A 57,671-nucleotide genomic window follows, 5' to 3' on the forward strand; every position below is an offset into this window, starting at 1 on the left:
GCCCCATTCGGTATCTACGGATCAATTCGTGTGTGCCGATCCCCGTAGCTTTTCGCAGCTTATCACGCCCTTCATCGCCTCTGAGAGCCTAGGCATCCCCATACGCCCTTATTTTGCTTATTGTACCAATCATAAATTAATATGACCGTTTTTTTTTTGTTTCTTGTTGTTTGTATCTCTACTATAACAAAAAACGCTTTCTACTTTTTATTATTTCTTATCTCAATATGTCAATGAACTTTAACAATTAATAATTATCAATTGATAATTGTCAATTATTTCGTGGAGAATAACGGAGTCGAACCGTTGACCTCCTGCGTGCAAGGCAGGCGCTCTAGCCAGCTGAGCTAATCCCCCATTTTTTAGTTGTCAGTTAACAGTTTTCAGTTAACAGTACTTAAAACGGTTACTCAACCTCTAAAATTTCCTTTTAATTAAGCTAATCAGTCTTTTTAATTATCAATTGTCAATTAATAATTGTCAATTTGATTTTAAAAAGTAGTCCCGGGCAGACTCGAACTGCCGACCCCTACATTATCAGTGTAGTACTCTAACCAGCTGAGCTACGAGACTCTGTTTTACTTAATTTTCATTTTTTTTTAAATTAACAGCAAGAGTAATACAATCTTTCAATTCAGAACTTTAAAGATCTTCATCTTTTTTCCTCAGCGTGCACAAATGCTAACACTAAGGCTCTAGAAAGGAGGTGTTCCAGCCGCACCTTCCGGTACGGCTACCTTGTTACGACTTAGCCCTAGTTACCAGTTTTACCCTAGGCAGCTCCTTGCGGTCACCGACTTCAGGCACCCCCAGCTTCCATGGCTTGACGGGCGGTGTGTACAAGGCCCGGGAACGTATTCACCGGATCATGGCTGATATCCGATTACTAGCGATTCCAGCTTCACGGAGTCGAGTTGCAGACTCCGATCCGAACTGTGACCGGTTTTATAGATTCGCTCCTGGTCGCCCAGTGGCTGCTCTCTGTACCGGCCATTGTAGCACGTGTGTAGCCCAAGGCGTAAGGGCCGTGATGATTTGACGTCATCCCCACCTTCCTCACAGTTTGCACTGGCAGTCTTGTTAGAGTTCCCGACATGACTCGCTGGCAACTAACAACAGGGGTTGCGCTCGTTATAGGACTTAACCTGACACCTCACGGCACGAGCTGACGACAACCATGCAGCACCTTGTAATTTGTCTTGCGAAAGATCTGTTTCCAAATCGGTCAAACTACATTTAAGCCTTGGTAAGGTTCCTCGCGTATCATCGAATTAAACCACATGCTCCACCGCTTGTGCGGGCCCCCGTCAATTCCTTTGAGTTTCATTCTTGCGAACGTACTCCCCAGGTGGGATACTTATCACTTTCGCTTAGCCACTGAAGTTGCCCCCAACAGCTAGTATCCATCGTTTACGGCGTGGACTACCAGGGTATCTAATCCTGTTCGCTACCCACGCTTTCGTCCATCAGCGTCAATCAATTAGTAGTAACCTGCCTTCGCAATTGGTATTCCATGTAATCTCTAAGCATTTCACCGCTACACTACATATTCTAGTTACTTCCTAATAATTCAAGTTCAGCAGTATCAATGGCCGTTCCACCGTTGAGCGATGGGCTTTCACCACTGACTTACTAAACCGCCTACGGACCCTTTAAACCCAATGATTCCGGATAACGCTTGGATCCTCCGTATTACCGCGGCTGCTGGCACGGAGTTAGCCGATCCTTATTCTTACGATACCGTCAAGCTCCTATACATAGGAGTGTTTCTTCTCGTACAAAAGCAGTTTACAATCCATAGGACCGTCATCCTGCACGCGGCATGGCTGGATCAGGCTTGCGCCCATTGTCCAATATTCCTCACTGCTGCCTCCCGTAGGAGTCTGGTCCGTGTCTCAGTACCAGTGTGGGGATCTCCCTCTCAGGACCCCTACCCATCGTAGCCTTGGTAAGCCGTTACCTTACCAACTAGCTAATGGGACGCATGCTCATCTTTTACCGTTGTGACTTTAATAATGTGTTGATGCCAACTCATTATACTATGAGGTATTAATCCAAATTTCTCTGGGCTATCCCTCTGTAAAAGGTAGATTGCATACGCGTTACGCACCCGTGCGCCGGTCTCTCTATCCGAAGATAAATACCCCTCGACTTGCATGTGTTAAGCCTGCCGCTAGCGTTCATCCTGAGCCAGGATCAAACTCTTCATCGTATATTGTTGATTTAATTTACATCAAATCGTATTGTTATTCGAATCAGTATCTATCGGTTCTTATCGAATCTTCCGATTCTATTACTCTTATTCTTTTGCCTTAACATCTCTGTTAAAGCGGCTGTCAATTCAATATGTCTACGAACGTAATATTTATTATTCTTTTCGCCTATCGTTTATCTCTCAAAGCGGGTGCAAAAGTAAAACTTCTTTTTGTTTCTCGCAAGAAAAATTTAAAAATTTTTGAAACTTTTTTTTCGTTTCCTTTTTCTAATTTTCCTTCCAATACCTCAATGAACTTTTCGTGTTTTGCGGGGTGCAAATGTAAAAAGCATTTTCAAATCTCACAAGCTTTTTTGAATCTTTTTTTTTAGAAAATTTCTTTTCCTTTAAATTCGTTTGCCTGTCAGTATTTCGATGAACGCTTTCGCTGTTGCGGGTGCAAAAGTACAACCTTTATCCACTTTACCAAGCCTTTTTATTATAAAATTTCAACCTTTTTTAAAACTTTTTCTTAACTGTCTGGTAACAGCTTGTTTATAATTTAACTTTTTTATTTTAATATAAGTTTTTTCTTAACAATAATACAGTTTTAATACTTTCTATTATGCTAAGGTTACCCATTTTGAAGAGTTTTTAGTATTTATTGCCTTTTTTATCTGAATTTATTATTATTTCAAAACCTCCATCCCTAACTTAACCTCTTCTAAAAACCGGATTTTTAACCCTGGAAGCATCCGAAATCCTTTTTATAGAGAGTATTCAAAAAAGATAGAAGGAATATGCTACTTATTATTGTCTATTCTCAATTTTTAAATTCCAATCGGTACCTAAAAAAGACTTCATCTTCCTTCAACCTGACACATTCTATAAATATATATTATATGTATACTCAAAAAAAAAAAACCAGATGTTTTGAAAACCTGTCGGATACAAACTTATATTTATAGTATAGCAAAAAAACTATACTTATATATATTACTCTAAAACTAAAAAAAACCGACAAGACTAATCTTATCGGTTTTTTCTGTTTTCTATTTTTTTTATCTCTTATTTCTTAACCGGGAATTTCCAATCAAACTCATCTTTATTATTAATGATTGCTCCTATTTCGAATTTCACTACTTCATCAAATTCAGTTTGCAGAATGAACCAATTGTCTTCGTTGAAATAATTTTCAAAAGTATCAAAAGTCTCCTGATTGTATTTTGTAATTCCTTTGGTTGCCAAATCTTTTTTTACATCTGCAATTTTTCTTCCTATTAACTTAAATCCGAAAACCTCGAGATCATTACTGGAAGCAACTGCATATCCTAATTTCAGATCTTCTTCCTGATAGAAAGTTAATCTTATTTTTTGTTCATTGTAAACAAAAATTACATTATCATCTTCATCTTTGTAATTCTTATCAGGTTTTCCTAAAACTGCTGTTACATCATTTTGCTTCATTCCGAAAAGCAATTTATCAATTCCTGATTTTAGATTTATTTTCATATTTCGCTATTAATTTTAAAGTGCTAATTTCGTGAAGTTTTTATAAATTCTACAATTTTTGTTTTAGTTTTTCCTTGACTTCGCCAAACCATTCATTTCTAAGAATACTTAAAACGATTGAATCGCGTCGAACTCCATCTTCTGCTGTTGGCATATGACTTCGCAAAACGCCTTCGACTTTACAACCAATATTTTTCATTGCAGCAATACTTCGCTCGTTATTATTATCAGCACGGAATTCTACACGTTCTAGTCCGAGAGTTTCAAATGCAAATTGAAGTAATAAAAATTTACAATGTTTATTAAGTCCGGTTCCCCTGAATGCAGAACCGTACCAGGTATATCCTAACTGAAGAGTTTTAAAATCTAAGTTTATATCGTAAAAGCGGGTTGAGCCTGCGTATTTTTGGGATTTTTTATCAAAAACTATAAAAGGAAATTCTTTTTTGGCTTCTCTTGCTTTTATAGCAGACTGAATATAATTGATGAGATTTTCTTTTCCCTCAGCGCCTACTAAAGAATATTTCCAGGTTTCGGGCTCGTTGATAGATATTTCTAATAAATTTTCAACGTCTGATTCCTGCAGGGAACGCAATAAAACAAAATCATCTTCTAAAAAAATATTATCTGTGAAATTTAAATCTGATGTCATGAAGGAATTTTAAAATTATAGAAGAGAAAAATTACTCGCTCATTTCGTCATAGCGTTCCGGAACTTGTGGATCATATAAAGGACATTTGAACTCTTCCAGTAAATCTACCAGTTTGTTCATAGTTTTGCCTTCGGTCCCGTAACAGTCTATTTTTATGCTTTGTGGTGTAGTAATAATTTGAAAAGCACCTTTTCCAGTATTATTTTTCCAGCTGTTTTCATCCACTTTTTCCCATTGTGAGAAAACTGAGCCAATTCGGTTAAGGATTATCTGTATGGGAAGAATTTCAAGACCTTCAATTTCCTGCTTTTCAAGTAAAGCTTCATAAACTTCCTGATTATTCAGGTAAATTTCGTCTAAATATCTCCAAAAAAGCAGTTCATACATATCTTTAAATTAAAAGATTAAAACATTGAAAGATTAAAAAATTCAGATCTTGAAAATTATGGATAACCACTGTAATTCTTATGCAACTATAATTTTAGCCCCGATAGAAGTGAAAATCCTTTTGCTTTTTCTTTAAAAAGCAAAAGATTGTAACGAATAGCGGGATTAGCTCCTAAAAAAGCTAATAGTTATATATTTTAATATTCGAAAGTTCCGTATTCGCTGGTGATAGTCAGTTTTTTAACATCAGCAGCTTCTACCCTTCCTACGATTTGTGCATCGACATTGAATGATTTTGAAATCGCAATAATATCCTGAGCAATATTTTCAGGCATATAAAGTTCCATACGATGACCGCAGTTGAAAACCTGATACATTTCTTTCCAATCTGTTTTTGATTGCTCCTGAATCAGTTTGAACAATGGCGGAACCGGAAATAAATTGTCTTTTACAATATGTAAATTTTGAACGAAATGTAAAATTTTAGTCTGCGCTCCTCCACTGCAATGCACCATTCCGTGTATTTCATTTGGCGTATAAGTGTCTAAAATTTTCTTGATGATTGGCGCATAAGTTCTGGTTGGCGAAAGCACTAACTGCCCTGCATTTATTGGACTGTTTTCTACAGCATCAGTCAAATTAACCTGACCTGAATAAATCAATTCTTCAGGAACGGCTGCATCAAAACTTTCAGGGTATTTTTTAGCTAAATATTTTCCGAAAACATCGTGACGTGCAGATGTTAATCCGTTGCTCCCCATTCCGCCGTTATAGCTTTTTTCGTAAGTTGCCTGTCCGAAAGAAGCCAAACCAACGATTACGTCTCCGGTTTTAATGTTTGCATTGTCTACAACATCACTTCGTTTCATACGGGCTGTAACGGTTGAATCTACAATAATAGTACGAACCACATCCCCAACATCAGCAGTTTCTCCTCCTGTTGAATGAATCGTTACGCCGAAAGATTTTAATTCGTTTATTAATTCTTCTGTTCCGTTGATGATTGCAGAAATAACTTCGGCAGGAATTAAATTTTTGTTTCTTCCGATAGTGGAAGAAAGCAGAATATTATCGGTTGCTCCAACACATAACAAATCATCAATATTCATGATCAAAGCATCCTGAGCGATTCCTTTCCAGACTGAAATATCTCCGGTTTCTTTCCAATACATATAAGCCAAAGACGATTTTGTACCGGCTCCGTCAGCATGCATAATCAGGCAGTGTTCTTCGTCCTGAGTTAAATAATCAGGGACAATTTTACAGAATGCCTGCGGGAATAAACCTTTATCAATATTTTTTATGGCGTTGTGTACGTCTTCTTTTGATGCCGAAACACCTCTTTGTGCGTACCTTTTGCTAGAATCTGAACTCATGAAACTTAGTTTGTGTTGAATGTGGTGCAAAGATAATCCCTTTTTTTAATTCTTTGATGATTCGTAAGTTTGATTCACAAAAAAAACCAATCAGGCATAAAATATTACCATTCAATTTCTTTTAATCCCTTTGCTTTCAAGAAAGTATTGGTCTGGCTAAAATGTTTGTTTCCAAACCAAAATCCTCTGTTGGCACTTAAAGGTGAAGGGTGTCCTGATTTTAAAATATGATGTTTTGAAGCATCAATCAAAGCCGCTTTTTTTTGTGCAAAACCTCCCCAAAGCAGGAAAACGACATTTTCTTTTTCAGCAGAAATTTGTTTGATAACGGCATCAGTAAATTTTTCCCACCCCTTTCCCTGATGGCTTCCGGCTTCAGATTGTCTGACTGTCAAAGTTGCATTTAAAAGAAAAACACCCTGATCTGCCCAACGTTCTAAATTCCCGGTTTTGGGTAACGGCTTAGCTAAATCGGTTTCTATTTCTCTAAAGATATTATATAAAGAAGGTGGAAATGGAATTCCGTCATTTACAGAAAAACACAAACCATTCGCCTGATTGGCACCATGATAAGGATCTTGTCCGATAATCACCACCTTTACCTGATCGAAATGACAATGATCAAAAGCTGAAAAAATCTGGCTACCTTTTGGATAACAGACTTTTGTCGTGTATTCAGATTTTACAAATTCAATTAACTCATTGAAATACGGTTTTTCGAATTCTTCATTCAAAACCGGCTTCCAGGAATCATGTATTTTAACGTCCATAATTTTTTTATGCGAATTTCAGAATTTTTTTATTGAAATCATATTTACAACGAATAAAATTAGATCTAAACTTTACAGTTCTCGATGCTACTATTTTTTGTATTTTTGCCTTCACTTTCTTAAAGAAATTAAATGATTAGTATTACCGAAAAAACATTACAAGATTTACAATTTCCAACCGTTCTCGAAACCATTTCAGATGGATGCAATACCGATATTGGAAAAGAAAAAGCTTTACAAATAAAACCATTTAGAGACAAAGAAACTTTGATGCAGGCCTTAATGCAGACCTCTGAATATGTTTCGTCTTTTGAAAATAACAACGCCATTCCGAATCACGGATTTGACCCCATCACGCATGAAATTAAGTTTTTGGCAATTGAAGACAGTTTTCTTGAAGTGGGAAGTTTCAGAAAAATCGCCAATCTTTCTGCAACGACAAATGTCCTGTTGAATTTCTTACGAAAATTCGACGATTATTATCCAAACTTAAATGCAAGAGCATCACGTGTAGAACTGACCAAAGATATCATCACTGCAATTGATGCGATTGTAGATAAATACGGAGAAATAAAAGACAATGCTTCTCCTGCTTTATTAAGTATTCGCCAAAATATGAATTTGGTTCGCGGTAAAGTAAACCAAAGTTTTGGTGTTGCACTGACACAATACAATGGTTTAGGATATCTTGATGATATTAAAGAAAGCTTTGTGCAAAATCGCAGAGTTTTAGCTGTTTTAGCCATGTATCGCCGTAAAGTAAAAGGTTCAATTTTAGGTAGTTCCAAAACCGGAAGTATTGCTTATATCGAACCTGAAGCTACACTAAAATATTCTCGTGAATTAGCCAATTTAGAATACGAAGAGAAAGAAGAAATTACGAGAATTTTAAAGAATTTATCGAATGTGATTCGACCATATCTCCCTTTACTAATTGAATATCAGGATTTTTTAAGTGATATTGATGTCGTTGCCGGAAAAGCAAAATACGCTAACAGAATTAACGCAATCCTTCCAACAATTACTGAAGAAAGAAGATTGTTCTTTAGAGAAGCGTATCATCCGATTTTGTATCTGAATAACAAACAAAAACAAGAAGTTACGCATCCTCAGACCATTGAATTAAAACAAGATAACCGAATCATTGTGATTTCCGGACCAAATGCGGGAGGAAAAACCATTTCGCTTAAAACTGTTGGTTTATTGCAATTAATGCTGCAATCCGGGATGTTGATTCCGGTTCATGAGCGAAGTGAAACTTTTTTGTTTGACAGAATCTTAACTGATATTGGAGATAATCAGTCTATTGAAAACCATTTAAGTACTTACAGCTACCGATTAAAAAACATGAATTATTTCTTGAAGAAATGTAATCATAAAACCATGTTTTTGATTGACGAGTTTGGTACAGGTTCAGATCCTGAACTGGGTGGTGCTCTGGCAGAAATTTTCCTTGAAGAATTTTATCATCGTGAAGCGTTCGGAATTATCACTACGCATTACTCCAATTTAAAGATTTTGGCTAACGAATTACCATATGCAACGAATGCCAATATGATGTTTGATGAAAAATCACTCGAACCGATGTACAAACTGGCTTTAGGTCAGGCCGGAAGTTCGTTTACTTTTGAAGTTGCGCTGAAAAATGGAATTCCGTTTGGACTGATTAATCGTGCGAAAAAGAAAATTGAAGTTGGAAAAGTTCGTTTTGACAAAACTATTGCAACACTACAAAAAGAGCGTTCAAAATTGGAAAAAACTTCTCTGAATTTAAAAGAGGAAGAAACCAGAGCACGTGAAGAAAGCAAAAAGATGGAAAACATCAATGTAAAAATCAAACAGAAACTGGAAAGCTATCAGGAATTGTATGACAGCAACCAGAAGACCATTTACATTGGTCAGAAAATTGAAGATATCTCTGAGAAATATTTCAACAATAAAAACAAGAAAGAGCTTATTGGAGAATTTTTGAAAATCATAGAAATTGAAAATTCAAAACGTAAAAAAGCAACTCCTAAAGAAGCCAAAGCCATAATCGAAAAGAAAAAAGAAGTTGTTGCTGAAGTTGCTGTACAAGTTGAAGAAATCCGAAAAGAGAAAAAAGAGAAGAAACTTAAACCTGTAATTGAAAAACCAAAACCTATTTTAAAGGTTGGTGACCGTGTTCGAATGCTCGACGGAAGATCTGTTGGAAGTATTGATGCTATCGAAAAAAATAAAGCAACAGTAAATTACGGTATTTTTACGTCGAAAGTAAGTCTGGATGAACTGGAATTGGTAGAAGCTGTGAAGAAATAGTATTTTATTTTTCACAATCAGAAGTCTTTGCGAGGAACTAAGCAATCACACTAAAATAAACAAGTCCTTCAAATAGGCGATTGCTTAGTTCCTCGCAATTACAAAAAACTTAAAAATTTTAAACATGAAACCAGGATTTGTTTACATCATCACCAATAAATATCAAACTGTTGTTTACACTGGTGTGACTTCAAATCTTTCTGAAAGAATTTTAGAACACAAAAGCAAAAAATATCCAAAGTCATTTTCGGCTCGTTATAATGTAAACATTTTAGTTTATTATGAGCAATTTCAGTGGATTGAAGATGCCATTACAAGAGAAAAACAAATCAAAGTAGGTTCAAGAGAAGCAAAAAATGATTTAATTCGTTCAATGAATCCAACCTGGAAAGATTTGTATGAAGAAATAAAAAGTATAATGACTGAATAATAAAAGTTAAAAATGGAAGTAAATAGTGAGATTGCTTCGTTCCTCGCAATGACTGCCGGGAACAAAAAAATAATCCTCTTCGACGGTGTTTGTAATTTATGCAACGGAGCAGTTCAATTCATTATCAGGCACGATAAAAAAGATATTTTTCGTTTTACAGCATTGCAATCTGATTTGGGAAAAGAAATTTGCAGTTATATTGGTGTAGATCAGACTAAAATTGACAGTATCATTTTCTATAATCCCGGAGTCGCTTATTACTACAAATCATCTGCAGCTATTGAAATTGCAGAAGAATTAGGCGGGATTTACAGTTTAATTTCAATTTTTAAAATTTTCCCTGAAAAAGTACGGAATTACATTTACGATTATATTGCTAAAAACCGCTACAAATGGTACGGCAAAAAAGAAAGCTGTATGATTCCGACACCGGAATTGAAAGCTAAATTTCTGTAAATTTCAATTTGATACAATATTGTCATTTCGACGGAGGAGAAATCTTCACAAGAAGCTCGACAAAGATTGATCTATTTGGAACGGAGTTACTCGCGAAGATTTCTCCTCCGTCGAAATGACAAACTACATTAAAAATTATTAAAACAAAAAATCCCAAATTTCAAATCTTTTACAATTTGGAATTTGGGATTTTAAAATTAAAATTTTCAGAAAACTATCTAATCAATTTTCTGTATTTCAAACGTTTTGGAGTTAAATCACCGCCAAGACGTTTCTTTTTGTTTTCTTCATAATCAGAGAAACTTCCTTCGAAGAAATATACTTCAGAGTCACCTTCAAAAGCTAAGATATGTGTACAAATTCTATCTAAGAACCATCTGTCGTGCGAAATAATAACGGCACAACCTGCAAAATTCTCTAAACCTTCTTCAAGAGCTCGAAGAGTGTTTACATCAAGGTCATTCGTAGGCTCATCCAGTAAAAGTACATTTCCTTCTTCTTTTAATGTCATTGCTAAGTGAAGACGGTTACGTTCTCCTCCAGAAAGCATTGAAACTTTTTTATTCTGTTCTCCACCACCAAAGTTGAAACGTGATAAATAAGCTCTTGAGTTTACTTGTTTTCCACCCATCATAATTAATTCCTGACCGTCTGCGAAGTTCTCCCAAATCGATTTATTTGGATCGATGTTAGAGTGTGATTGATCTACATAAGCGATTTTCACAGTTTCACCAACTGAAAATTCTCCACTGTCAGTTGCCTGTTCTCCCATAATCATTTTGAAAATGGTAGATTTACCAGCACCGTTTGGCCCGATAATTCCAACAATTCCGGCTTGTGGTAAAGTGAAGTTCAGGTTATCGTACAATAATTTGTCTCCAAAAGCTTTGGCAACATTTTTTGCTTCAATAACATTTGTCCCTAAACGTGGACCATTTGGAATGTAGATTTCCAGGTTTTCGTCCAATTGCTTTTGATCTTCGTTTAATAATTTATCGTAGTTCTGTAAACGCGCTTTTTGTTTTGTCTGACGACCTTTTGCACCCTGACGAACCCATTCTAACTCACGCTCTAAAGTTTTTCTGCGTTTAGAAGCTACTTTTTCTTCCTGAGCCATACGGTTTGATTTTTGGTCTAACCATGAAGAATAGTTCCCTTTCCATGGAATACCTTCTCCTCTATCCAACTCAAGAATCCAACCTGCAACATTATCAAGGAAATATCGGTCGTGCGTTACAGCAATAACAGTTCCTGCATATTGTGCTAAATGCTGCTCTAACCAAAGAACCGACTCAGCATCAAGGTGGTTGGTAGGCTCATCCAAAAGTAATACATCCGGCTGCTGCAATAATAAGCGACATAAAGCTACACGACGACGCTCACCTCCTGAAAGGTTTTTGATAGGTGTATCGCCTTCCGGCGTACGCAATGCATCCATTGCGATTTCTAATTTGGTATCGATTTCCCAGGCACCAAGAGCATCAATTTTGTCTTGTAAAGCTGCCTGACGATCCATCAGTTTGTCCATCTTATCTGGATCTGAATAATTTTCTTCAAGACCAAATAAATCATTGATTTGATTATATTCTTCTAAAACAGCCATTGTTTCAGCAGCTCCTTCACGGACAATTTCGATAACGGTTTTAGAATCATCAAGGATTGGCTCCTGCTCCAAATACCCAACTGTATATCCTGGCTGAAAAACCACATCTCCCTGATAGTTTTTATCTACACCTGCAATAATTTTTAAAAGCGAAGATTTTCCGGAACCGTTAAGACCTAAAATACCAATTTTAGCTCCGTAAAAGAAACTTAAATAAATATTTTTAAGTACCGGTTTGTCTGCTCCCTGATAGGTTTTGCTCAATTTCTGCATTGAGAAAATTACTTTCTTATCGTCTGACATATTATGTTTATTGTTTTTAGTTTATTATTTATTGTTAAATTACTTAAATTTAAGTCCCTTGATTTCACAATTTCTTAAATGATTCATCATTGCTCCTATTTTATTTTTTTCAATTTCAGTCATTTCATTTAATTTAAAATGTTGTTCTTTTGAAATCAATTTTTTATCAAAAGGTCTGTAAGATTGTGACTTTGCTTCTCCAGCTGAACCTTTTGCTATACTTAAAAATTGTATAAATTCTCTATTTCCATTTCTTTCAAAACCTTCTGCAATATTATCCATTACAGATCCTGAACTCCTAATCTATTTGATCTTTTAGTGAATAATTTGTTTTTAAAGTTGTTGTTTGAATTAATAACTCAACATATTGACATAATTCTCTTGCTTTCTGCGAAATTTCTAAATCTTCAAATTTATCTATCCTCGCCATAACAACAAACTATAAACAACAAACCTAAACCCTACCTTTTAAGGCATTAAAAACCCATGCATTTGCTAAAAATCCAACTCCAGTTGCTGCAAATCCCCAACCTGATACTTCACTATACCTAAAAGCACCAAGACCTATAAGTAACAATCCCATGATTACCATTATAAAAGTAGCCCATCCTAAAACGGTATTTTTATTCATTCCCATAATTGTGTAATAATTTAAAGTGGTATTTTTTTTAGAAGTGCAAATATCGTGAATTTTAATCGCTTAATTAAATATTTTGTAAAGCATTTCTTTTAGCAAATCTGATTGGGGTAAGGCATTGGCTCCAACGCCTTTACTTTTTACATCAACATCTCTTAATGCCCCAACAATCTGACTGACTTTTCGCATTGGATAATTTTTGATAGCCAGATCATATTCCTTTAAAAAATAAGGATTTACGCCAATCGCTGTTGCTACGTTTTTTGGATTTTTGTCTTTAAGCCCATGATATTTTAAAAGCTGAACAAAAAATCCAAAAACCAATCCGGTTGTCATTACTAAAGGATATTCTTTTGGATTGTGAGCGAAATTTTCGGCAATTTTATACGCTTTTAACTGATTACGTTCACCGATCGCTTTTCGAAGTTCAAAAACATTATAATCTTTACTGAAACCAATATTTTCTTCGATATGTTGTGGTGTAATTACCGTTCCTTGTGGTAAAATAATCTGTAATTTCTCTAATTCATTATTGATTTTACTCAAATCTGTCCCTAAAAACTCTACCAGCATGGCATTTGCTTTCGGGTCAATTGTATATTTCTTTCCTGCCAAAACGCGCTTAATCCAGTCCGCTACCTGATTTTCATACAATTTTTTACTTTCATAAACGATTCCGTTTTGTGCTAATAATTTAGTCACTTTTTTACGTTTATCAAGTGTTTTGTATTTATAACAAAAAACCAAAACCGTTGTTTCCATTGGATTATTTACATAAGATTCAATTTTATCAATAGTTCTTGATAAATCCTGAGCTTCTTTTACGATAACAACCTGACGGTCTGCCATCATCGGATAACGCTTTGCTGTTGAAACAATATCTTCTACAGAAACATCCCTTCCGTATAAAACAGTTTGATTGAATCCTTTTTCTTCTTCCGAAAGGATATTCTGTTCAATATATTCTGATAATTTATCGATATAATAAGGTTCATCACCCATTAAAAAATAAATTGGTTTTATATTTCCTGCTTTGATATCATTAACAATTTTTACAACTTCGTCCATCCAAATTTTGTTTCAAGTTTAAAGTTTCAAGTTTAAACCTGAAACCTCAAACTATTTTATATTTTTGCTTTATGCAGCGATTAAATTTTCCAATCTATAATTTTCGATTCAAAAATAGCGAAAATAAAGTGTCCATTTTTGATGAAATCAGAAAAAAATTTATAATTCTTACCCCTGAAGAATGGGTTCGCCAACATGTTGTTCATTATTTAATGAATGAAAAAAAATACCCAAAATCGCTCATTAACGTCGAGAAAGTTTTAACGGTCAATGGTTTACGAAAACGTTATGATGTTGTAGTTTTTAATTCGGATGGTTCAATACATATATTAGTAGAATGCAAAGCACCAGAAGTAAAAATATCTCAGGCAACTTTTGATCAAATTGCGCGTTACAATATGACAATGCAGGCACGGTTTTTGAAAGTCACAAATGGTCTGCATCATTATTATTGCCAGATGGATTTTGAAAACGAGAAATATGAGTTTTTGAAATCACTGCCAGACTACAAAGAGATTTATTAAATTATTAAAAAGATTACTTTTGGATAAAGTTGCGATTGTCATTTTAAATTGGAATGGAATAAAATTATTAGAACAATTTTTACCATCAGTAATTAAATTTTCTCCAGATGCTACTATATATGTAGCCGATAATGCTTCAACAGATGATTCAGTAAATTTCGTTCAACAGCATTTTCCAACGATAAAAATCATTAAAAATACTGACAACCATGGATTTGCCAAAGGCTACAATGATGCTTTGAAAGAAGTTGATGCCGAAATTTATGCCTTAGTTAATTCGGATATTGAAGTGACCGAAAATTGGTTAAAACCTATTATTGAAACCTTTGATTTAGAAAAAAATACAGTTATTATCCAACCTAAAATTCTTGATTTTAAAAATAAGGAATATTTTGAGTATGCCGGAGCAGCCGGAGGATTCATTGATAAGTATGGTTATCCATTTTGTCGGGGCCGAATTTTTGATACGTTAGAAAAAGACAGTGGTCAATATGATGATAATTGTGAAATATTCTGGGCATCGGGAGCTTGTTTTTTTATCCGAAAAGAAATTTATGATGAATTAGAAGGATTTGATGAATCTTTTTTTGCACATCAGGAAGAAATTGATTTGTGCTGGCGTGCTTTAAACGAAGGACATACTATCAAATATAATTCACAGTCTATTGTTTACCATGTTGGAGGGGCAACACTGCAACAAGGAAATCCGAAAAAGACTTATTTGAATTTCAGAAATTCATTACTGATGATGGTCAAAAATCTTCCAAAAAAAGGATTGTTTTTTATAATTTTCTTCAGAATGGTACTGGATGGAATTGCCGGAGTAAGATTTTTAACACAAGGAAAATTTAAACTAACACTTGCAATTTTACATGCCCATTTTTCATTTTACTGTCTTTCATTAATTTATCTAAAAAAGAGAAAAGATTTTCAAATGCAAAAATACTACACTATAAAAAGTATCGTTTTCATCTATTATATAAAGAAATTGGTTTTTTTTAAAGAAATCTTTAACATTAATCAAAATATTAAAAACTAAATTTGTAATTAACGTCTAATTAAATTTAACATCTATGAGAAAAATAGTAATCGCACTATCGGTATTAATGGCTTTAACATCGTGTGTTTCAAAAAAGAAATATGCTGAATTGGAAGCTAAAAACAAAGAGACTCAGGATTTATTAAATTCTTGTACTGTAAAATTGAATGCATGTCTGGAAGAAAAAGCAGGATTGGCTGCTACGGCTGCGAGTTATAAAGAACACAATCAAGATTTAATAAACAGCTCAAAAGATTTGACAGTTTTAACTACTAAAGGTGCAGAAAATCTTGAAAAATCATTGGAAAGTTTAAAAGAAAAAGATTTAAAAATTTCCAGACTTCAAGATGCTCTTACTAAAAAAGACAGTGTAACATTAGCATTAGTTACAAGTTTAAAAGGTGCTGTTGGAATCAATGACCCGGATATTGAAATCAATGTTGAAAAAGGAGTTGTATTTATCTCTATCGCTGACAAATTATTATTTAAAAGTGGTAGTTATGAAGTAACTGATGCTGCAAAAGGTGTTTTAGCTAAAGTTGCAAAAGTAGTCAATGATAAGCCAGATTTTGAGTGTATGGTTGAAGGTCACACAGATAATGTTCCTTATAGAAGTAACGGAGTTTTACTTGATAACTGGGATTTGAGTGTTAAACGTTCTACTTCAATTGTTAGAGTTTTAACAAACGATTTAGGTGTAAATCCAGCTAAATTAATTGCAGCCGGTAGAAGTTCTTATGTGCCTTTAGTTGCAAACGATACTCCGGAAAACAAAGGAAAAAACAGAAGAACCCGTATTGTTGTTATGCCAAAAATTGATCAGTTTTATGATATGATTGAAAAAGAAATGAAAAAACAAGCAAAATAATTCAATACATATTGAATTACACAGAAAAAGCAGGTCAAATGACCTGCTTTTTTAGTATCCACAAGGATAAACTTTTTTAATTAACTAACTAAATTTAACTAATTATAAAGTTAGTAATATTTTTTCTACGAATAGCTGTTTTAAGTTTTTTTTTACAAAACATCAACATTCCCCTTTCCTTCTCTAATAATAATCGGCTCATGTTCTGAAAGGTCTATAATTGTTGAACCTACGTTATCCCCATAACCACCATCTATGACAAGATCTACGAGATTTTGCCATTTCTCAAAAATCAATTCCGGATCAGTTGTATATTCAATTACATCATCTTCATCACGAATAGAAGTTGATACTACAGGGTTTCCCAATTGCCGAACAATTTCTAAAATAATATTATTATCAGGAACTCTAATTCCTACGGTTGTTTTCTTTTTAAACTCTTTTGGAAGATTATTATTTCCAGGCAGAATAAAAGTATAAGGCCCCGGCAATGCTCTTTTTAATATTTTAAAAGTAGCCGTATCTATCTGACGAACATAATCTGATAAGTTACTTAAATCATGACAGATAAAAGAGAAATTTGCCTTTTCTAATTTTATACCTTTAATTTTTGCAATTTTTTCTAAAGCACGGGAATTAGTTATATCACAACCTAATCCGTAAACAGTATCTGTTGGGTAAATAACCAAACCTCCATTCTGAAGTACTTTGATCACCTTTGCAATAGCAGCTTCACTGGGTTTGTCGGGATATATTTTTATGAATTCAGCCATTTTTTTTTCTTTAAATTTTATTTTGTTTCAGATTTAAAGTTACCTTACGAAAACTTGAAAATCAAAACATTTATTATCCTACAACATCTAACTTAGCAAATCTCAGCAAAAGTTTTTTAATTCCACCTACTTCAAATTTAATTTCGGCCTTTTTATCAGCTCCAACTCCTTCTAAATTGATAACTTCTCCTTTGCCGAAACGTTCATGCATTACAATATTGCCTACGGTTAGTTTATTATCAAATAAATTAGCAGCAGCATTTGGATTTGTTCCTGCAACAGGCTTTAGTTTTCGAATATTTAAATCGGGAGTGGATTCATTAGACGTAATAGGTTTTGGAGGTGTTCCTCCTATTGGTTTTGCTAATCTGAGTTTCGATTTATCGACATCACCAAATATGTCACTATCAATCGTGGGTTTATAACGATAATTGCTTTCTGAAGGCGTTAAATATTCTAAATACTGACCGTCTATCTCTTCAATAAAACGTGATGGTTCACTATCTGTCAGTTTCCCCCAACGATAACGTGATTGCGCATAGGTTAAATATGCCTGATGTTCAGCACGGGTTAAAGCTACATAAAATAAACGACGTTCTTCTTCCAATTCACTTCGTGTACTCATACTCATTGCACTCGGAAACAAATCTTCTTCCATTCCTACCACAAAAACATGTGGAAATTCTAAACCTTTTGCTAAGTGAATAGTCATTAAGGCTACACGGTCTTCATCAGATGTGTCTTTATCTAAGTCTGTAGCCAATGCTACATCTTCCATAAATTCAGACAAAGCTCCTCTTGCTCCGTCTATTTCTTTTTGTCCTTCTGTAAAATCTTTAATACCGTTTAAAAGTTCTTCAATATTCTGGATTTTAGCCATCCCCTCCGGAGTAGCATCTTTTTTAAGTTCTTGTACCAAACCCGTTTTCTTAGCAACATGGTCAGTAATATAGAAAGCGTCCTGATTCTCATTAATAATCTGAAAACTCTGAATCATAGTAACAAAATCCTTCAGTTTGTTCTTTGTTCCGGCATTCAGTTTCAAATCGATTTTATCAATATTCACCATTACTTCCCAAATTGAGCGTTTGTAATGATTGGCTGCAATAGTCAATTTTTCAACAGTTGTATCTCCAATTCCCCGTGCCGGATAATTAATCACACGAATCAGTGCTTCTTCATCTTTTGGATTAATTACCAAACGTAAATAACACAAAACATCTTTAATTTCCTTACGCTGATAAAATGAAAGTCCTCCATAAATTCGATACGGAATATCTCTTTTTCTCAATGCATCCTCCATAGCACGAGATTGGGCATTTGTACGGTATAAAATAGCAAAAGCACCATTGTGCAGTTGATTTTGCATTTTTTGTTCGAAAATAGTGCTGGCTACAAAACGGCCTTCTTCGGCATCAGTCAGACTTCGATGCACTTTAATTTTGTGCCCATAATCATTAGCTGTCCAAACTACCTTATCCAGTTTGGTTTTATTATGTTCCATTACCGTATTTGCCGCTTCAACAATATTTCGGGTAGAACGATAATTTTGTTCTAAACGAAACATCTTCACCCCTTCATAATCTTTTTGGAAATTCAGAATGTTGTTGATGTTGGCTCCTCGAAAGGCATAAATACTCTGGGCATCATCACCAACTACACAAATATTCTGAAATCTGTCTGACAAAGCTCTTACAATCAGATACTGCGAATGATTCGTATCCTGGTACTCATCAACCAGGATATAACGAAAACGATTCTGATATTTAGCTAAAACCTCCGGAAAACGAGTTAATAATTCATTGGTTTTCAACAACAAATCATCAAAATCCATTGCTCCTGCTTTGAAACAGCGTTCAACATATTGCTGATAAATTTCGCCTAAACGTGGCTTTTTTGCCATTGCATCGGCTTCCATCAATTCAGGATTATTAAAATAGGCTTTTACAGTAATCAAACTGTTTTTATAGGTCGATATCCTTCCCAAAACTTGTTTGGGTTTATAAATATCACGATCAAGCTGCATTTCTTTTATAATGGAAGAAATCAGTCGTTGTGAATCCTGAGAATCATAAATAGTGAAATTGGAAGGATACCCTAAATGCTCAGATTCTGAACGGAGAATACGTGCAAATACAGAGTGAAAAGTCCCCATCCATAAGTTCTTTGCTTCACTTGCCCCAACAATTGCTGAAATCCTGTGTTTCATTTCACGGGCAGCTTTATTGGTAAATGTGAGTGAAAGTATATTGAATGCATCAATTCCCTGATACATTAAATAGGCAATCCTGATTGTCAAAACACGGGTTTTTCCTGAACCTGCACCAGCAATAATAATCATTGGCCCGTCTTTTTGTAAAACGGGTTCTCTTTGTGCTTCGTTGAGCTGGTCAATATAATTTTGCATGAAATTTTTCTCCTTTTATGCAAAAATAAGAATTTAAGCGTTAGAAATTGTATATATACAAAACCAATTATTATGTAAGTCGAATCAAATTAATGCTATTTTTTTAACCCTGTAAAAATTAAAAAAAGATTGAATATCCATTTATTAATCAAAAAAAATAGCCACTTCTTAATTATATGAAGTGGCTATTGATCAAGGTTATGTGTTTATTATTTCACAATCACTTTAATTGATTTTTGAATATCAGCTGCCTCTACAGTTAATATGTATAAACCGGCAGCAATTGAATGTTGATTAACCGCAATTACATTTTGTCCGTTTGCTAATATTTGTTTTTTTGAAACAAGTATTTGCCCGTTCACACCAGACAATGTAATATTTGCTTCTTTGCTTTCTGTTGCAGTAACTATTAAGTTGATAATATTTTCTGCAGGATTTGGTGAAACAACTGCTTCAGAAACAGACACAGTTTCTGCAATAGCATTATTAGATGATGCCATTTTAGCTGAACTGCTGCAACTAGCTGCTGTTGGAGAATTTCCTGTTATTTCTAACCAGTCAATGTTAGCAAATTCTGAACTTACGGTTGTTTCTAATCTTATTCTGTTTATTCCGCTTACCAGTGTAACTGTTGCATCTGCAGTAGTAGACCAGGTACTCCAATTTGTAGTTTTAGGAAATCCTAAACTGGCGATAGCAGTAGCACCGTTTAAAACTACTTTGGCTACCGAGGCCGAAGAACTACTACCATTAGCGTATCTAAATTTAATTGTATAAGTTCCTGCTGAAGGTACATTGATGGAATAATCTATTCCTTTTGCAGCTGAATTAGACAGATTAATATAAAAACCTCCATCAGCCCCTGTATAACTGCTTTGACGAGATCCATCAGCCCCGCAATACCCATTTGTTGTGGTGGTATTATCATCAATTCTTAAGGTAGTATTACCTGTAGTTACCGGACTAAAAGTTGCAGTGATTGTTGTATTTGCATTCATCGTTACTGTGGTTGAAGCTGTTGTTGCTCCATTACTCCAGCTTGCAAACGTATAACCGGAAGCAGGTGTTGCATTAAGGGTTACTACAGTTCCGCTTGTATAACTGGCCGCATTTGGACTACGACTGATACTGCCACCAGCAGCTGGGCTGGCTGTAGTAGTTAAAGTATAAGAAGTTGTTGTTGCTGTAAAATTTGCTGTAATTGTGGTGTTGGCATTCATCGTTACCGTGGTTGAAGCTGTTGTTGCTCCATTACTCCAACTTGCAAACGTGTAACCGGAAGCAGGTGTTGCAGTAAGGGTTACTACAGTTCCGCTTGTATAACTGGCTGCATTTGGACTACGACTGATACTGCCGCCAGCAGCTGGGGTAGCTGTTGTAGTTAAAGTATAAGAAGTTGTTGTTGCTGTAAAATTTGCTGTAATTGTGTTATTGGCATTCATCGTTACTGTTATTGTAGCAGTTGTTGCTCCGTTACTCCAGCTCGTAAATGTGTATCCGGATGCAGGGGTTGCTGTAAGTGTTACAGCAGTTCCGGCGGCATAAGAGGTAGCATTAGGACTGCGCGCAATACTTCCTCCTGCTGTTGGATTTGCAGTAGTTGTAAGCGTATAGTTCGTAACAGGGGTTCCTCCTGATTCTCTTGCTCCAAGATCCGGAGCTGTGCCGTTAAAAGCAATTCCGGTAGCAGAAACACCCGCATTTATTAAATCGCTGGAGGCACTTAATGTTAAAAAATTACCTAAATTAGGGCTTCCGTCTGCATTTTTAGTAACTGTTGGGGCAGTTAAAGTAACAAAATCTGCGCTGCTTACAACCAGTGAGCCTCCATTTGTACTAACGTTGTTTATCCACCACACATTAGAATTGCTTACATCGGTTCCTGTTTTTTTATCACTGCTGCCTGAGTTAAACGACAAATTATTTCTGAACTGGTGGGTTCCGCCTGTTCGGAAATTGAAATTGCTCTCTGCATTATTATAAGAGGTATTATTAGACATTTCTATAGATCCCAGATTGTTATTATCTGTAAAACCATGTTGGCCATTACCATAAGCAATACAACGTCGCACAATATGATTTACAGCAATACCTTCTCCTCCTAATTTGAAACCATTTTTATCTCCACTTCCGGAAGTTCCGCTTGTTGTCAGTGTACCATTATTATATGCTACACAATTTTCAAATAAAATAATCCCGATTGGTCCTGTATCTGTTTTAGTATACAAGTCCCAGCCATCATCAATATTATTATGAGAAATACATCCTCTAAATATATTGCCCTGTCCACAGGTAAGTTTTGCTGCAAAACCATCTGCATTTTCTGAACCTGAGTCTTTATTGTCGAAAGACTCACAATTGAGAATCAAATTATTGGAAGGCCATTGACTAATTGAAGTATAACTTGTGGTATATCTGCTTAACTGAAGACCGGTATCTCTGTTTTTTTCAAAAATACAATTATCTATAGTATTATTATTACCTGAAAGCAGCATACCATTATCACCTGCATTTCTAATAGTAATTCCTTTAAAATACCAATAAAGTCCATCTAAAACAATCCCTCTGTTTGAAGAACTCTCAGTTTGTGCTGAAAAATCAAGAATTGGAACTTCACTATTATAAGCTTCAATACGTTTAAGATTAGCTAATGTGCCACTATTTGCTCTTTCAATCAAAATTGTGGAAGCTATTGAATATGTACCGCCCCGCATATAAATGGTTTGCCCGGGGCTTACTGTTACTATGGCATTTGCCAGCGTAGTAGGACTTGACAAAGTACCCGGATTGCCAGCGGTACCTGTTGGTGAAACATAAATTTGTGAAAACATGCAAAGTGGAAAAAGCCACAATACACCGAATAAACTGGTTAATTTTTTTTTCATTTTAATAAAGGTTTTATGATAGTTAGTAATTATTATTCATTCAAAAAATTATACTCGATTTCTGAAACTCATTTATTAAAATCGAAAACATTTGACTTTTACAAATGTAATCGATTACACGAATTTATATTTTTTTTCAGACAATACCTAATAAAATGTTAAAATATATTTAAATATGTAAAAATTAACATCTAAAAAAAGACTATCTGTAATTATGAAATTCGTAAAACAGTAAGAAAAAACCAGAAATATCTGCAAACTGTAATCGATGACATAAACTCAAAATAAGGAGAGAAAAATAAAGAAAGGAATTTTCTTTATTACTTTTTATAAAAAACATCATAAGCAAACCGGACAAGTGTACCGATTACCACAATCAGGAAGAAAATTCTAATAAAACCATTACCTTTATTGATCGCCAGTTTTGCGCCAAGCCATCCGCCAAGCCCATTACTTATCGCCATAGGTATTGCAATGGTCCAGATAATTTTTCCTTTTATTGCAAATAAACAAATAGATCCGAAATTGGTTGCAAGGTTTACCATTTTCGCATTCGCAGACGCGTGCAAAAAATCAAAACCCATTAAAGCAATAAAAGCAACAACAAAAAAGCTTCCTGTTCCCGGACCAATAAATCCGTCATAAAAGCCAACAATTATACTAATAAAAACAGCATATAAAATTTGTGTCTTATAGGAATGATCTTTGGCAACATGCTGTCCGAAATTTTTCTTAGCATAGGTGTAAACAAATAACAATGACAAAACCACCAGTAAAAGCGGTTTCATAAAATCGTTGCTTACCAAAGTTAATATTGTTGAACCCGAAAATGCTGAGGGTATTGCCAAACCCATCATGATTAAAAGTAATTTCCACTGAATTACAACTTTTTTAAGATATTGGAAAGCTGCAAAAGCAGTGCCGCTGAACGCTGGAATTTTCAAGGTCCCTACGACTGTCGAAACTGGAAGATTCGGTAATAAAATTAATCCCATGGGAGTTTGAATTAATCCGCCGCCGCCCACAATTGCATCAATAAATCCTGCTGCAAATGCAGCTAAACAAAGTAAAATTATTATATATGAATCCATTAAAAATTTGTATTCCAAAAAGTTATGAAAATTGGCACAAAAGTAAGGCTTCCATTTAGTTTATTAAATAATTTTAAAGTGAATTTCTCTGCAAAAAGTATATTTTTGCTAAAAATATTTGAAAATGGATTTTACAAGAATTATAGAATTAGCGAGTTATACTTTGCCTGCGATTGTTACGGGATTTGTGGCCTACAGTTTTTTCGAACTTCACATTAAAAACAATGACAAAAAACGTGCTTTTTTATTAAACAAAGAATATCAAAAACAATCTTTGCCAATACGTTTGCAGGCATACGAGCGTATGACCTTATTTTTAGAACGTATCAACCTGACCAAATTATTGATTCGGATTGCACCGATTTCTAATCAAAAACACGATTATGAAAACTTTGTAATTGACCAGATCGAACAGGAGTTTGAGCACAATCTGACTCAGCAGATTTACATGTCTGATGAATGCTGGACTATCATCACAACAGCTAAGAACTCAACTATACAAATGATCCGTAAAGCTGCCATGAGCGATCGTGTTGACAGTGCTGATAAATTACGTGAAGTAATCTTGAACGATTTATTAGAGAAACAATCTCCTAGTAATGCTGCTTTGGGATATATTAAGAATGAGGTTGCCGAGTTATGGTAGTGGAGAAATAAGGTTTTAATATCAAGTATTAAGACACATAGCTATTTATTACAGCTTAATACTTGATACTAAAATCTTAGTTTTTTACCTATTATCACTCATAATCTCAGATTTATTCTGAGCATATTCATATCCTTGCTCCCACCAGGTTTTCATCACTTCTTTATTAAAAATCAAAGCATTATTAGTCAACTTAGTTGGGGTGTAATATAAATTAAGTTTTACATTTTTATTGTTTGCTATTAGTTTTCCTATAGCAATGTCGTGTTTTTCAACCTGATCCAAGGCAATACGAAATAAATCAATCATCAAAGAAAAAGGGTTTTTTCCTATAACTGTTTTCTCCATATTGACTTCTGTTTCCAGAATAATTACATCAATTTCTGTCGCTCCACGGTTGATTGCTTCACGAATGGGTACCAGACTTGAAAATCCACCATCGCCATATTCGCAATTGTTTTTTTCGACCAGACTCATAAATGGCACGTAATTACTCGATATCCAGGACCAGTCACAAAACTCTTCGTAAGTGCATTCTTTTATTGATTTATATTCAGCTTCGTTTTTTGTAAAATTGGTTACAGTAATAACAACATCTTTTTTTAGTTTTTTCAACTTATTGAAATCAGACAATGAAAAGTTATTTCTAATGTATTTCTTTAATCCTTTGCTTTCTCCAAACGTTCTTTTTCCCTTAAAAAACTGCCGAATTACATTGAAGTGATTAATCGTTACAATATCTACCCCATCCTTAACTTTGACAACAAAAGGACAAATATTAAATATTTTAGACATGTTGACATTGGTGTAAATCGAATGGATTTGTTCAATATTTCCGAGTGCCAAATGCGGAATCAATAAACTTCCTGTTGAAGTCCCGAGGAATAAATCGTACTTATGTCTTTTTACTTCTAATAAATATTGTGCAACACCGCCGGCAAATGCGCCTTTACTGCCGCCACCGGAAATAACCAATGCTCTCATAAATTAACTGTAGGTTTTGTTTTTGGTTTTTAGATGAAAGAAAAAAGAATTAAAACAAAGGTTTTATAAATTCTTAATTGTATGTTACCCCAATTCCTAGTTCTTGCATCTGCTTCTATTCTTTCAATAAACGATTCAACTGAAATTGTTCATCGGGGGTCAAATTAGGCAAAATTCTTTCAAATGAAGCACGCATTTCAGAATTTTTTAACAAGAATCGAATCGTTTCTCTTCCAAATTTAGAAAATTGCCACATATGATGGGTTGTAGCGTTGACTAAATTACTCAAAACCTGATCATTAATTATTTTAAAAGCAATTAACTTTTCCAGAGCATTTTGTCTGGTGGTTGCTTCGTATTTTGTAGAAGAAAAAGCAATTAATTCTGAAACCAAAACTTCGGGATTATTACTGTAATTTGTTGTGGACAATGCTAATGAAAGCCATAAAGTACGCAGGTTGTAATCATTGAATCCAATCCAGGTATTAGTTTTGTCAAGATATTCTGTTCTGCGTTCCGGAAAATTCTTCCACAAAAAATAAAGAGCTATTTCCTGTGTCTGATAGGATTTGTCTTCGAGTAAACTTTCGTATTCTGTTCTAAAATCTTCAGGAATTGTCGATAAATTTTCAGCCACAGCCTGACGAACTTTAGTATTATTGGTCTTTAAAGCAGCTATTAAGAGTGTTTTTTTAGCTTCGTGTTTTTCAGATTCAATTTGATCAATAACAGATACTTTTACAGCGTGATACGCATCTGAATTTAAAATTTTTAAAAAGTAATCCTGCTTTTCTGCCAAAGGTGTTTTTTTAAGTTTATCAATTTCCAGACGATCCTGAATTGCTTTATTTTTACTCAAAAGAGCATTGGCCGTTGGTGTATCAAAAGCAGTTGTTTCAAGCCAGGTTTTCTGAAATTTTTCCAAATCAAAATCGGATGTTTTTTTAATCTCATCAAAGAAATTCCGGGTATTGACTGTTTCATAGGCATACTTTTTTAAATAACTTTTTACAGCCTTTTTAAATGCTTTGTCGCCAATTGATTCATGCAAAACAAATAATACCCAGGCCCCTTTTTCATAAAAAGTCAACGAACTGGCTTTGGCATTCAAAACCGGAATTGTATCGGTTCTGGAAGCAAATTTAAGTTGTTGTGCCGTATCGTATAATTTCGAATAGAAATAGTCTTCGCCATAAATTTCTTTTTCGGCCAATAAAGCATAATAAGTTGCAAAACCTTCCTGAAGCCAGTGGTGTGTACTGCTTTCGGCGGTAATCAGATCTCCAAACCAATGATGCGCTAACTCGTGTGCATCAACATTAGTATAATTTCGGTCTTCAAAACCAATCGAATCCACTACATGTCGGGTTGCAAAAAGTGTTGTCGTAGTATTTTCCATTCCGGCATATAAAAAATCCCGAACCGGAATTTGCCTGTTGATTTCCCAGGGATACTTCACTCCTATTTCTTTTTCCAAAAAATCAAAAATACGCTTAGAATATCGGTAGGTAGGTTCAAAACAGTTTTTATCTTTAGGCTCTAGATAATATTCAAGCGGAATTTTAGACTTTGATCTGAATTCTTTTTTATCAAACTTTCCAATGGCTAACATCAACAAATAGGAGCTCATTGGTTTTTTCATTTGGTATTGCCAGTGAAATTGATTGCTGTTCTCTGTTTTTTCTTTTAAAATTCCGTTCGAAAGAACCTGATAATCTTTATTGTACAAAATTCCTAAATTGAAAATCAGTTTTTCATTTACATCATCAAAACTCGGAAACCAATTACTTGTGTATCTTCCCTGCCCCTGTGTCCAGATTTGTACCTCAACGTTTTCAATGTTTACAAAATACAAAGCCTGTTTTGGTTTTACTGAATATTCAAAAGTTAATTGATTCTCACCTTTCTGAAAATGATCTATGATTTGCAATTGCTTCCCCGTATTAATAAAAACAGCTTGTTTTTGGTTGATTTCTACTTTTGAAAATTCCATATTTCTGGCATCAATCTTAATGGTATCAACTGGTTTCAAAACTTCAAATTCATAGTCAACCAAACCTGAAACCGATTTTTCATTGGCATTTATTTTTAATTGTGCGGAAACGGATTTAAAATCGACAAATTGGGTTTGTTGTGCAAAACCGAAGACGGTGAAAAATAATAGAATGTATTTCATTGAATTAAATTGAAGGCAAAATCCAAAGTTACAAAGGTTTCATCAACAAATCGAATGAAATTTGTATGTTTACATTAGAAAATTATACAATCGTGTCAACATCTAAAAAAGCTTTATTTAACTGGAGCAGCGGAAAAGATTCTGCTCTGGCTTTATACAAAATCCTTCAAAATTCTGATTTTAAAATAGAATGTTTATTAACAAGTGTCAACCAGCAATATCAGCGAATTTCGATGCACGGTGTACGTGTAGCATTGCTCGAAGCTCAGGCAAAAAGTATTGGTTTACCTTTAAAAATAATGCAGATTCCAGAGATGCCAACCATGGAAGTTTATGAAAATGTCATGACTGAAACATTATCTGAACTGCAAAAACAAGGCATCACACATTCGGTTTTTGGAGATATTTTTCTGGAAGATTTACGAAAATACCGTGAAGATAAATTAGCCGAAATTGGCTTTGAAGCCGAATTTCCTTTATGGAAAATTTCAACACAAGAGTTAATTCAGGAGTTTATCAGCTTAGGGTTTAAAACTATTGTTGTGTGTGTAAACGAACGTTACCTCGATAAAAGTTTTGTTGGCCGGATTATAGATCAGGATTTTATAAATGATTTACCGGAAAATGTAGATGTTTGTGGTGAAAACGGAGAATTTCATACTTTTACTTTTGATGGTCCTGTTTTTTCAGAACCAATTAGTTTTGAAATTGGTGAAACCGTTTATCGTAAATATGAAAAGCCTAAAAATCAGGATTCTTCGAATACGGCCTGCGACACAAACGCAACCGATGCATTTGATTATGGATTCTGGTACACCGATTTAATTGCGAAATAATTTATTAAAATGACTGTACAAAATCAATCTTTTGAATTAAAAAAAGTCCTGAGATTCTTAAACGAAATCGGGATAGACGTGTTTGAGAAAGTACTCGAAACTTTTTTTTTGCCCGGATTGAGTTTAGGGCCAAACTGTCTTTATATTGATTTCGAAAAATTATTATATCCTGGAGACATCCTTCACGAGGCTGGGCATCTGGCTGTTACAACCTCTGCCGAAAGAAAAATTGCAGGAACGGATAAAATGGCTTCAGACTGGCCTTCACAAGGCGAAGAAATAGGGGCTATTTTATGGTCTTTTGCTGCAGCACAACATTTAGAGTTGCCTATTGAATTTGTGTTTCATCCCAACGGATACAAAAATGAATCAAAATGGCTGATTTCAAATTTTACCAATGAAAATTATATTGGATTACCCTTTCTGGAATGGGCAGGACTTGCTTTAGGAAAAGAACGTGCAGCTAAAGAAGATAAAGAACCTTTTCCAAAAATGCTGAAATGGCTAAGAGATTAAATTATGGATAAACTTGTACGCTCAATAAAGTTCCCGATGTTTTTTGATCCAGAAAAACTTAAAAATGATGTTTATAAAATCATCGATAAAAACTGGATAAATCATTATAATACAAATGATTATTCCGGAAAATGGACTTCGATTGCCTTAATGTCGCAAAACGGAAAATCGAATTCTATTTTTGCACTGCCAAATGGTGAGGATAAACTCGTTGCTACCGAAATTCTGGATTCCTGTACTTATTTTGAAGAAATATTAAATAGCTTTTTATTCGAAAAAACGGCTGTTCGCTTGCTGAAATTAGATGTTGGTGCAACAGTCAAACCTCATCGTGACAATTGTCTTGGATATGAGGACGGCTGTTTCAGATTGCACATTCCTATCATTACAAATAGTGACGTTGAATTTGTTTTGGATGGTAATCGACTGATTATGAATGAAGGCGAATGCTGGTATATTGATGCAAACTTTATTCATTCGGTAGCTAACCGAGGGTCTGAAGATCGTATTCATTTAGTTATTGACGGACTTCGCAATGAATGGACTGATCGTTTATTTTTTAAGGAAGCCGATCAAAATGATTTTGTACGGCCTGCTACAAAAATTTCCGAAAAGGAAAAACAACTTATGATTGCAGAACTGAAACGAATGAACCCGCCAAATTTAGATGCTATTTTGAACGATTTGGAGTAAATTAAATCACTTTTCTAAAACATAATTTTCTAAAACCAAAATATCCAAAGCTGTCATTTCAAATAAATCAATTGCTTCTTGTGGGGTTTCAACAATCGGCATCCCTTTTTTGTTCAGGCTTGTATTCAGTAAGACTGCGATTCCGCTTTGTGTATAAAATGCCGTAAGCAATTTTACAAACTTCGGATTCCAGCTTTCTTCAACAGTCTGTACGCGTGCTGAACCATCCCGATGCGTTACGTTTTTGAGCTTTTCTAAATATTCCGGTTTTGTTTTATCTACTAAAATCATATAAGGACTATTTCTTCCCTGCACAAAATATTTGTCTGCTTTTTCTTTTAAAACTGCCGGTGCAAACGGACGAAAATCTTCCCTGAATTTAATATCCAGATTGATATGATCTTTGATTCCCTCAATTCCGGGATGCGCCAAGATACTTCTTCGTCCCAAAGAACGAGGTCCAAATTCTGCTCCCGACTGAAACCACGCTATTGTTTTTCCCTGATTTAATTTTTCGGCACAAAACTTTACGAGCTCATTTTCGTCTAAAAACTTTACAGGATTGTATTTTTTATTTTCAACTTTATGGATCTCTTTTTCGATTTCATTACTTGCGTATGCTTTACCAAAACAGGTACTGCCATCGTGAGGTACTTTTTGCATATTTAAATATTCTAACCAACCGTAAAATGCACAGCCCAGTGCCAAACCATTATCTGCGGCAGCTGGTTCAAAATATATATTTTCAACTATTTTACTATCCTGCAGTTTGGCATTTGCAACGGCATTAAGCGCAACTCCGCCTGTATAACATAAATTTTTGTGAGGAAATTTTTCCAATCGGTTATGAATGCATTTTAAAACGGCTTTTTCTACCTGCTCCTGAGCCCATTTTGCTACATTGGCATAATAATCAAAATTACTTTTGAAATACTCATATCCTTTTGACGGATTCGCAAATTGATTTTTCCAGTCTTCATTTATAAACAGGTTGCCAGATCTGAATTCAAAAGCTTCAAAATTAAAGATTCCCGATTTCCCAAATGGTGCGAGTCCCATTAATTTACCCACATCATCCATATCACCAAAAACATAATGGCTAACCGACGCATAAAAACCTCCAATAGAATGCTGGGTGGTAGGCAGCGAAAATAAACTATCTGATTTATATGCCATTACGCTAAAATCCTTCATTAAAGGAGTTAGTTTTTGTCCGTCGAAATGGTAAAAACTGTCTTTTTCACAAACCATCTGAACTTCATTCAGAATTTCAGGGCTTATAAATTGTTTTTGTTCGGGATGTAATTTTAGGAATTGGTCAAGCGGACTTCCGCAGCCATCAATAACCATAACCGCACATTCAGAAAAAGAACAGGTCCCAACAGCACTGTAGGCATGAGCCAAATGATGTGAAATATCAACAATCTTCAGATCTTTTGCTTCTGCAAAAAGTCTTGTCCCTTTATATTGATTACGCTCCGGAATTTCGAAATTGGCACACTGCACCACAAGAGAAATATCTTTTAATTCAATTCCTTCTGCATCCAGGCAATACTGAATTGCTAAATTATCATTGCCTCCGTCATGTTTAATACGGCTCAAACGTTCTTTTTCAATACCGACACAAACACGTCCGTCCTTTAATAAAACTGCTGAACCGTTGTGGGAAAGTCCGGTACCGAGAACATAGATAGGTGAATTCATCAAATCAATACTTTATATAGTTATTTTCAAACTACTAAAATAATTAAACTTCGTTATCTATTGAAAGAATAAAGTCAAGTATTCCCTGAATATTTAAAACATAATCAGGTGTCGTGTTTTGAATGGCACTATTTGGCATAAAAGGCATCTCGGCAGATTCCGGATCCTGAACGATAATGGTTCCTCCTGCATTTTGAATCGCTTTTAATCCCTGAGTACCATCAGCATTAGAACCGGACAATAAGATTCCTGTTAATTGCTTTTTGTATACCTCAGCAGCCGATTCAAAAGAAACATCAATACTTGGCCTGCTGTAATTTATTTTTTCAGAAGTATCGAGCGATAAAACATTATTTTTCTCAAATAACAAATGATAGTTGGAAGGCGCAACATAAACACATCCGGGTAGAAAGGGTTCTTTGTCTTCTACGGCTTTAACATTACTGCTAACTTTTAATGTTATAAGCTCTTCCAGGGTCTGTTCATCTGTACTTCTTCTATGCAGTACGATTACCAGAGCATACGATTTTATTACAGGTAATTGAGGTAAAATTTGCATTAAAACACTTAAACTTCCTGCAGACCCCCCAATAATTACAACTTTAAAATCTGGATTTATTTGATTTTTCTCCATATTTTTTCATTGTCTAATTGTTTGTATTTACCCGGAGAGATTGAATACTTTATGGTTTCTTTTGTTCCCAAAGCTAAAAAACCTAAAACAGACAAACTTTCATCAAATAAACTGATGGCTCTTTTTTGTAAATCATTATCAAAATAGATTAAAACATTTCGACAAAAAATCAAATCAAATTCATTGAATGAAGTATCCGAAACCAAATTATGCTGAGAAAAAACCATTTTTTGAGCCAGTTCATCATTAAATTTTGCAATCCCATAATTTGCGATATAGTAACTCGAAAAGTCTTCTTTACCTCCAGAATACCTATAGTTTTCAGAATACTCTTTCATCATCCTTAACGGAAAAATTCCTTTTTTGGCTGTTTCCAAAACCTTTGCATTTATATCTGTAGCATAGATTAAGGATTTATTCAAAATTCCAGCTTCTTTTAATAAAATTGCCATTGAATAGACCTCTTCTCCGGATGAACAGCCGGCATGCCATATACGTATAAAAGGTTTTGTTCCTAATAATGGAAGGATTTGATTTCGAATTACAGTATAAAAAAAAGGATCCCGAAACATTTCAGTAACGTTTACCGTAATTTCATCAACCATGTGTTTAAAATAGTCCGAATCGTATCTCACCTTTGATAAAAATTCATCAAAATGAGTAAATCCATCCAATTGATATACTCTGTTTACACGTCTTTTTAAAGATGCTCTTGAATAACTACCAAAGTCAAAACCGTAGTATTCGTATATTTCATTAATAAGGGTTTCCAGTTCGATATCTTCTATCATAACAATTTCAAATTTTGCTTAACATTAAAAGCAATTTATCCACATCAACGGGTTTAGAAATATAATCATCAGCGCCAGCTTGCAAACACTTTTCTTTATCTCCTGTCATTGCCTGAGCTGTTACTGCTATAATAAAAGTTGATTCGTGTGAAGGGATTTTTTTTATCAAAGGAATTGCTTCATAACCATCCATTTCGGGCATCATCATATCTATTAGGACTGCATCAATATTCTCGTCAGAGTTCAGCATTTTTAAAGCTTCCTCAGCACTTAAACATGATAAACAATCGAATGATTTAGCGCGAAGTGTATTTTCGAGAGCAAAGATATTTCTCAAATCATCGTCTATAATTAAAAGTCGTTTTTTAGTCATTTTTCACCACTTTATAATTAAACTTTATCATACAGCCAAACACGCAGCAATGACAGCAACTGATCAATATCAACCGGTTTCGTGATATAATCTGATGCGCCTGCTTTGATACATTTTTCACGATCACCCGTCATTGCTTTTGCTGTAACCGCTATTAATGGAAGAGATAAATGCTTAGGATTACTTCTTATTTTTTCTGCCGTTTCATAGCCATCCATATTAGGCATCATCATGTCAAGCAAAACAATATCTGTATTTGGATTTTCTTCTAAAACTTTTATGGCTTCATTACCGTCAAAAGCGGTAATAACATTCATTTTAAAAACTTCCAAAGCTTTAGTCAGTGAATAAATATTTCGAACGTCATCATCAACCACTAAAACCGTTTTATCAAATAAAATATTATTGAGCAGATTAAGTTTTTTATAACTCTCTTTTTTACCGCTCTCATTTTTATTTTCTTCAACCAAATGTAAAAAAAGAGAAACTTCATCCAGCATCCTCTGATAAGAATGTGCTGTCTTTACGATAATAGAATCAGCATATTTCTTGATTTTTACTTCTTCTTTTAATGATAAACTTTTTCCTGTAAATACAATTACCGGAAGATTTTCTAAACCTGGACTCTTTTTTACACCATCCAAAATTTGATAGGCCTGTTTATCGGGAATTCCCATATCCAAAATCACACAATCGACATTATTTTTAGTCAAGGATTTTAACCCGTCAGAAACATCACTTTTAATTTCAGAATTGATATTATAGGTTTCTAAAAAATAAGACAGCGCTTTGGCATGCTTTAGATTGTCCTCTATAATTAAAACCTTTTGAGATTCTTTGCTAATGATGTGTTCAATTCTCATAAAAATATCAGGAATTTTTTCAAACGCAACAGGCTTATCCAGAAAATCAACGGCTCCTTTTAATAAGCTTTCCTGTTTTAATTTATGCGATGACATAATATGCACCGGTATATGTTTGGTTTGCAAATTGTTTTTCAATTCTTCCATAACTTCCCAACCACTTTTTACAGGCAATTCTATGTCTAGTAAAATACCAACAGGTTTATACATTAAGGCGAAATTCAAAGCATAATCGCCTCGCACTGAAACAATTCCTTTATAACCGCTTTTGCGTGTAAAGGTAAGCAGTGATTTTGCAAAATTCATATCATCTTCTACTATCAGAATAACTTTATCATTTTCAGATATCGAATCCCTGTCATCTTCAATTTCTTCAGGAATGGTAGTGCTTATGTATTTTTTTTTGCTTTCTGTTTCCTGATTATTTTCTTCCTGAATTTGAATTGGCGGTGTCTTTTCGACTATAACTTTTTTTATTGATGAACCATAAATTGGCAAACATAATGTAAAACTGCTTCCTTCATTTTCCTTGCTATGCAAAATAATTTCGCCTTTAAGCAATTTTGCTAATTCCCTACTAATTGACAACCCTAAACCAGTACCTCCGTATTTACGTTTTGTAGAACCATCTGCCTGTTGAAAAGCTTCAAAAATTAAAGGCTGCTTATCTAACGGGATTCCGATTCCGGTATCTTTTACAATGAAACAAATAATTTTATCATCATCATCATTTATTTTTATTTCTAAACTTACAGATCCTTTTTCGGTAAATTTAATAGCGTTCGAAAGCAGATTTTTAAGGATTTGTTCTAAGCGCATTCGATCCGTTTTAATAACAAGAGGTGCTTCTTTTGAGATTATTTCAAAACCGATATTTTTTTCTTTTGCGACCTGAGTAAATAAACTTGCTAAACTATCGGTTATCTCTTTTGTCGAGACCTCCAAAAACTCGAGTTCCATTTTTCCTGCTTCAATTTTAGATAAGTCCAGAATTTCATCAATTAGTCCCAACAAACTGTTACCGGAACTCATAATTACTCTTGCGAACTCAATTTCTTCTTTGTTCATGCTTTTATTGTTGTTTTCAGACAACAATCGGCTTAAAAGTAAAATAGAGTTTAATGGCGTTCGCAGCTCATGAGACATATTGGCTAAAAACTCAGATTTATAGCGGGTTGTAAGTTCCAAAGCTTCAGATTTTTTCTGAATTTCAGTGTTCTTTTCCTCTAATAAAACACTGCGTTCCGAAAGTTCTTCATTAGTCTGTTCCAGTTCTTCCTGCTGAACCCTCAATTCTTCTTCTGAGGCTTGTAATTTTTCGGTTTGAGCTTCTAATTCAGCATTTATTGATTCTAATTCCGTGTGTTGCAATTGCAGTTCCTCAGATTGTGCCTGAGTTTCTTCTAACAATTCAAAAACACGTCTACGATTTTGAGTTGATTTTAAAGCAATGGCAATATTGCTGGAAACAGTTTCTAAAAATTCTAAATCTATATCGCTGTAACCATAAACACTCGCTAACTCAAATGCGCCTTCAATTTTGGTATCAATCAAAGGAACTGCTACAATATGTTTGGGTTTTATTTCTCCCAAAGCGTATGTAATCTGAACATCATTTTCGGAAAACGATTTTAATTCCAGAACTTTTCCAGACACAACACATTGACCAATTAAACCTTGTCCTTTTTTAATATGCGTTCTATTTTTATTAGGCAGATAACTGTAACCTGACGTTGCATACAACTCATCCCCTTCCATTGCATATATTACCCCGGCACTGCTTTTGGTATATTGGCATAAAAATTCAATAATATCTTTTGACATGTTTTCGAGTTCTTTCTCACCCAGCATTACATTATTCAGTTTAGCTATCCCCGTTTGCATCCATTCTTTTTGAGATAGCAAACTGAATGAGTGTTTAAGTGAAGTACTCATTGCATTAAGTGATTCGCCAACACTGCCTAAAGCATCCGCTTTTTTATCGTCTACTTTAACATCATAATTTCCATTTGAAATATTTTGTGCAATAGTACTGATAGCCTCAATCCTCTGTGCTGTTTCACTATCTTTTCGTTGCAATTCACTTTGAAGAAAAGACCGTTGGTTATAATCTTTTAAGATCCGAATAAAAAAAGTAATCGCAATTATAAACGAGATTATAAAAGCTGCAATAATTAAAATAAAGCTGTAATTGCCATACTTCTCAGATTTTGCATTTCGTTCTTTCAATAAGGACTGTTCGCTATTTTCGATACGCTTAAAATAGCTTCTTATCTCATCCATCATCCTTTTTCCTTCGTTAAGGTCAAAAGTGACTGCATCTTTTTTCAAACGTTTTTTTACAACCTGATTATTGAGATATTTCAAAAAAATATCTCGTCGTTCTTTTAATTCTTTTAGGCTTTTCTGCTGCGAAGGATTATCAACTGTTAATTCTTCCAGTCTGTTAAAAAATTTATTTGATACTTCTTCAGCATTATTATAGTGATCCAGAAATTGCTCGTCACCTGATATTAAATATCCGCGCATACTGGTTTGAGCATCTGTAATTACAGAAGCTGCTTCGTTTAAATTGTAAATAACTTCCTGAGTATGATTGACCCAATAATTACTTTCTAATAAGTTTCTAATGCTTAAAAAAGAAGCTATAGAACTAATCATCAATATAATTAATGAGGCAAAAGAACTGATCAGTAAATTTCTCTTAAAGTTATTTTTTTTCATATATATTATTTTATTTCCTGATATTCTAAGGGTAAAACCATAATAAAACTTGCTCCCTGATCAATTTGACTTTTGGCAGTAATCAAACCGTTATGTTTTTCTATTATTTTTTTTGCAATTGCGAGTCCAATACCGGTTCCTTCGTAGCTTTGACGGTCATTGAGACTTTGAAAAATGATAAAAATCCTATCCAGATAAATTTCGTCGAAACCAATTCCGTTGTCTTTGACAATGATGCGGCAATATTTTCCATGAGCTGAAGGTTTTCCTCCGAAATCTTTAGTTGCGATTAATTCAGATGTAATTTCTACAAAAGGATTTTCTGTATTGTTTGAAAACTTAAGCGCGTTTCCTATCAAATTTTGAAAAACCTGTCGCAATTGACTCGGAATGCTGTCTATAGTTGGAAGCACATTTGTCTTTATTGTTGCATTCTTACGTTCAATGAGGTAATCAAAATCAGATAACACTTCTTGCAGAACTTCATTTAAATCGGTTTTTTCAGGCTGTACTTTTGATGATAATCTCGAATAAGCCAGCAAATCTGTAATTAGAGTCTGCATCCTTTCAGCCGATTTAATAGTACGGTTTACATAATCAACCGCTTTTTCATCTTTAGCCAGATAAAGGTCTTTGATGATTTTAATAAAAATCTGAATCTTTCTTATAGGTTCATTTAAATCATGTGAAACTACCCATGCAAACTGTTGCAGCTCATGATTTTTAAGCTCCAGCTCTTCATTTTTTAAGACTAATTCTTTTGTTCTTTCTGAGATTTTTATTTCAAGATTATCCTGCGCTTCTTTTCGAATCTTGATTTCTTTTGAAAGCAGGTCTTTTATTTCTTTTAACTGATTCTGCTGTTCGTAAATCTTCAGAAAAGTTTTTACCTTCAAAATCAGTAAGTCTGTATCAACCGGCTTTGTTATATATTCTACCGCTCCGGTTTCGTATCCTTTAAAAATGTATTTTTTTTCGATATTAAGTGCCGAAAGAAAAATAACAGGAATGTCTTTTGTTTTTTTATTGCCCGAGAGAATTTTTACCACTTCAAAACCATCCAGACCAGGCATCTGAACATCCATGATAATAAGACAGTAATTTGTTTGTAAAATTTTCTTTAATGCTTCTTCTCCTGATTCTGCGGTATCTACATCGATATCATGTAATTCTAATGTTTTTTTTAAGGCTATAATATTTGCCCTTATATCGTCTACAATTAATATCATCTATTTGTGAGCTAAAGCATTATGATTACAGTACATTTTAAAAATTTACTTTATAATTTAAATTTTTATAAACTCTCAAATATATTTAAAAAAAAATCAACCTTTTGTATTTAGAAATTATATTTCTTACATAATTCCCATGTCTTTGTTTATGCAATCAAAGACTTTTTGCGACAATCTTAAATTCTTTCAAGTCAAACATTACCAAGGATTAGAATTATTTTAGCAGGTAATCTTAAATATTAAGTATCATGAAAAATACAAAAACATTTCCTGAACAGAAACAAAGCCTTCCTGGCAATGAATATTTAATGAAACCCGAGCCTGAGATTATCAAAGAAAATTATGACGGAAGCGGAAAACTTTTAGGGAAAGTCGCGTTTATAACCGGAGGTGACAGCGGAATAGGCCGGAGTGTTGCTGTCCATTTTGCAAGAGAAGGTGCCAATGTTGCAATTGTTTACCTTAAAGAAGATAAAGATGCTCAGACAACCAAAGAGTTAATTGAAAAAGAAGGTCAGCAATGCCTCTTAATCAGTGGGGACCTGAAGGATGAAAAATTTTGCAAAAATGCTATAAAAGCCTGTATCAAAACATTTAACAAAATAAATGTGATAGTAAACAATGCTGCTGTTCAGTTTCCTCAAAATGAGCTTGAAAAAATTACTGCGGCACAGCTTCAAAAAACTTTTGAAACCAATATTTATCCTTATTTTTATATTACCAAAGCAGCTTTACCTTTTTTAAACAAAGGCGACAGCATTATAAACACAAGTTCGGTCACTGCTTATCGTGGAAGTGAACATCTTCTTGATTATTCGAGTACAAAAGGTGCTATTTTAAGTTTTACCAGATCGTTATCAACCATGCTGGCAAAAAGACAAATCAGGGTTAACGGCGTTGCTCCTGGCCCCATATGGACACCTCTGATTGTTGCTACATTCGATAAAATTTCTGATTTTGGAAAAGACAATCCAATGGGAAGACCAGGACAGCCATCAGAAGTTGGTCCTGCTTATGTTTTTCTAGCATCTGAAGACAGCAGTTATATTACCGGGCAATTTATTCACATAAACGGTGGTGAACTGATAGGAAGTTAATTAAATTTAAAATTATGAATTTTACTGACATAATGGGTTTGTTTGCAGGATTTTGTGTCACTGTTTCGGTTATTCCGCAAATAATAAAAGTATGGAAAACCAAAAAGGTAAAACAAATTTCACTACTGACCTTTAGCGTACTCACTTTTGGAATTGTAATATGGGTTGTTTACGGGATTTTAAAAAACGATTTCCCAATCATTATTACCAACAGCATTTCGTTATTCTTAAATCTGATAATGGTCTATTTTCTTATTTACTATGAAAAAGAATAAATCCTAAAATAAAAAAAAACAGCCTCATAAAAGCTGTTTTTTTTCAATATGTGAGGCTCTGCTAGCTAACTAATTTTTGATTATATAATTTACTGAATGCCAGATGATATTTTTCTTTAAATACTTTTGATAAATAATTTCGGCTCATGTGACCGGTTCCTGAAAACGCATTCAAAAAATTCAAATTAGAAACTCTTTTAAGTTCTTCTATTTGTTTATTGGCGAGTGTTAAAATTGGCTTTATGTCTTTCATATATCCATATGTATGCTGATCGAGTTCTGTTTCTAAAATGTTTTCTACAATTCTTTTACTCAATAATTTTTTTACAATTCCTCTTTGCGGAATAGCCTCAATTTCTTTAATCTTTTGTGCGATTTTAAAATTTTGCGGCTCAATATTGATATATTGTCCTGATGTATTATAGAAAATCTTATTTAAATCTGACAAGAGACCAACATCTTCTGTTTTAGAAGCAGTACAGATCACAATCGACATCTGAACACGTTTATATCCCTCCAAATAAAAAATATTATTAATATTTGACGTGTTTCTGATAATACCGCTTTGATTGGTTTTTATTTTTTTTATTGCACCATTGATTCCAAAACTATGACTAAAGCTACCCTCTGAACAGTAAGCGAATAAAATAGGCGAATGTTTGCAGGATTCCATGCTAAGCAACGTATCATAATTAAATACGATATCAAATTGTATATATGAAATTTGTTTATTAAAAGTGATACCACTTATAAACCCGTTTGCATTTTTAGACTTAACCGTTAAATTGTATTGATTATTTTCTGAAGTTAATGTCCCATTCAAACTATCTTTAAGGTCATTAAAAATAGTGTTCATTCTGCCTGTATTTAAGTAAAGTTTTTTCATCTGATCGTTTTTTAAAAATGAGTTTTATAATTAAAAAGAGTTCGGAATTTTAAACTTTAATTTTTTATGATTAATTCTATCTCTTTTGAACAATTCAAATTTCGATATACTGCAAAGGTTTGTTGTTATATAATTTTTCGCAGGACTTTCATAATTAATAGTTTATAAAAAAACAACATGTCTGATAAAACAAAAACAGCTGCTCCAACTTAATGTTTGAACAGCTGTTTTTTCAGCAAAATAAAAAAATCCTAACCTATGAATCTAATTAAGCTTTAAGTGAGTTTATTAATATCGGCATTAGTCGAATAGTTTTTTTCGGGTATGTCTTTAACAAATTCAGCTGCTTCCAAATCGGCAGATGGGCCATATCCTAATAAATAAGTACCTTTTTTATTGTCTGCCGTTTCTATAATATACAAAATTGACATATCGTCCGGATCGCTCATTCCTTCGTATCTATGATGGGCTACAATAAAAATCTCTTCCGGTTTATAAGAATATTTAGATTCTGTTTCTAAAAGAGAGTCATCCTTAAACAAAAAATTACAGCAATACCCTTTTTTTTGATACTCCTCTATATATTCTAATTCGTGTTTTGAAAGTTCTTTTTTCATGATAATATCAATTATATGATTCATTAAAGTTTTTCAAACCTTTCTAAGCAAATTTCACTTATTTAAAAAGAACCTTTTGACTCAAAAAATATTTTTTTTATCCCATTAAGTCATTTGTGCAAAAATTAAAAAACGCAACTATAAATTCGATATAGAACAATATTGAGATTTTAACCCGAAAAAAAGCAATTAAAATACAATGCCATCTCCGAATTATCAATATTGTGAAAGCCAACAGGAATGGAGCCAGATTGGCTCAGGAAATTGTAAAATGCAGAAAAGTATAAGAAATTACAATAATCAAAACTAAAAGATAAAGACAGTGCTTTTAATCTTTATTTTGAAAAACAAAATTATTAACTGTTGGAACAAAATTCTCCCAGTCTATTTGCAGGGCATGCTCAATAGACTTTATAATGTCATTCATTAAAACTGGCTTGGTTATAAATAAACTAGCTCCTAAAGCACGACATTTTTCGATAATTCCGGGCTCATTTGATGTTGAAAATATAATGATCGGAATATTTAGTTTATCGGCATTATAAAGTTCTGCCAAAACATCAAAACCGTTTTTCCCCGGCATGTTCAAATCCAAAAAAATAACATCCGGTGCTGGTGGGGGATTATAAATTGCATTTAACAGTTTTTCTCCACCTGTGTATGTCTGAAGTTTTATTTCTTTCTGCAATGATTCTACAGCATCAGCAAAAATACTCAAATCATCCTCGTCATCATCAGTGTAGAATATAGTTATTGCATCCATAAGAATTTTTAAATTAATAAATCTAAGCCAAAGATAAATAATTTAAGAGGATTACCAATTACATCACAATTTCTGAAAACAGGAAAAATAGAAATATCATAATCCTAAGAATGAATTATATAACTGTAAAAAACTAAAAAAACTGATCTTTATTTTTTGTATAAATTTTAAAAATAAAAACATGGGAGATCATAAAGACCTTAAAAATATTTCAGCAGCTGAAAAAATAAAAGATCTGGCTGAAGATATAAAAACGTGTATGTTGTGTACATATAAAAACGAAAAATTACAATCTCGCCCAATGTCATTTCAGGAGATCGACGAATATGGAAATTTTTTTTTCTTATCAGATAAGAACAGTAACAAAAATGAAGAAATTTCAGCAAATTCAAAAGTCGAAATTATTTTTGCCCAGCCTCACGACAAATTCATGATCCTGCATGGCAATGCTACTATTTCGTATGATCGAAAAAGGATTAAAGAATTATGGAATCCTATAATCAAAATCTGGATGACCGGCGGTGCTGATGATCCTAATTTGAGTATTATAAAAGTTGTTCCCGAAGATGGTTATTACTGGAATAATAAAAATGGTAAAATGGTTGCAATTGCAAAAATGACAGTAGCTTTTGTAACCGGAAAAACAATGGATGACGGAATTGAAGGCAATCTTGAACTATAGAAGGATATAAAAATGGCAATCGAAATGATTATTAATTGTCATTTTTATATTTTTTAAAATTCAAGGGCATTTAAGATTCCTTGTGTGCCTGCTGTATTATTAAAATAAACAAAAGCATTTTTGTCTTCCAGCTTGTTCTTAATCTGCTTTAATTCGACGGTAGAATAACCCGAATAAAAAAGTTCTGAATTACCGTGAAACCTGATGTAAATTAATGGGAATTCAGTAAAAACTGTCTGTGGAAGATTTGGATAACTTACACTGCAGAAGGTAATATTATTTTCAAGAAAAATTTCCCATACATCTTCATTCCACCAGCTTTCATGCCTAAATTCAATAACATTTTTGAATTCATAATCTAAGTTCACTACAATTTCATGGAGCCTTTCCTTACTATACTGATAACTTGGCGGTAACTGAAACAAAATACATCCTAATTTTTCCTTTAAGCCGTTTTTACAAATGCTGTAAAAATCTTCAATGAGGGTTTTACAATTTGTAAATTTTTTAATATGAGTAATCTCTTTATGCACCTTAACTGAAAACAGAAAGTTTTCAGGAGCTTTTTTATACCAATTGTGAAATATTTCTACTGTAGGAAATTTATAAAAACTACCATTGAATTCATAAGTATCAAAATATTGGCAATAATGTTCGAACCATTTAGAAGCAGGGAGATTTTCAGGATAGAAAATACCTTTCCAAAAACGATTATTAAAACTTGAACAGCCTTTTAAAACATTATTTTTCATAGGTATATTTTTTGACAATTGGTGCAAAAAAAACTTCGGCGTTTTTTTATACCGGTATGCCTTTTTTCTAATGGAAGATTACAACGAACACATTTTTTTTTTGGTATGTGCGAGCCAATGTTTCTTTAATTCATACTTTTTTTTCCAGTCCAGAAATTGAAAACTATATATAACACTCTCGTCAATAAGTTTTTGAATGTCCTCTAAAGGAATTTTACCTACTAAAGATTCCGGATGAATTTTACATCTGTACAAAACTTCATTTTTTATAATATTTCCTACTCCGGAGAATATGTCCTGTTCTAATAAAGCATCACAAATCATCTTGTTGGGAATCTTATCCAAACTGTTTTTTGCTTTTTCGGGATTCCAATTTTCGCTCATCACATCTTCTTCCCAATTATAATAAAGATTGATGTCGCCTTCTAAAATTTTAATCGAGCAGGTATAAAAATTAATTTCTCCATTTGTAAAAACCAATCTCAGTCTTGGAATAGTTTCCTTTTTTTCATTGATTAGATAAGTACCAAACATGAGCATGTGAATTTTGACAGTAAAGTCATCAAAGCAAATTAAAAAATGCTTACCCCAACTTTTAAATTCAAGTATCGTTTTGTTTTTTAACCTCAAAATATCGATACTGCTATTTCCCGAAACATCAATGATATTTTGCCCTGAAAATTGCTGTACTGCTTCTTTTAATATCACTATTGATGGACCTTCTGGCATAAATCACTATTTTAATAAACTAAAAAAGCACAGTATAGAACTGCGCTTTTTAATATTTCATAAAAATTACTCTAATTCTGCAGCTTCAAGATTTACTGCATTTACTGCTACTTCGGTAAGTTTTTTGTCTGCTCCTTTTTCTTCGTCAAGCGTTTGCTCTAATAAAGCAGCTGCTTCTTCGAATCCTAATGTTTCTGCAAATTGTCTAAGTGTTCCGTAAGTTGCAATTTCATAATGTTCAATTTTTTGACTTGCTGCAATTATTCCGGCGTCACGTACCACACCTAATTCTGTCTCTTCAAGAATTCCTTTTCCTTCTTCGATTAAGCCATCCATGGCATCACATTTTTTAGCTGTAGCTTTTTTGCCTATCAGTTCAAAAACTTTTTCCAAACGAATTATATGTTCTTCCGTTTCGGTCAAGTGAGAATTTAGAGCCTCGATTAAATCAGCCGATGTTGCATTTTTAGCCATTTTTGGAAGTGCTTTTGTCAAGGCTTTTTCTGCCCAATAGATATCTTTAAGACTATCCTCAAACAATTCTGTCAGACCTTTTGCAGCATTTGACTTTGGTTTTACTGCTCCACTTTTTTTAGCTTCTTGTTTAAGGGCTGTTTCTTTTTTATTATCTGTAGTTTTCATAATTATAAATTTTTATTGATTAATGTTTTCAAAATTAGATTGTTAATCAACCCTTTACTTATATTATTCAAATCCAGAGTTTCAAGATAAACACCTGTAGATTATGAAAATAGATTATTAAATTCTGTAAGAGGTTTCTTTTGAATCGTGGATAGCTTTGTAATATTGAATTATTAAAAATAAATATCATGAAAACGCATATCTCAAATAGCAGAAATAAATATAACCATTACGAAAACGCACAGCTTTACTTTGAACAAAAATATCAGGGAGGATTTTTGGATCCTGATGCGGCTATTTTAATTGAAAGCGCAATTGATAAACTTCTGAAAAAAGATAATATAATTCGAAATGAAAATATTCCAAATGATGGAAGTATGAGCGAAGAAGAATATGTTAAAAAACATCAGGAAGATGATAATTACTACAAACCTGAAAAAACGGAACAGGAAGAAGAAGGCATACAAAACGATGAAAACTTAGATTATGACGAGTTAGAACAACGAAATGACTAATCATAAGCTAAATATTAATAATACTAAAAACTACTATTATGAACACTATAGATCAAAATAATACAGATAAAAATGTCCTTATGAATGAGGAACTGTATCAAAACAATAAACAGAAACAAACCAACAGAGAAATCGCCGAACAGGGGTTTGCGGTTCGAAATGGTCATGACCCAAACAAACCAAATCCGGATGAACGAATCACAAATGATGAAGATGATTTAGACGACCTAAACGATGATTTTCATGCAGACAGAGATATGGAAGGCAATGACAACTTAGACGACCTTGATGAAGAAATTGACCTTGATGGCGATGAAAGAATCGTTAATGACGAATTTGACAATCCTTCTGATTCATTTGACAACACCTTTAATGAAACCGAAGAAGATTTAGAAGAAATTGATCAGGACGACGAAGAGATTGAAGAAGAGGACGACTTAGAATATCAGGAAGATGATATTCAGGAAGAAAAAAATGAGGAAAATTATCCTTCAAATGATCCGAGGAAGTTCTGAGCTTGTTTAAATACCATAAAATACCCCAAAAAACCGTTAGAGCTTCTAACGGTTTTTTATTTGTATCAAAATTAATCAATCCCCAATTTTTTCCAGAGCCGGAATATCATCCATTTTTTCCAGACGTTCCGCCAGACCTGCTCTTGCTTCTTTAAGTTCTTCTTCGGCTTTAATCAGCTCCTTGTACCATTTGTCTTTTTCAAAACTGTCTGAACTTTCTATTTTACGAATGATTTCATAAATTTCACCTTCAGCTTCCATAACTTTTAATCTTTTATAATAGGTCAGGCTTTCTGTCATATGAGCAAGTGCAATCATCGCAGTTAAAAAAGGATGGTTGTTGGTTACATTGACATCCTTAATTCTTCCGTGTTCCAGTTCGACTTTGAGCGCAAAAGCAAATTCTTCCATATTAAATACTTCATACTTACTGTCCGGATTTAAGTAAGCTTTTATAGATTCGACATTATTCATAGTAGAAAGATCAACATCGGTTTCTTTTTCATTACTCAAATCTTTAAAAACCAATCTTCCAATTACTCTTGCTTCATCAACGGTTGGATCATTATCCGGATTTTCAAAATCCCTGATCGACCAGTCCCAATTATCCGGATGGATAGTTTTTATATATTTTTCGCAAAAATCTGTCACATCATTTTTTAAGCTTACCATTTCATCTTCTCTTTTGATGTAAACATCCTGATAAGCGCCACTTTTTGTTCCCATGATTTTATGTTTTATTTTAAAATTACAAACGACACATTTACCAAAATAAATGTGCCGTTTTTTTACTTTCCTTTTTTGAAGTTTTATCTAAATTTTTCTTCTTCCGCTAATTAATGACAGCAGAAATAATACAATAAATATAAAGAATAAGACTTTAGCGATACTAGCGGCTCCGGCAGCTATTCCTCCGAAACCAAATATTCCGGCTACTATAGCCAAGATAATAAAAATGACTGTCCAACGTAACATAATATTGATTTTTTAGTTAATACTGATTTTGTTTGTTACATCAAATTTCCATTTTTAACAGAAATTAGATTAACTCAAAACATTATTTTTTTATCGCAATCGAATGTTATTCTTAATGTAGATTAAGCCATTTTTAGCTTTTAAAAACTATTTTTGTAATGAAAACTATAGCATTATGAAAAAATATGACTTTTTAATATTAGGTAAAAATCAACCCATACTTGAAATTTTGCTAAGGTTAGTAAATGCAAATGAAAACTGGAATGCCGTTGGGTTTAATGATGAAGAATTAGCCAAGGATCACTTTTTACAGCATAATGTTGATTTTGTTCTATTAAGCTCTGCAATTGAGGATCATGTCGAAAAGGAATTTTCAGCATTTTGTTTAAAAGCCCATCCCGGAGTTGAAATCATAGAGCATTTTGGAGGCGGAAGCGGATTGCTTCAGTCTGAAATTTATGACCGGTTGTATAAAAAAGGAGAACTTTAAGATGGAGAAAAAGTATTCAGTTGCAATTTATCCTTCGCAGGATGTTATTGATGCTGTTAAAACAATGAAGGAGTATTTAAAAAGCAAAATCAACTGGTATAACAGTTGCAATTCGACTGCACATATTACGATCTGCGAATTCACAATTGACGATTCTCAAATTAATATCTTCAAACAAAAACTTGTTAAAGTTTGCGATACTTTTATACCTCTCCCTATTTATCTGGATCATTTTTCGTTTTATGAAAACAGCGGTGCCTTTTTTATTGCTCCCAATGAAGCTTCGAAAAACAATCTGAAACCAGTCATGAAAAAGATTCAGGAAACTTTGAAATCTTTAAAACTCAAAAAAAGTGATGATCCGCACCTGTCGATTGGCAGAAAACTTACATCTGAAAATCTCAAAATAGCCTCACAGCTCTTTACTACTATTGAGATTGATTTTTTGTGTAAAGAAATTGTCTTGCGCGAACTCGACCCTGTTAAAAAGCAGTTTTTTGTTATTGATGCTTTTATATTTAATGGAAACGCACAGCCTGAATTTGTTCAGGGAAGTTTGTTTTGATTTTGTAAAATGTTAGAAGTTAGAAAGTGAATAAGTTTCACATTCTACATTTTACATTTTACATCTCACAATTAGTTTTCGTATATTTGAATTTTACAATTCACACTTATGAAATCATTAGACTCTTTTTACGAGGATATTACCAAAGGCTCAACTGTAGAACCAAAGTCATTATTGCCAAGTGACATTCAGAAAGAGATTGGACATTTTAATGTTTTTGATATCAAAGATCTTTTAGAAAGGCTTTCCAGTAAATGCGCCGCCATGCCTTATGACCGACGAGCCTATTACAAAATAAGTTTAATTCGGGGGAAAAACAGAGCAGAATATGCCGACAAAATAATCGAAATTGAAAAGCAGGGACTTTTGTTTGCCACACCCAGGATCCCTTACAATTATATCCCTCAGGAAACCAATCAGGCTGGACAATTTTGTGTGTTTTCGAGTGAATTTTTATCAAAAAATAAAAGTGGGATTGATTTAAACGAACTACCTATTTTTGCTTCAGACGGCTATCCTGTTTTCCAGCTTTCGGATGAAGAAGTTTCAGAAGTAGAATTGATTTTCAACAAAATACAAAAAGAAATCAACTCTGATTATGTCTATAAATATGATTTGATTCGGAATTATGTCGCTGAATTAATTCACTTTGGACAGAAATTACAGCCCATTACAGCTTTATACTCCAAACACAATTCGGCAGCAAGGGTTTCATCCTTATTTGCTGAATTACTAGAAAGGCAATTCCCAATAGAATCGCCACATCAGCGTTTAGAATTAAGAACTGCCAAAGATTTTGCAGAAAGGCTATCAGTTCATGTTAATCACCTAAACAAAGTTTTAAAGGAAAACACCGGAAAAACCACAACAGAATTAATCAGTTCCCGATTAACAAGCGAAGCCAAAATTCTTTTAAAACAAACCGACTGGAATATTTCTGAAATTGCCTATTCGCTGGGTTTTGAAGAACTGGCACATTTTTCGAATTTCTTTAAAAAACAAACCTCTTTAACACCATTAGCTTTCAGGAATTAATTTTGAAAGTTCAGTTTCAGATTTAACGTTTGGGTTTAAAATTGATATTGAATTTTGACATTGACATTGCTATTGAATTTTTAATTCTGATTTGAATTTTGCAAACATCGGTTTGATATTTACAATTGCATACACCGCTTTGCTTATACCTTTGTCATATCAATTTAAAACAAAATACAAAATGGCAGTAAATACAAAAATCGCCTTGGTAACAGGCGGAAGCAGAGGTCTGGGAAAAAATATGGCAATCGCAATTGCAAAAAAAGGAATTGACGTGATTATTACTTATAACAGTAAAAAAGACGAAGCTGATGAAGTAGTCAAAGAGATTGAAAATTTAGGTCAGACGGCAGCTGCAATTCAGTTAAATGTTGCGGAGTCCGCTACTTTTGATTCCTTTATTGAGAACGTTTCAACTCTTCTGAAAAACACTTTCAAAACAAATAAATTCGACTTTTTGGTAAACAATGCCGGAATCGGAATTCATAATTCATTTGCAGAAACTACTGAAGATGAATTTGACCTCCTGACTAATATTCATTTTAAAGGCCCTTTCTTTTTAACCCAAAAAGCATTACCAATACTAAACGATGGCGGCGGAATTGTAAATATTTCAAGCGGTCTGGTAAGATTTTCATTCCCGGGTTATGCTGCTTATGCTTCGATGAAAGGCGCTATCGAAACTCTGACACAATATCAGGCAAAAGAACTGGGCGAGAGAAAAATCAGAGCCAACATAGTGGCTCCCGGTGCTATTGAAACTGATTTTGGCGGAGGCGCTGTTCGTGACAATGATGAAATAAACCAAATGATTGCCGGTTTAACTGCTTTAGGAAGAGTTGGTCTTCCTGATGATATTGGCGGTGTAGTTGCCTTTTTATGTTCTGAAGAATCCCGTTGGGTAAATGGACAGCTTATTGAGGTTTCGGGAGGAATATTTTTATAATATTTTAGAAATTCAACCTGTTTTTCAACACATAGAAACATAGCTTTTTTTTTGAAAAGGTTAAAAAAGAGAAAATCATTTCTCAACACATAGCTATGTGTTTTTTAAATAAGTGAAACGTCTTTTACGTTTACAAAAACTATGCTTCTATGTGTTTTAAATTAACACTATGCTTCTACAAAAACAAAACCCGATAAGCTAAAACTTATCGGGTTTGTCGTTTAAATATCTGAATTAGTAAGTAAGCACATTTAATTTTTTTCGATACTCACATCGAATCCTCCGTTTTTATCAAAAATGAGATCGTAAAACTTTGAATCTTTTTCGACTCCAACTTCATAAGTAGTTTGGTTTTTATCATTAACCACTACTGCAATTTCTTTTATTGCTTTTGCCTGATAATTTTTCTTCAGGTAAATCTGTGCTTTTACCGGCAGCTTACTTAACGGAATCTGTAGCTCATACGCTTTCATATTTCCTAAGTTGTCATAAATCGCCAGTGCTTTCGTAGTATTGTTTACATTGAATTTTGCCTCATAACGAATTTCATCATTGTCGTCGCCAACATATTCTTCATACCAGACCGGTATTTTTCCCGGGTATTCTTTTTCAAAAGCAACTCTAACCAATTCAGTAGGAGTTACTGTTTTTTTCATATTCGTTCCTTCCTGTGCAATTAAAAAACTAAAGCTGAACAGAGCGAAAATTACAGACATTCTTTTCATTTTTTCTATCATTAAAAATTAATAAGTCCAAAAAATCAGTAATAAATTTACTACTTATAAATGAATTTAAAATGAAGTTTCAATGAAATTTTCAGTTTAAATTAAAAATAATCTGATTTTTAATTGATAAAACAAGTAACTTTTTGATGTACTAACCGTCTAATTTTGAAACCAAATCATCACCTATGAAAGACAAAACAAAATTTGAAACTTCTCCACAGCTTTATGCCCGAATCGCAGGGCTATTTTATTTACTCATCATCATAGCCGGTGCTTTTGCTGAAACCTTTGTCCGAAATAAACTAGTTGTTTATGGAGATGCAACCGCTACTGCAAACAACATTATACATTCTGAATTTTTATGGAAAATTGGCATTACCGCAGATTTGATTATGCAGATTTGTGATCTGCCTGTAATGATAATTCTCTATTATTTACTTAGGCCTGTAAACAAAAAACTGGCACTCCTTAATCTTTCTTTCAATTTGATTCAGACTGCTGTTTTGGTTGCCAACAAATTAAATCTACTGGCAGCGCTTTTCTTTTTGGGAGATGCCGATTATTTAAAATCATTTAGTCCGGATCAATTGCATACGTTGTCTTATCTTTCTATAAAATTGCACGACTTTGGCTTCGGCGTTGGATTGATCTTTTTTGGTTTTGTATGTCTTATCGAAGGATATTTAATTTGCAAATCCGGATATTTTCCAAAAATATTTGGAGTACTGATGTCAATTGCAGGATTCTGCTATTTAACAAACAGTTTTGCTTTAATTCTGTTTCCGCAGCTCTCCAGTATTCTATTATTGATGCCGTGCCTTATCGCAGAATTAGCCTTAAGCTTATGGCTTATTTTTAAAGGAGTCAACCTTCCTGTTTGGAAAGAAAAGTTAGCCGTTAATTAATTTTGGAAACAAAATCAAAAAAGCCTGCAGGAAATGAATCTTAGCAGGCTTCTTTTTTGAAATAATTGAATTAGTAAGCACTTATTTCTGAACTCTTATAAATCTTTATTTTTCAGTCGGTCTGTCAATTCCCTTCTGTAGGTAATGCCAATTGGCAGTTTTTCTTTTTTTATCAGTACGAAATCTTTTTCGCTTTCTTCGATTTTATCCAAAGCCACGATATAGGATTTATGAATACGCATGAAATTCTTTTCAGGAAGGCATTTTTCCAGTTCTGTTGTGGTAATAGAAGCCAGATACGTTCTTTTGACAGTGTGGATTTTTACGTAATTGCCAAAACTTTGGGCAAACAAAAGCTGGTCTAATTCGATATCCCTAAAATAGCCATCCACTTTTACACTAACCGTGTTTACGATTACTTCATCTTCTTTAATTTTGACATTTTCTGTGGCGAAAAAACGATCAATAGCTTTTAAAAATCTTGGGAAATAAATGGGTTTTAAAAGATAATCTATTACACCGTAATCATAACTTTCCAAAGCAAATTCAGAATACGCAGTTGTTAGAATCGTTTTGGGATGTGTGGGAATGATTTTCAGCAATTCCATTCCGGAAATCTCAGGCATATTAATATCTAAAAACATCAAATCAACTTTATTTTCCCGAAGATAATCCATTGCTTCAATACCATTGTATCCCTGAAAAACGAGTTCCAATTGTGGATTCTGTTTGATATAATTTGCCAAAACATAATGCGCAGCCGGCTCATCATCAACAATAATGCATTTTTTGGTTTCCTTCATTATACAAACTTTTTCAGTTGTAATTTCAAATCAACGATGTAGGTATTTTTATCGTCCTGAATATCTAATTTATAGTCTTTTCCGTAAATTAAATTCAGACGTTCAATCGTATTTTTTAAACCAATTTTAGTAGAAACAACATCGGTTTTTTTCGGAATTGAATTCACAACATGCAGGTGCAATAATCCGTTTTCGACTGTAATAATAATGCGTACATAACATTTTTCGATGGCACAGGTTCCGTGTTTAAAGGCGTTTTCGATAAATGCGATCAATAACATTGGTGAAACTTTATAGGCGTTTTCATTATCAATTTTGCAATCGTACGTAATATCACAACGATAGCCTACGCGCTCTTTTTCGAGCTGTACATAGCTGTTTATAAATTCCAGTTCATCTTCAAGAGAAACACATTGTTTGTTATTACTTTCTAATTGATAACGCATTAATTGTGACACTTTCATAATCAAATCCGGCGTTCTTTCCGGAAATTCAAGGCTTATTCCGTAAAGTGTATTAAAAGTGTTGAATAAAAAATGCGGATTCAATTGTCCTTTTAATGAATTCAACTGCATTTGGTTGAACAGCAAGGTTTCATCTGTTTGTTTTCTGTGGATTCTGTAGAATTTAAACACAATTATCGGACTCAAAATACAAACCAAAGTCCCCAAAACACTCGCCAATTGATACACATAACTTCGTTGATGCGAATTTTGATACAGATGACAATTGCTAAACATCTTCAGCATCGTTATCTCATACAACAATACAGAAAAAACAAATACACCAAAAAGCGTTAGAAATACATAAGTTAAAGGACGTTGTGTCTTGAATAATATCGGAAGAAGAAAAAAGCGGTTGAATTGGGCGTGCATGTATAAAATGAAATAGAAAAAAATGCCCATTAAAATTGAAGTAAAAGAACTAAATAACATCCAGTCATTCTTCAATGTATAAATTGTAAATGAGAAGAGGACAACGGCAATTTCCTGCCACCATTTGTTGTCCAATATGTTATCAAATTTTTTATTCATTTTTAAAATTAAATAGTTTACAAAGTACGGACAAATATTTAATTTCTTTTTCCAAAAAATGACAAATTCAATTGGTCATTTAGTATTGCATTACATCATTTAAGAAGGCAAATATCGATGCAAGTGAAATAATTTTGGGCTATAATTTCACACTTTGAGTTTATGTATTTCAAAAAAATTACTTTATTATTTTTCTTGATTTTTGCCTCAATCGGTTATTCACAAACCTTGTCCTTAAAAGAAGCGATAAAAACAGGCTTGGAAAATTACGGTTCAATCAGGGCAAAAAGCAATTACACCAATGCTTCGCGAGAAACACTAAAACAATCCAAACGCGATTATTTACCGAATCTAAACTTGTCTGCACAACAAGATTATGGAACGGTAAACGGGCAAAACGGTCCGTTGTATGGTTTTGGAGGATTAGGAGTGGCTTCATCAGGACTTCCGCTTCCGGATCAAAACTGGAATTCGGCTTTTGGGGCACTTTATTTAGTAAATATGAATTGGGATTTTTTCACTTTCGGAAAAGCAAAAGAAAAAATCAATCTGGCGAAAGTCGATGTTCAGGCGAAAGAAAATGATTTGAAGCAGGAAATGTTTCAACAGGAAATTAAAATTTCAGCCGCTTATTTAAATTTATTAGCAAGCCAAAGATTACTGATTTCACAGCAAAAGAATTTAAGCCGTGCCGAAGTTTTCAAAAAGACAGCCGTTGCCCGTGTTAAAAATGGATTACTGGCAGGAGTCGATTCTACATTGGCTACAGCCGAAGTTTCAAAAGCTAAAATTGCATTGAACCTTGCCCGCAATTTCGTTAAGGAACAAAACAACAAATTAGTCGATTTGATGGGCGTTACGCCTCAGGATTTTGTTACTGATACGATTTTTGTAAACCAGATTCCGAAAGCATTATTATTAGCCGAAAAAACAACTGATAGCCTTCATCCGTTATTGCAATTATATAAAACCCGAATTGATTACAGCAATCAGCAAACTAAATTATACAAGCGATTTTATTATCCGACCATGAGCGCTTTTGGGATTCTGCAGACAAGAGCTTCCGGATTCGACTCTTCTTATGCGACAGATCAGACCGCTTTTAACAGAAATTACTGGGATGGTGTAAATCCGGATCGTACCAATTATTTGATAGGAGTTGGAATTACCTGGAATCTGACCACACCGTTTCGAATGAGCAAACAGGTAAGTGCGCAAAAATTTGTTTCCCAAGGTTTGCAGGAAGAATACAATCAGGCAGACAGAGAATTAAAGTCGCAACTGAATTTCGCCGAAGATAAAATAAAAATCACGTTGGAGAATTATGCCGAAGCTCCCATTCAGGTCAATGCGGCACAAAGAGCGTATTTGCAAAAATCGACTTTATACAAAAACGGACTGACCGATCTGACAGACATCACACAAACCTTATACACCTTAAACCGTGCCGAAATCGACCGTGATATCGTCAATAATAATGTGTGGCAATCGTATTTGCTAAAAGTAGCCGCAACAGGCAATTTCGACTTATTTATAAATGAATTTTAATTATAGATCCTAATGAATTTAATACGTTTTGCACTCCGCAAACCCATCTCCATATTAGTATTGGTTGCGGGTCTGTTTTTCTTCGGAATTGGTGCCATCAAAGACATTAAGGTAGATATTCTTCCAAAGATGAATTTGCCGGTAATTTATATTGCACATCCTTTTGGAGGGTATACACCGGACCAGATGGAAGCTTATTTTGCCAAAAACTATGTGAATATTTTACCTTTTGCCAATGGCGTAAAATCAGTAGAAACCAAGAATATTCAGGGGTTAATGATCATGAAATTAACCTATTATGAAAACACGAATATGGCGCAGGCGGCAGCCGAATTAAGTTCGCTTTCTAACCGGATTCAGGCGGCATTTCCTCCGGGAACCCAGCCTCCGTTTATCATTCGTTTTGATGCTTCATCCTTGCCGATTGGTCAATTGGTTTTAAGCAGTAAAATTCGTTCCAACAACGAATTGCAGGATTTGGCAAACGTTTATGTTCGTGCGTCGTTTACTTCGATTCCCGGTTTATTATCTCCGGCTCCCTTTGGCGGAAGCCCAAGAACGGTAGAGGTTAACGTAGATCCTGATTTATTGCGCTCACATAATCTGACACCTGATCAGATTGTGGAAGCGATTCGTGTGAACAACCAGACGGCTCCATCCGGAAACGTGAGAATTGGCGATATCAATTACATTTCGCCAACCAATAATACGATTAAGGAAATTAAGGATTTTGAGCAGATTCCGTTGTTTAAAGGCGGGGTTCAAAACCTGAAATTAGGAGATGTTGCGACGGTAAAAGACGGTGCCGATGTTACAGCAGGTTATGCTTTGGTTAATGGAAAACGTTCGGTTTATATCAGTATTGCAAAAGCCGGAGATGCTTCGACCTGGGATGTGGTTCAGAAATTAAAGTCTGAATTGCCTAAAATTCAGAGCACACTTCCTGAAGACGTACAATTATCATACGAATTTGACCAGTCGGTTTATGTCATCAACTCGGTTAAAAGTTTGATTACCGAAGGAATTATCGGAGCGGTTTTAACCGGATTAATGGTTTTATTATTCTTAGGTGACAGGCGTGCGGCGTTAATCGTAATCCTGACGATTCCGATTTCGATTATTTCGGGCGTTTTATTCCTGAAATTATTCGGACAAACAATCAACTTAATGTCGTTGAGCGGACTGGCTTTGGCAATTGGAATTTTAGTGGATGAAAGTACGGTAACCATCGAAAATATTCACCAGCATCTCGATATGGGAAAACCAAAAGCACTCGCGATTTGGGATGCCTGTCAGGAAATTGCCTTGCCAAAATTATTGATCCTGCTTTGTATTCTGGCGGTTTTTGCACCGGCCTTTACCATGGTTGGAATTCCGGGAGCTTTGTTCCTGCCGTTGGCTTTGGCGATTGGATTCTCGATGGTCATTTCGTTTTTATTATCGCAGACTTTTGTGCCTGTAATGGCGAACTGGTTAATGAAAGCGCATCCAAAACACGAACATACACCGGAAATCACAGACGATGAAGCCGAATTCAAAGTTTGCGGATTAACACCGGAATCTGAAAAACAACTGATCACTCAGAAAAAAGAGTATGTTGAAAGAACAGATACTGATGGGAACGGAAAAATCGGTGCTTTCGAGCGCTTCCGAATCCGATTTATGAGAACGCTGGACAGACTTTTTCCATACAAAAAAATAGCTGGTTTAACGTATTTAATTGGAATTACGGTTCTTGCTATGGTCTTCTTAACCTTTATAGGAAAAGATGTTTTTCCGAAAGTAAATTCAAGTCAGTTTCAGCTGAGAATGCGTGCTCCCGATGGAACCCGTTTGGAACGTACCGAAGAAAAAGCCCTTTTGGTATTGAAAGAAATAGAGAAAATGGTGGGCAAAGAACATATCGGAATTTCGTCTGTTTATGTCGGCCAGCACCCGTCGCTGTTCTCGATTAACCCGATTTATCTGTTTATGGCAGGTTCGCATGAAGCGGTATTTCAGGTGAGTTTAAAAGAATACCATACTGATATGGATGATTTTAAGGATGACCTTCGGGCCAGAATCAGAAAAATCCTCCCAGATGTAAAAATCTCTTTTGAGCCTATCGAATTGACAGATAAGGTTCTGAGTCAGGGCTCTCCTACTCCAATCGAAATTCGAATTGCAGGGAAAGATAAAAAACGAAATGAATTATATGCCAATCAAATTGTAGCAAAACTTCAGAAAATAGCGTATTTCAGAGATGTACAGATTGGTCAGCCGATTCATTATCCGGCTATGAATATCGGTATTGACCGAACCCGTGCTGCCGAATTGGGCGTGGATATGAACGATATTTCGCGTTCGCTGGTTGCTTCGACCTCATCATCAAGATATACGGAAAAAAATACATGGATCGATGAAAAATCTGGTCTGTCGGTGAATGTTCAGGTGCAGGTTCCGCTGAACCAAATGAAAAGCAAAACAGATATTGGAGAAATTCCGGTATTAAAAAACTCGCTTCGTCCCGTTTTAAGTGACGTAGCCAAAATTACACCCGGTTTTGTAAGCGGTGAAAATGACAATTTAGGGGCAATGCCATACATTACGGTTACAGCAAACATTAGTCAAACCGATTTGGGGACGGCGACTAAAGATGTGGCTGCAACAATCAGTTCATTAGGCGAATTACCACGTGGCTTGTTTGTCACACCAATTGGACTGAGTAAAGTATTGGAAGAAACATTAAGCAGTTTACAAGTAGGATTATTGGTTGCCATCTTTGTAATCTTTTTAATGTTGGCCGCTAATTTCCAGTCATTCAAGGTTTCACTGGTTATTTTAACCACGGTTCCGGCGGTAGTTTTAGGAGCGTTATTAATGCTGACCATTACAGGTTCAACCCTAAACTTACAATCGTATATGGGTATCATCATGTCGGTTGGGGTTTCGATTGCGAACGCCGTTTTACTGGTTACCAATGCCGAACAACTGAGAAAAATAAACGGAAACGCCTTAGAGTCGGCTCGTGAAGCTGCGGCGCTGCGTCTTCGTCCGATTATCATGACTTCGGTGGCGATGATTGCGGGAATGTTACCTATGGCGATTGGTCACGGCGAAGGTGGCGATCAGGTTTCTCCGTTGGGTAGAGCCGTTATTGGCGGACTATTATTTTCGACCTTTGCCGTATTATTAATTTTACCGTTAATTTTTGCCTGGGCGCAGGAAAAAACAACAACACAATCTGTTTCTTTAGATCCCGAAGACGAAGAAAGCATCCATTATATCTCATCAATAAATAAGTCGAAAGTTTGAAAGTCATAAAGTCATAAAGTTGAAAGTCTCATCGTGCTGAAAATATCTCGACACACCTTTTTCCTTTCCGCCTATTTATTAAAAAAGACATTATATCATATTTTATATAAAATCATAAAATGAAGACTAAAATACTACAACCAACCGCGCTGTTTTTTGCAGCACTACTTTTCCTGAACAGCTGTAATTCCAAAAAGGAGGAAGTGGTTACGGCAGCAATCGAACCTAAAACAGAAACCTTTCTTTTAGAAAAAGAAAAACTGACTACCGAATTGCGTTTGCCTGCCGAATTAACCGGTTTTCAACAAGTGGATCTGTATGCCAAAGTGAGCAGTTTCGTCAAAACATTAAAAGTAGATATTGGCTCGAAAGTAACCAAAGGACAGCTTTTGATCGTTTTGGAAGCTCCTGAAATCAGTTCACAGCTGGCAG

The 57,671-nt window shown here is 34.2% G+C and carries 54 protein-coding genes, 2 tRNA genes, 2 rRNA genes and 1 pseudogene (1 of these 59 running past the window's edge); 23 read left to right on the top strand and 36 right to left on the bottom strand.

The window, feature by feature from the left end:
* The 9 genes from BXU10_RS24095 to BXU10_RS24135 form a co-directional block, all read right to left on the bottom strand.
* Positions 1-123, bottom strand: a 23S ribosomal RNA gene (locus BXU10_RS24095); the annotation flags it as partial.
* A 160-nt stretch (positions 124-283) separates the two neighbouring features.
* Positions 284-357: transfer RNA gene (locus BXU10_RS24100), tRNA-Ala, on the bottom strand.
* 142 nt (positions 358-499) lie between these two features.
* A tRNA-Ile gene (locus tag BXU10_RS24105) sits at positions 500-573 on the bottom strand.
* Between the two features lie 126 nt (positions 574-699).
* Positions 700-2,212, bottom strand: a 16S ribosomal RNA gene (locus BXU10_RS24110).
* 1,050 nt (positions 2,213-3,262) lie between these two features.
* Complete coding sequence (locus BXU10_RS24115) at positions 3,263-3,706, bottom strand: hypothetical protein (protein ID WP_078229976.1); 444 nt, start codon at positions 3,704-3,706, stop codon at positions 3,263-3,265.
* 49 nt (positions 3,707-3,755) lie between these two features.
* The gene (locus tag BXU10_RS24120) at positions 3,756-4,358 is read right to left on the bottom strand and encodes a GNAT family N-acetyltransferase (RefSeq protein WP_078229977.1); all 603 of its coding nucleotides are present in this window, start codon (positions 4,356-4,358) and stop codon (positions 3,756-3,758) included.
* Between the two features lie 31 nt (positions 4,359-4,389).
* Complete coding sequence (locus tag BXU10_RS24125) at positions 4,390-4,746, bottom strand: hypothetical protein (RefSeq protein ID WP_078229978.1); 357 nt, start codon at positions 4,744-4,746, stop codon at positions 4,390-4,392.
* Between the two features lie 197 nt (positions 4,747-4,943).
* Entirely contained in the window at positions 4,944-6,122 is a 1,179-nt protein-coding gene (locus BXU10_RS24130) for an AIR synthase related protein (protein ID WP_078229979.1), read from the bottom strand.
* Between the two features lie 104 nt (positions 6,123-6,226).
* Positions 6,227-6,892 (bottom strand): uracil-DNA glycosylase, encoded by a 666-nt coding sequence (locus BXU10_RS24135; RefSeq protein ID WP_078229980.1) that lies wholly within the window; start codon positions 6,890-6,892, stop codon positions 6,227-6,229.
* Positions 6,893-7,024: 132 nt separating this feature from the next.
* Here BXU10_RS24135 and BXU10_RS24140 point away from each other — a divergent pair, with 132 nt between their 5' ends.
* From BXU10_RS24140 to BXU10_RS24150, 3 genes are all read left to right on the top strand, one after another.
* Complete coding sequence (locus tag BXU10_RS24140) at positions 7,025-9,190, top strand: DNA mismatch repair protein MutS (RefSeq protein ID WP_078229981.1); 2,166 nt, start codon at positions 7,025-7,027, stop codon at positions 9,188-9,190.
* 124 nt (positions 9,191-9,314) lie between these two features.
* On the top strand, positions 9,315-9,620 hold the full coding sequence (locus tag BXU10_RS24145) for a GIY-YIG nuclease family protein (RefSeq protein ID WP_078229982.1): 306 nt from the start codon (positions 9,315-9,317) through the stop codon (positions 9,618-9,620).
* Positions 9,621-9,632: 12 nt separating this feature from the next.
* Positions 9,633-10,076 (top strand): thiol-disulfide oxidoreductase DCC family protein, encoded by a 444-nt coding sequence (locus tag BXU10_RS24150; protein ID WP_078229983.1) that lies wholly within the window; start codon positions 9,633-9,635, stop codon positions 10,074-10,076.
* A gap of 214 nt (positions 10,077-10,290) precedes the next feature.
* Here the strand turns inward: BXU10_RS24150 and ettA are convergent, their stop codons facing one another.
* The 4 genes and pseudogenes from ettA to holA form a co-directional block, all read right to left on the bottom strand.
* Positions 10,291-11,982: an energy-dependent translational throttle protein EttA gene (gene ettA, locus BXU10_RS24155; RefSeq protein WP_078229984.1), complete on the bottom strand. Its 1,692-nt coding sequence runs from the start codon at positions 11,980-11,982 to the stop codon at positions 10,291-10,293.
* A 39-nt stretch (positions 11,983-12,021) separates the two neighbouring features.
* Positions 12,022-12,412 (bottom strand): annotated as a pseudogene (locus BXU10_RS24160) (four helix bundle protein).
* 24 nt (positions 12,413-12,436) lie between these two features.
* A complete protein-coding gene (locus BXU10_RS24165) occupies positions 12,437-12,613 on the bottom strand; it encodes a CAL67264 family membrane protein (RefSeq protein WP_180910272.1) in 177 nt (58 codons plus the stop codon).
* Positions 12,614-12,682: 69 nt separating this feature from the next.
* On the bottom strand, positions 12,683-13,687 hold the full coding sequence (gene holA, locus BXU10_RS24170) for a DNA polymerase III subunit delta (protein WP_078229986.1): 1,005 nt from the start codon (positions 13,685-13,687) through the stop codon (positions 12,683-12,685).
* Positions 13,688-13,758: 71 nt separating this feature from the next.
* Here holA and BXU10_RS24175 point away from each other — a divergent pair, with 71 nt between their 5' ends.
* The 3 genes from BXU10_RS24175 to BXU10_RS24185 are packed head-to-tail and all read left to right on the top strand — an operon-like array spanning position 13,759 to position 16,118.
* Positions 13,759-14,211, top strand: coding sequence for a type I restriction enzyme HsdR N-terminal domain-containing protein (locus BXU10_RS24175; RefSeq protein WP_078229987.1), 453 nt, complete (start codon positions 13,759-13,761; stop codon positions 14,209-14,211).
* A 19-nt stretch (positions 14,212-14,230) separates the two neighbouring features.
* The gene (locus BXU10_RS24180) at positions 14,231-15,250 is read left to right on the top strand and encodes a glycosyltransferase (protein ID WP_078229988.1); all 1,020 of its coding nucleotides are present in this window, start codon (positions 14,231-14,233) and stop codon (positions 15,248-15,250) included.
* A 34-nt stretch (positions 15,251-15,284) separates the two neighbouring features.
* On the top strand, positions 15,285-16,118 hold the full coding sequence (locus BXU10_RS24185) for an OmpA family protein (protein ID WP_031454675.1): 834 nt from the start codon (positions 15,285-15,287) through the stop codon (positions 16,116-16,118).
* A 152-nt stretch (positions 16,119-16,270) separates the two neighbouring features.
* Here BXU10_RS24185 and BXU10_RS24190 read toward each other — a convergent pair whose 3' ends face one another.
* From BXU10_RS24190 to BXU10_RS24205, 4 genes are all read right to left on the bottom strand, one after another.
* Positions 16,271-16,891: an L-threonylcarbamoyladenylate synthase gene (locus BXU10_RS24190; protein ID WP_078229989.1), complete on the bottom strand. Its 621-nt coding sequence runs from the start codon at positions 16,889-16,891 to the stop codon at positions 16,271-16,273.
* A gap of 73 nt (positions 16,892-16,964) precedes the next feature.
* Entirely contained in the window at positions 16,965-19,298 is a 2,334-nt protein-coding gene (locus tag BXU10_RS24195) for an ATP-dependent helicase (protein ID WP_078229990.1), read from the bottom strand.
* Positions 19,299-19,507: 209 nt separating this feature from the next.
* Positions 19,508-22,183 (bottom strand): T9SS type A sorting domain-containing protein, encoded by a 2,676-nt coding sequence (locus BXU10_RS24200; RefSeq protein ID WP_078229991.1) that lies wholly within the window; start codon positions 22,181-22,183, stop codon positions 19,508-19,510.
* A gap of 320 nt (positions 22,184-22,503) precedes the next feature.
* Positions 22,504-23,274: a TSUP family transporter gene (locus tag BXU10_RS24205; RefSeq protein ID WP_078229992.1), complete on the bottom strand. Its 771-nt coding sequence runs from the start codon at positions 23,272-23,274 to the stop codon at positions 22,504-22,506.
* A 124-nt stretch (positions 23,275-23,398) separates the two neighbouring features.
* Between BXU10_RS24205 and BXU10_RS24210 the strand changes: the two genes are divergently transcribed.
* Positions 23,399-23,920 carry a hypothetical protein gene (locus BXU10_RS24210; RefSeq protein ID WP_078229993.1) on the top strand — a complete coding sequence of 174 codons (522 nt, stop codon included), beginning with the start codon at positions 23,399-23,401 and terminating at the stop codon, positions 23,918-23,920.
* Between the two features lie 84 nt (positions 23,921-24,004).
* Here BXU10_RS24210 and BXU10_RS24215 read toward each other — a convergent pair whose 3' ends face one another.
* Positions 24,005-24,904, bottom strand: coding sequence for a patatin family protein (locus BXU10_RS24215; protein WP_031454681.1), 900 nt, complete (start codon positions 24,902-24,904; stop codon positions 24,005-24,007).
* Between the two features lie 115 nt (positions 24,905-25,019).
* On the bottom strand, positions 25,020-27,080 hold the full coding sequence (locus BXU10_RS24220) for a M1 family metallopeptidase (RefSeq protein ID WP_078229995.1): 2,061 nt from the start codon (positions 27,078-27,080) through the stop codon (positions 25,020-25,022).
* A gap of 65 nt (positions 27,081-27,145) precedes the next feature.
* Between BXU10_RS24220 and BXU10_RS24225 the strand changes: the two genes are divergently transcribed.
* Genes BXU10_RS24225 through BXU10_RS24235 form a run of 3 tightly spaced genes read left to right on the top strand, consistent with a single transcriptional unit; the run spans position 27,146 to position 29,125 of the window.
* Entirely contained in the window at positions 27,146-27,916 is a 771-nt protein-coding gene (locus BXU10_RS24225; RefSeq protein WP_078229997.1) for a diphthine--ammonia ligase, read from the top strand.
* Between the two features lie 9 nt (positions 27,917-27,925).
* Positions 27,926-28,432, top strand: coding sequence for an MBL fold metallo-hydrolase (locus BXU10_RS24230; protein WP_078229999.1), 507 nt, complete (start codon positions 27,926-27,928; stop codon positions 28,430-28,432).
* 3 nt (positions 28,433-28,435) lie between these two features.
* Positions 28,436-29,125: an aspartyl/asparaginyl beta-hydroxylase domain-containing protein gene (locus BXU10_RS24235; RefSeq protein ID WP_078230001.1), complete on the top strand. Its 690-nt coding sequence runs from the start codon at positions 28,436-28,438 to the stop codon at positions 29,123-29,125.
* A gap of 6 nt (positions 29,126-29,131) precedes the next feature.
* Here the strand turns inward: BXU10_RS24235 and BXU10_RS24240 are convergent, their stop codons facing one another.
* The 6 genes from BXU10_RS24240 to BXU10_RS24265 are packed head-to-tail and all read right to left on the bottom strand — an operon-like array spanning position 29,132 to position 37,443.
* Entirely contained in the window at positions 29,132-30,829 is a 1,698-nt protein-coding gene (locus tag BXU10_RS24240) for a carbamoyltransferase C-terminal domain-containing protein (protein WP_078230002.1), read from the bottom strand.
* Positions 30,830-30,872: 43 nt separating this feature from the next.
* Entirely contained in the window at positions 30,873-31,463 is a 591-nt protein-coding gene (locus tag BXU10_RS24245; protein ID WP_078230004.1) for a chemotaxis protein CheB, read from the bottom strand.
* Positions 31,445-32,254 (bottom strand): protein-glutamate O-methyltransferase CheR, encoded by an 810-nt coding sequence (locus tag BXU10_RS24250; protein WP_078230006.1) that lies wholly within the window; start codon positions 32,252-32,254, stop codon positions 31,445-31,447. The genes BXU10_RS24245 and BXU10_RS24250 overlap by 19 nt, the downstream gene beginning before the upstream one ends.
* Positions 32,255-32,261: 7 nt before the next feature.
* Positions 32,262-32,627 (bottom strand): response regulator, encoded by a 366-nt coding sequence (locus BXU10_RS24255; RefSeq protein ID WP_078230007.1) that lies wholly within the window; start codon positions 32,625-32,627, stop codon positions 32,262-32,264.
* 17 nt (positions 32,628-32,644) lie between these two features.
* Positions 32,645-36,214: a response regulator gene (locus BXU10_RS24260; protein ID WP_078230009.1), complete on the bottom strand. Its 3,570-nt coding sequence runs from the start codon at positions 36,212-36,214 to the stop codon at positions 32,645-32,647.
* Positions 36,215-36,219: 5 nt separating this feature from the next.
* Positions 36,220-37,443, bottom strand: a complete 1,224-nt coding sequence (locus BXU10_RS24265) for a response regulator (protein ID WP_078230010.1) — start codon at positions 37,441-37,443, stop codon at positions 36,220-36,222.
* 251 nt (positions 37,444-37,694) lie between these two features.
* On the opposite strand from BXU10_RS24265, the gene BXU10_RS24270 reads away from it, so the two are divergent.
* Positions 37,695-38,543, top strand: coding sequence for an SDR family oxidoreductase (locus tag BXU10_RS24270; RefSeq protein ID WP_078230012.1), 849 nt, complete (start codon positions 37,695-37,697; stop codon positions 38,541-38,543).
* 14 nt (positions 38,544-38,557) lie between these two features.
* On the top strand, positions 38,558-38,818 hold the full coding sequence (locus BXU10_RS24275; RefSeq protein WP_078230014.1) for a SemiSWEET family sugar transporter: 261 nt from the start codon (positions 38,558-38,560) through the stop codon (positions 38,816-38,818).
* A 61-nt stretch (positions 38,819-38,879) separates the two neighbouring features.
* Here BXU10_RS24275 and BXU10_RS24280 read toward each other — a convergent pair whose 3' ends face one another.
* From BXU10_RS24280 to BXU10_RS24290, 3 genes are all read right to left on the bottom strand, one after another.
* Complete coding sequence (locus BXU10_RS24280) at positions 38,880-39,704, bottom strand: hypothetical protein (protein ID WP_078230016.1); 825 nt, start codon at positions 39,702-39,704, stop codon at positions 38,880-38,882.
* Between the two features lie 275 nt (positions 39,705-39,979).
* A complete protein-coding gene (locus tag BXU10_RS24285; protein ID WP_223255565.1) occupies positions 39,980-40,345 on the bottom strand; it encodes a hypothetical protein in 366 nt (121 codons plus the stop codon).
* Positions 40,346-40,649: 304 nt separating this feature from the next.
* Entirely contained in the window at positions 40,650-41,084 is a 435-nt protein-coding gene (locus BXU10_RS24290; protein WP_078230018.1) for a response regulator, read from the bottom strand.
* 181 nt (positions 41,085-41,265) lie between these two features.
* Between BXU10_RS24290 and BXU10_RS24295 the strand changes: the two genes are divergently transcribed.
* On the top strand, positions 41,266-41,766 hold the full coding sequence (locus BXU10_RS24295) for a pyridoxamine 5'-phosphate oxidase family protein (RefSeq protein ID WP_078230019.1): 501 nt from the start codon (positions 41,266-41,268) through the stop codon (positions 41,764-41,766).
* Between the two features lie 53 nt (positions 41,767-41,819).
* On the opposite strand, the gene BXU10_RS24300 is transcribed toward BXU10_RS24295, so the two are convergent.
* From BXU10_RS24300 to BXU10_RS24310, 3 genes are all read right to left on the bottom strand, one after another.
* Positions 41,820-42,518, bottom strand: a complete 699-nt coding sequence (locus tag BXU10_RS24300) for a DUF72 domain-containing protein (RefSeq protein WP_078230021.1) — start codon at positions 42,516-42,518, stop codon at positions 41,820-41,822.
* Between the two features lie 78 nt (positions 42,519-42,596).
* Positions 42,597-43,247: a DNA-formamidopyrimidine glycosylase family protein gene (locus BXU10_RS24305; protein WP_223255566.1), complete on the bottom strand. Its 651-nt coding sequence runs from the start codon at positions 43,245-43,247 to the stop codon at positions 42,597-42,599.
* 66 nt (positions 43,248-43,313) lie between these two features.
* On the bottom strand, positions 43,314-43,889 hold the full coding sequence (locus BXU10_RS24310) for a ferritin-like domain-containing protein (RefSeq protein ID WP_078230023.1): 576 nt from the start codon (positions 43,887-43,889) through the stop codon (positions 43,314-43,316).
* A 188-nt stretch (positions 43,890-44,077) separates the two neighbouring features.
* Between BXU10_RS24310 and BXU10_RS24315 the strand changes: the two genes are divergently transcribed.
* Positions 44,078-44,404, top strand: coding sequence for a hypothetical protein (locus tag BXU10_RS24315; protein WP_078230024.1), 327 nt, complete (start codon positions 44,078-44,080; stop codon positions 44,402-44,404).
* Positions 44,405-44,442: 38 nt separating this feature from the next.
* Positions 44,443-44,919, top strand: a complete 477-nt coding sequence (locus BXU10_RS24320) for a hypothetical protein (RefSeq protein ID WP_078230025.1) — start codon at positions 44,443-44,445, stop codon at positions 44,917-44,919.
* Positions 44,920-44,994: 75 nt separating this feature from the next.
* On the opposite strand, the gene BXU10_RS24325 is transcribed toward BXU10_RS24320, so the two are convergent.
* Together BXU10_RS24325 and BXU10_RS24330 are read right to left on the bottom strand one after the other, a co-directional pair.
* Positions 44,995-45,645 (bottom strand): DUF5661 family protein, encoded by a 651-nt coding sequence (locus BXU10_RS24325; RefSeq protein ID WP_078230026.1) that lies wholly within the window; start codon positions 45,643-45,645, stop codon positions 44,995-44,997.
* 87 nt (positions 45,646-45,732) lie between these two features.
* Positions 45,733-45,894, bottom strand: a complete 162-nt coding sequence (locus BXU10_RS24330; protein WP_078230027.1) for a DUF1328 domain-containing protein — start codon at positions 45,892-45,894, stop codon at positions 45,733-45,735.
* A gap of 175 nt (positions 45,895-46,069) precedes the next feature.
* Here BXU10_RS24330 and BXU10_RS24335 point away from each other — a divergent pair, with 175 nt between their 5' ends.
* From BXU10_RS24335 to BXU10_RS24350, 4 genes are all read left to right on the top strand, one after another.
* Positions 46,070-46,384: a hypothetical protein gene (locus BXU10_RS24335; protein ID WP_078230028.1), complete on the top strand. Its 315-nt coding sequence runs from the start codon at positions 46,070-46,072 to the stop codon at positions 46,382-46,384.
* Position 46,385: 1 nt separating this feature from the next.
* On the top strand, positions 46,386-46,949 hold the full coding sequence (locus BXU10_RS24340; RefSeq protein WP_078230029.1) for a 2'-5' RNA ligase family protein: 564 nt from the start codon (positions 46,386-46,388) through the stop codon (positions 46,947-46,949).
* 108 nt (positions 46,950-47,057) lie between these two features.
* Complete coding sequence (locus BXU10_RS24345) at positions 47,058-47,984, top strand: AraC family transcriptional regulator (RefSeq protein WP_078230030.1); 927 nt, start codon at positions 47,058-47,060, stop codon at positions 47,982-47,984.
* A gap of 181 nt (positions 47,985-48,165) precedes the next feature.
* The gene (locus BXU10_RS24350) at positions 48,166-48,930 is read left to right on the top strand and encodes an SDR family NAD(P)-dependent oxidoreductase (RefSeq protein WP_078230057.1); all 765 of its coding nucleotides are present in this window, start codon (positions 48,166-48,168) and stop codon (positions 48,928-48,930) included.
* A gap of 251 nt (positions 48,931-49,181) precedes the next feature.
* Here the strand turns inward: BXU10_RS24350 and BXU10_RS24355 are convergent, their stop codons facing one another.
* Positions 49,182-49,646, bottom strand: coding sequence for a hypothetical protein (locus BXU10_RS24355; protein WP_223255567.1), 465 nt, complete (start codon positions 49,644-49,646; stop codon positions 49,182-49,184).
* Between the two features lie 194 nt (positions 49,647-49,840).
* On the opposite strand from BXU10_RS24355, the gene BXU10_RS24360 reads away from it, so the two are divergent.
* Positions 49,841-50,560: a DUF4386 domain-containing protein gene (locus BXU10_RS24360; protein ID WP_078230031.1), complete on the top strand. Its 720-nt coding sequence runs from the start codon at positions 49,841-49,843 to the stop codon at positions 50,558-50,560.
* Positions 50,561-50,655: 95 nt separating this feature from the next.
* On the opposite strand, the gene BXU10_RS24365 is transcribed toward BXU10_RS24360, so the two are convergent.
* On the bottom strand, positions 50,656-51,363 hold the full coding sequence (locus tag BXU10_RS24365) for a LytTR family DNA-binding domain-containing protein (protein WP_078230033.1): 708 nt from the start codon (positions 51,361-51,363) through the stop codon (positions 50,656-50,658).
* Complete coding sequence (locus tag BXU10_RS24370) at positions 51,363-52,397, bottom strand: sensor histidine kinase (protein WP_078230034.1); 1,035 nt, start codon at positions 52,395-52,397, stop codon at positions 51,363-51,365. Before BXU10_RS24370 ends, BXU10_RS24365 begins: the two co-directional genes overlap by 1 nt.
* A gap of 162 nt (positions 52,398-52,559) precedes the next feature.
* Here BXU10_RS24370 and BXU10_RS24375 point away from each other — a divergent pair, with 162 nt between their 5' ends.
* The 3 genes from BXU10_RS24375 to BXU10_RS24385 all read left to right on the top strand — a co-directional run.
* The gene (locus BXU10_RS24375; protein WP_078230036.1) at positions 52,560-53,945 is read left to right on the top strand and encodes a TolC family protein; all 1,386 of its coding nucleotides are present in this window, start codon (positions 52,560-52,562) and stop codon (positions 53,943-53,945) included.
* A 12-nt stretch (positions 53,946-53,957) separates the two neighbouring features.
* Positions 53,958-57,239: an efflux RND transporter permease subunit gene (locus tag BXU10_RS24380; protein WP_078230038.1), complete on the top strand. Its 3,282-nt coding sequence runs from the start codon at positions 53,958-53,960 to the stop codon at positions 57,237-57,239.
* 119 nt (positions 57,240-57,358) lie between these two features.
* A protein-coding gene (locus BXU10_RS24385) for an efflux RND transporter periplasmic adaptor subunit (protein ID WP_078230040.1) crosses the window boundary here: on the top strand, positions 57,359-57,671 show its start. Its footprint extends 767 nt past the window's final position; only the first 313 of its 1,080 coding nucleotides appear in the window; it begins with the start codon at positions 57,359-57,361; its stop codon lies beyond the right edge, outside the window.

Source organism: Flavobacterium sp. LM4, assembly GCF_002017935.1.
GTDB classification, from domain to species: domain Bacteria; phylum Bacteroidota; class Bacteroidia; order Flavobacteriales; family Flavobacteriaceae; genus Flavobacterium; species Flavobacterium chungangense.

Bases quoted from the DNA above. Each gene is read 5' to 3' on its own strand.
- BXU10_RS24115 (WP_078229976.1), bottom strand. From the start codon at position 3,706: ATGAAAATAAATCTAAAATCAGGAATTGATAAATTGCTTTTCGGAATG.
- BXU10_RS24295 (WP_078230019.1), top strand. From the start codon at position 41,266: ATGGGAGATCATAAAGACCTTAAAAATATTTCAGCAGCTGAAAAAATA.
- BXU10_RS24205 (WP_078229992.1), bottom strand. From the start codon at position 23,274: ATGGATTCATATATAATAATTTTACTTTGTTTAGCTGCATTTGCAGCA.
- BXU10_RS24310 (WP_078230023.1), bottom strand. From the start codon at position 43,889: ATGAAAACTACAGATAATAAAAAAGAAACAGCCCTTAAACAAGAAGCT.
- BXU10_RS24335 (WP_078230028.1), top strand. From the start codon at position 46,070: ATGAAAAAATATGACTTTTTAATATTAGGTAAAAATCAACCCATACTT.
- BXU10_RS24370 (WP_078230034.1), bottom strand. From the start codon at position 52,397: ATGAATAAAAAATTTGATAACATATTGGACAACAAATGGTGGCAGGAA.
- BXU10_RS24300 (WP_078230021.1), bottom strand. From the start codon at position 42,518: ATGAAAAATAATGTTTTAAAAGGCTGTTCAAGTTTTAATAATCGTTTT.
- BXU10_RS24210 (WP_078229993.1), top strand. From the start codon at position 23,399: ATGGATTTTACAAGAATTATAGAATTAGCGAGTTATACTTTGCCTGCG.
- BXU10_RS24380 (WP_078230038.1), top strand. From the start codon at position 53,958: ATGAATTTAATACGTTTTGCACTCCGCAAACCCATCTCCATATTAGTA.
- BXU10_RS24265 (WP_078230010.1), bottom strand. From the start codon at position 37,443: ATGATATTAATTGTAGACGATATAAGGGCAAATATTATAGCCTTAAAA.
- BXU10_RS24285 (WP_223255565.1), bottom strand. From the start codon at position 40,345: ATGAATCATATAATTGATATTATCATGAAAAAAGAACTTTCAAAACAC.
- BXU10_RS24245 (WP_078230004.1), bottom strand. From the start codon at position 31,463: ATGGAGAAAAATCAAATAAATCCAGATTTTAAAGTTGTAATTATTGGG.
- BXU10_RS24355 (WP_223255567.1), bottom strand. From the start codon at position 49,646: ATGTCTGTAATTTTCGCTCTGTTCAGCTTTAGTTTTTTAATTGCACAG.
- BXU10_RS24240 (WP_078230002.1), bottom strand. From the start codon at position 30,829: ATGAATTCACCTATCTATGTTCTCGGTACCGGACTTTCCCACAACGGT.
- BXU10_RS24305 (WP_223255566.1), bottom strand. From the start codon at position 43,247: ATGCCAGAAGGTCCATCAATAGTGATATTAAAAGAAGCAGTACAGCAA.
- ettA (WP_078229984.1), bottom strand. From the start codon at position 11,982: ATGTCAGACGATAAGAAAGTAATTTTCTCAATGCAGAAATTGAGCAAA.
- BXU10_RS24290 (WP_078230018.1), bottom strand. From the start codon at position 41,084: ATGGATGCAATAACTATATTCTACACTGATGATGACGAGGATGATTTG.
- BXU10_RS24280 (WP_078230016.1), bottom strand. From the start codon at position 39,704: ATGAAAAAACTTTACTTAAATACAGGCAGAATGAACACTATTTTTAAT.
- BXU10_RS24200 (WP_078229991.1), bottom strand. From the start codon at position 22,183: ATGAAAAAAAAATTAACCAGTTTATTCGGTGTATTGTGGCTTTTTCCA.
- BXU10_RS24375 (WP_078230036.1), top strand. From the start codon at position 52,560: ATGTATTTCAAAAAAATTACTTTATTATTTTTCTTGATTTTTGCCTCA.
- BXU10_RS24325 (WP_078230026.1), bottom strand. From the start codon at position 45,645: ATGGGAACAAAAAGTGGCGCTTATCAGGATGTTTACATCAAAAGAGAA.
- BXU10_RS24270 (WP_078230012.1), top strand. From the start codon at position 37,695: ATGAAAAATACAAAAACATTTCCTGAACAGAAACAAAGCCTTCCTGGC.
- BXU10_RS24315 (WP_078230024.1), top strand. From the start codon at position 44,078: ATGAAAACGCATATCTCAAATAGCAGAAATAAATATAACCATTACGAA.
- BXU10_RS24175 (WP_078229987.1), top strand. From the start codon at position 13,759: ATGCAGCGATTAAATTTTCCAATCTATAATTTTCGATTCAAAAATAGC.
- holA (WP_078229986.1), bottom strand. From the start codon at position 13,687: ATGGACGAAGTTGTAAAAATTGTTAATGATATCAAAGCAGGAAATATA.
- BXU10_RS24140 (WP_078229981.1), top strand. From the start codon at position 7,025: ATGATTAGTATTACCGAAAAAACATTACAAGATTTACAATTTCCAACC.
- BXU10_RS24190 (WP_078229989.1), bottom strand. From the start codon at position 16,891: ATGGCTGAATTCATAAAAATATATCCCGACAAACCCAGTGAAGCTGCT.
- BXU10_RS24195 (WP_078229990.1), bottom strand. From the start codon at position 19,298: ATGCAAAATTATATTGACCAGCTCAACGAAGCACAAAGAGAACCCGTT.
- BXU10_RS24145 (WP_078229982.1), top strand. From the start codon at position 9,315: ATGAAACCAGGATTTGTTTACATCATCACCAATAAATATCAAACTGTT.
- BXU10_RS24365 (WP_078230033.1), bottom strand. From the start codon at position 51,363: ATGAAGGAAACCAAAAAATGCATTATTGTTGATGATGAGCCGGCTGCG.
- BXU10_RS24235 (WP_078230001.1), top strand. From the start codon at position 28,436: ATGGATAAACTTGTACGCTCAATAAAGTTCCCGATGTTTTTTGATCCA.
- BXU10_RS24350 (WP_078230057.1), top strand. From the start codon at position 48,166: ATGGCAGTAAATACAAAAATCGCCTTGGTAACAGGCGGAAGCAGAGGT.
- BXU10_RS24360 (WP_078230031.1), top strand. From the start codon at position 49,841: ATGAAAGACAAAACAAAATTTGAAACTTCTCCACAGCTTTATGCCCGA.
- BXU10_RS24230 (WP_078229999.1), top strand. From the start codon at position 27,926: ATGACTGTACAAAATCAATCTTTTGAATTAAAAAAAGTCCTGAGATTC.
- BXU10_RS24220 (WP_078229995.1), bottom strand. From the start codon at position 27,080: ATGAAATACATTCTATTATTTTTCACCGTCTTCGGTTTTGCACAACAA.
- BXU10_RS24250 (WP_078230006.1), bottom strand. From the start codon at position 32,254: ATGATAGAAGATATCGAACTGGAAACCCTTATTAATGAAATATACGAA.
- BXU10_RS24165 (WP_180910272.1), bottom strand. From the start codon at position 12,613: ATGAATAAAAATACCGTTTTAGGATGGGCTACTTTTATAATGGTAATC.
- BXU10_RS24215 (WP_031454681.1), bottom strand. From the start codon at position 24,904: ATGAGAGCATTGGTTATTTCCGGTGGCGGCAGTAAAGGCGCATTTGCC.
- BXU10_RS24125 (WP_078229978.1), bottom strand. From the start codon at position 4,746: ATGTATGAACTGCTTTTTTGGAGATATTTAGACGAAATTTACCTGAAT.
- BXU10_RS24185 (WP_031454675.1), top strand. From the start codon at position 15,285: ATGAGAAAAATAGTAATCGCACTATCGGTATTAATGGCTTTAACATCG.
- BXU10_RS24330 (WP_078230027.1), bottom strand. From the start codon at position 45,894: ATGTTACGTTGGACAGTCATTTTTATTATCTTGGCTATAGTAGCCGGA.
- BXU10_RS24255 (WP_078230007.1), bottom strand. From the start codon at position 32,627: ATGACTAAAAAACGACTTTTAATTATAGACGATGATTTGAGAAATATC.
- BXU10_RS24135 (WP_078229980.1), bottom strand. From the start codon at position 6,892: ATGGACGTTAAAATACATGATTCCTGGAAGCCGGTTTTGAATGAAGAA.
- BXU10_RS24130 (WP_078229979.1), bottom strand. From the start codon at position 6,122: ATGAGTTCAGATTCTAGCAAAAGGTACGCACAAAGAGGTGTTTCGGCA.
- BXU10_RS24225 (WP_078229997.1), top strand. From the start codon at position 27,146: ATGTTTACATTAGAAAATTATACAATCGTGTCAACATCTAAAAAAGCT.
- BXU10_RS24150 (WP_078229983.1), top strand. From the start codon at position 9,633: ATGGAAGTAAATAGTGAGATTGCTTCGTTCCTCGCAATGACTGCCGGG.
- BXU10_RS24340 (WP_078230029.1), top strand. From the start codon at position 46,386: ATGGAGAAAAAGTATTCAGTTGCAATTTATCCTTCGCAGGATGTTATT.
- BXU10_RS24320 (WP_078230025.1), top strand. From the start codon at position 44,443: ATGAACACTATAGATCAAAATAATACAGATAAAAATGTCCTTATGAAT.
- BXU10_RS24345 (WP_078230030.1), top strand. From the start codon at position 47,058: ATGAAATCATTAGACTCTTTTTACGAGGATATTACCAAAGGCTCAACT.
- BXU10_RS24120 (WP_078229977.1), bottom strand. From the start codon at position 4,358: ATGACATCAGATTTAAATTTCACAGATAATATTTTTTTAGAAGATGAT.
- BXU10_RS24260 (WP_078230009.1), bottom strand. From the start codon at position 36,214: ATGAAAAAAAATAACTTTAAGAGAAATTTACTGATCAGTTCTTTTGCC.
- BXU10_RS24275 (WP_078230014.1), top strand. From the start codon at position 38,558: ATGAATTTTACTGACATAATGGGTTTGTTTGCAGGATTTTGTGTCACT.